At 28.4% G+C, this 57,671-nt stretch carries 56 protein-coding genes, 1 tRNA gene and 1 other annotated feature (1 of these 58 running past the window's edge); of the genes, 5 read left to right on the forward strand and 52 right to left on the reverse strand.

Annotated features, from left to right (window positions below; all coding sequences use genetic code 11):
• Positions 1–107 precede the first annotated feature (107 nt).
• Complete coding sequence (gene trpB / locus B2S02_RS05485) at positions 108–1,274, reverse strand: tryptophan synthase subunit beta (RefSeq protein ID WP_346920393.1); 1,167 nt, start codon at positions 1,272–1,274, stop codon at positions 108–110.
• Positions 1,275–1,950: 676 nt separating this feature from the next.
• On the opposite strand from trpB, the gene B2S02_RS05490 reads away from it, so the two are divergent.
• Positions 1,951–2,334 carry a DUF5658 family protein gene (locus B2S02_RS05490; RefSeq protein WP_346920394.1) on the forward strand — a complete coding sequence of 128 codons (384 nt, stop codon included), beginning with the start codon at positions 1,951–1,953 and terminating at the stop codon, positions 2,332–2,334.
• 30 nt (positions 2,335–2,364) lie between these two features.
• On the opposite strand, the gene B2S02_RS05495 is transcribed toward B2S02_RS05490, so the two are convergent.
• From B2S02_RS05495 to nadA, 7 genes are all read right to left on the reverse strand, one after another.
• Positions 2,365–2,928 (reverse strand): NUDIX hydrolase, encoded by a 564-nt coding sequence (locus B2S02_RS05495; protein WP_346920395.1) that lies wholly within the window; start codon positions 2,926–2,928, stop codon positions 2,365–2,367.
• Between the two features lie 99 nt (positions 2,929–3,027).
• The gene (gene msrA / locus B2S02_RS05500; RefSeq protein ID WP_346848297.1) at positions 3,028–3,501 is read right to left on the reverse strand and encodes a peptide-methionine (S)-S-oxide reductase MsrA; all 474 of its coding nucleotides are present in this window, start codon (positions 3,499–3,501) and stop codon (positions 3,028–3,030) included.
• 48 nt (positions 3,502–3,549) lie between these two features.
• Positions 3,550–5,355 carry an FUSC family protein gene (locus B2S02_RS05505; protein ID WP_346920396.1) on the reverse strand — a complete coding sequence of 602 codons (1,806 nt, stop codon included), beginning with the start codon at positions 5,353–5,355 and terminating at the stop codon, positions 3,550–3,552.
• Between the two features lie 107 nt (positions 5,356–5,462).
• On the reverse strand, positions 5,463–6,140 hold the full coding sequence (locus B2S02_RS05510) for a pseudouridine synthase (protein ID WP_346848295.1): 678 nt from the start codon (positions 6,138–6,140) through the stop codon (positions 5,463–5,465).
• 113 nt (positions 6,141–6,253) lie between these two features.
• Positions 6,254–7,093 carry a carboxylating nicotinate-nucleotide diphosphorylase gene (nadC, locus tag B2S02_RS05515; protein WP_346876436.1) on the reverse strand — a complete coding sequence of 280 codons (840 nt, stop codon included), beginning with the start codon at positions 7,091–7,093 and terminating at the stop codon, positions 6,254–6,256.
• Positions 7,071–8,393: an L-aspartate oxidase gene (locus B2S02_RS05520; protein WP_346920397.1), complete on the reverse strand. Its 1,323-nt coding sequence runs from the start codon at positions 8,391–8,393 to the stop codon at positions 7,071–7,073. The genes nadC and B2S02_RS05520 overlap by 23 nt, the downstream gene beginning before the upstream one ends.
• A 1-nt stretch (position 8,394) precedes the next feature.
• A complete protein-coding gene (gene nadA, locus B2S02_RS05525) occupies positions 8,395–9,303 on the reverse strand; it encodes a quinolinate synthase NadA (RefSeq protein WP_346876435.1) in 909 nt (302 codons plus the stop codon).
• Between the two features lie 244 nt (positions 9,304–9,547).
• Here nadA and B2S02_RS05530 point away from each other — a divergent pair, with 244 nt between their 5' ends.
• Positions 9,548–10,339, forward strand: a complete 792-nt coding sequence (locus tag B2S02_RS05530) for a lipid II flippase Amj family protein (protein ID WP_346920398.1) — start codon at positions 9,548–9,550, stop codon at positions 10,337–10,339.
• A gap of 72 nt (positions 10,340–10,411) precedes the next feature.
• Here B2S02_RS05530 and B2S02_RS05535 read toward each other — a convergent pair whose 3' ends face one another.
• The 3 genes from B2S02_RS05535 to B2S02_RS05545 form a co-directional block, all read right to left on the reverse strand.
• Complete coding sequence (locus B2S02_RS05535) at positions 10,412–11,305, reverse strand: class I SAM-dependent methyltransferase (RefSeq protein ID WP_346920399.1); 894 nt, start codon at positions 11,303–11,305, stop codon at positions 10,412–10,414.
• A gap of 233 nt (positions 11,306–11,538) precedes the next feature.
• Complete coding sequence (locus tag B2S02_RS05540) at positions 11,539–13,524, reverse strand: ABC transporter permease (protein ID WP_346920400.1); 1,986 nt, start codon at positions 13,522–13,524, stop codon at positions 11,539–11,541.
• Positions 13,514–14,284, reverse strand: a complete 771-nt coding sequence (locus tag B2S02_RS05545) for an ABC transporter ATP-binding protein (RefSeq protein ID WP_346848289.1) — start codon at positions 14,282–14,284, stop codon at positions 13,514–13,516. Before B2S02_RS05545 ends, B2S02_RS05540 begins: the two co-directional genes overlap by 11 nt.
• A gap of 1,937 nt (positions 14,285–16,221) precedes the next feature.
• On the opposite strand from B2S02_RS05545, the gene B2S02_RS05550 reads away from it, so the two are divergent.
• Complete coding sequence (locus tag B2S02_RS05550; protein WP_346848288.1) at positions 16,222–16,455, forward strand: tyrosine-type recombinase/integrase; 234 nt, start codon at positions 16,222–16,224, stop codon at positions 16,453–16,455.
• 96 nt (positions 16,456–16,551) lie between these two features.
• On the opposite strand, the gene B2S02_RS05555 is transcribed toward B2S02_RS05550, so the two are convergent.
• The 10 genes from B2S02_RS05555 to B2S02_RS05600 all read right to left on the reverse strand — a co-directional run bounded on the left by B2S02_RS05555 (position 16,552) and on the right by B2S02_RS05600 (position 26,229).
• The gene (locus B2S02_RS05555; RefSeq protein WP_346920401.1) at positions 16,552–17,610 is read right to left on the reverse strand and encodes a sensor histidine kinase; all 1,059 of its coding nucleotides are present in this window, start codon (positions 17,608–17,610) and stop codon (positions 16,552–16,554) included.
• 39 nt (positions 17,611–17,649) lie between these two features.
• Positions 17,650–18,321, reverse strand: coding sequence for a response regulator transcription factor (locus B2S02_RS05560; protein ID WP_346848286.1), 672 nt, complete (start codon positions 18,319–18,321; stop codon positions 17,650–17,652).
• Between the two features lie 89 nt (positions 18,322–18,410).
• Positions 18,411–18,965 (reverse strand): histidine phosphatase family protein, encoded by a 555-nt coding sequence (locus B2S02_RS05565; RefSeq protein ID WP_346920402.1) that lies wholly within the window; start codon positions 18,963–18,965, stop codon positions 18,411–18,413.
• A gap of 28 nt (positions 18,966–18,993) precedes the next feature.
• Positions 18,994–19,821, reverse strand: coding sequence for a MerR family transcriptional regulator (locus tag B2S02_RS05570; protein ID WP_346848284.1), 828 nt, complete (start codon positions 19,819–19,821; stop codon positions 18,994–18,996).
• A 92-nt stretch (positions 19,822–19,913) separates the two neighbouring features.
• On the reverse strand, positions 19,914–21,233 hold the full coding sequence (locus B2S02_RS05575; RefSeq protein ID WP_346848283.1) for an MATE family efflux transporter: 1,320 nt from the start codon (positions 21,231–21,233) through the stop codon (positions 19,914–19,916).
• A 413-nt stretch (positions 21,234–21,646) separates the two neighbouring features.
• Complete coding sequence (gene pepF, locus B2S02_RS05580) at positions 21,647–23,446, reverse strand: oligoendopeptidase F (protein ID WP_346920403.1); 1,800 nt, start codon at positions 23,444–23,446, stop codon at positions 21,647–21,649.
• Between the two features lie 82 nt (positions 23,447–23,528).
• The gene (locus B2S02_RS05585) at positions 23,529–23,951 is read right to left on the reverse strand and encodes a hypothetical protein (protein WP_346848281.1); all 423 of its coding nucleotides are present in this window, start codon (positions 23,949–23,951) and stop codon (positions 23,529–23,531) included.
• Positions 23,952–24,481: 530 nt separating this feature from the next.
• A complete protein-coding gene (locus tag B2S02_RS05590) occupies positions 24,482–24,811 on the reverse strand; it encodes a winged helix-turn-helix transcriptional regulator (protein ID WP_035133205.1) in 330 nt (109 codons plus the stop codon).
• Positions 24,812–24,951: 140 nt separating this feature from the next.
• Positions 24,952–25,542: a TlpA disulfide reductase family protein gene (locus B2S02_RS05595; protein WP_346878593.1), complete on the reverse strand. Its 591-nt coding sequence runs from the start codon at positions 25,540–25,542 to the stop codon at positions 24,952–24,954.
• 9 nt (positions 25,543–25,551) lie between these two features.
• The gene (locus tag B2S02_RS05600; RefSeq protein WP_346876428.1) at positions 25,552–26,229 is read right to left on the reverse strand and encodes a cytochrome c biogenesis CcdA family protein; all 678 of its coding nucleotides are present in this window, start codon (positions 26,227–26,229) and stop codon (positions 25,552–25,554) included.
• A gap of 201 nt (positions 26,230–26,430) precedes the next feature.
• Between B2S02_RS05600 and B2S02_RS05605 the strand changes: the two genes are divergently transcribed.
• Entirely contained in the window at positions 26,431–28,161 is a 1,731-nt protein-coding gene (locus B2S02_RS05605; RefSeq protein ID WP_346920404.1) for a WG repeat-containing protein, read from the forward strand.
• A 96-nt stretch (positions 28,162–28,257) separates the two neighbouring features.
• On the opposite strand, the gene B2S02_RS05610 is transcribed toward B2S02_RS05605, so the two are convergent.
• The 3 genes from B2S02_RS05610 to hflX all read right to left on the reverse strand — a co-directional run bounded on the left by B2S02_RS05610 (position 28,258) and on the right by hflX (position 32,310).
• A complete protein-coding gene (locus B2S02_RS05610) occupies positions 28,258–29,025 on the reverse strand; it encodes a MerR family transcriptional regulator (RefSeq protein WP_346848277.1) in 768 nt (255 codons plus the stop codon).
• 147 nt (positions 29,026–29,172) lie between these two features.
• Positions 29,173–30,507, reverse strand: coding sequence for a branched-chain amino acid transport system II carrier protein (gene brnQ, locus B2S02_RS05615; RefSeq protein WP_346876425.1), 1,335 nt, complete (start codon positions 30,505–30,507; stop codon positions 29,173–29,175).
• A gap of 201 nt (positions 30,508–30,708) precedes the next feature.
• Positions 30,709–30,978, reverse strand: a binding site (T-box leader).
• A gap of 78 nt (positions 30,979–31,056) precedes the next feature.
• Positions 31,057–32,310: a GTPase HflX gene (gene hflX / locus B2S02_RS05620; RefSeq protein WP_414632297.1), complete on the reverse strand. Its 1,254-nt coding sequence runs from the start codon at positions 32,308–32,310 to the stop codon at positions 31,057–31,059.
• A 638-nt stretch (positions 32,311–32,948) separates the two neighbouring features.
• Between hflX and B2S02_RS05625 the strand changes: the two genes are divergently transcribed.
• On the forward strand, positions 32,949–33,275 hold the full coding sequence (locus B2S02_RS05625; RefSeq protein ID WP_346920405.1) for a hypothetical protein: 327 nt from the start codon (positions 32,949–32,951) through the stop codon (positions 33,273–33,275).
• 101 nt (positions 33,276–33,376) lie between these two features.
• Here the strand turns inward: B2S02_RS05625 and hcp are convergent, their stop codons facing one another.
• From hcp to B2S02_RS05765, 28 genes are all read right to left on the reverse strand, one after another.
• The gene (gene hcp / locus B2S02_RS05630; RefSeq protein ID WP_346920406.1) at positions 33,377–35,017 is read right to left on the reverse strand and encodes a hydroxylamine reductase; all 1,641 of its coding nucleotides are present in this window, start codon (positions 35,015–35,017) and stop codon (positions 33,377–33,379) included.
• A 208-nt stretch (positions 35,018–35,225) separates the two neighbouring features.
• A complete protein-coding gene (locus B2S02_RS05635; protein ID WP_346848273.1) occupies positions 35,226–35,906 on the reverse strand; it encodes a Crp/Fnr family transcriptional regulator in 681 nt (226 codons plus the stop codon).
• A 34-nt stretch (positions 35,907–35,940) separates the two neighbouring features.
• Positions 35,941–36,909 carry a lysylphosphatidylglycerol synthase domain-containing protein gene (locus tag B2S02_RS05640; protein ID WP_346848272.1) on the reverse strand — a complete coding sequence of 323 codons (969 nt, stop codon included), beginning with the start codon at positions 36,907–36,909 and terminating at the stop codon, positions 35,941–35,943.
• 183 nt (positions 36,910–37,092) lie between these two features.
• Positions 37,093–37,263: an aspartyl-phosphate phosphatase Spo0E family protein gene (locus B2S02_RS05645; RefSeq protein ID WP_346890554.1), complete on the reverse strand. Its 171-nt coding sequence runs from the start codon at positions 37,261–37,263 to the stop codon at positions 37,093–37,095.
• Positions 37,264–37,421: 158 nt separating this feature from the next.
• Complete coding sequence (locus B2S02_RS05650) at positions 37,422–37,619, reverse strand: hypothetical protein (RefSeq protein ID WP_035133185.1); 198 nt, start codon at positions 37,617–37,619, stop codon at positions 37,422–37,424.
• A 166-nt stretch (positions 37,620–37,785) separates the two neighbouring features.
• Positions 37,786–37,860: transfer RNA gene (locus tag B2S02_RS05655), tRNA-Glu, on the reverse strand.
• A 150-nt stretch (positions 37,861–38,010) separates the two neighbouring features.
• Positions 38,011–39,327 carry a 2-hydroxyglutaryl-CoA dehydratase gene (locus B2S02_RS05660; RefSeq protein WP_346876419.1) on the reverse strand — a complete coding sequence of 439 codons (1,317 nt, stop codon included), beginning with the start codon at positions 39,325–39,327 and terminating at the stop codon, positions 38,011–38,013.
• 3 nt (positions 39,328–39,330) lie between these two features.
• Complete coding sequence (locus B2S02_RS05665) at positions 39,331–42,237, reverse strand: acyl-CoA dehydratase activase (RefSeq protein ID WP_346920407.1); 2,907 nt, start codon at positions 42,235–42,237, stop codon at positions 39,331–39,333.
• Between the two features lie 382 nt (positions 42,238–42,619).
• Positions 42,620–44,632, reverse strand: coding sequence for an ATP-dependent DNA helicase (locus B2S02_RS05670; RefSeq protein WP_346920408.1), 2,013 nt, complete (start codon positions 44,630–44,632; stop codon positions 42,620–42,622).
• 170 nt (positions 44,633–44,802) lie between these two features.
• Positions 44,803–45,255, reverse strand: a complete 453-nt coding sequence (msrB, locus tag B2S02_RS05675; RefSeq protein ID WP_346920409.1) for a peptide-methionine (R)-S-oxide reductase MsrB — start codon at positions 45,253–45,255, stop codon at positions 44,803–44,805.
• A gap of 54 nt (positions 45,256–45,309) precedes the next feature.
• Positions 45,310–46,659, reverse strand: coding sequence for a TrkH family potassium uptake protein (locus B2S02_RS05680; RefSeq protein ID WP_346848265.1), 1,350 nt, complete (start codon positions 46,657–46,659; stop codon positions 45,310–45,312).
• A 340-nt stretch (positions 46,660–46,999) separates the two neighbouring features.
• Positions 47,000–47,233, reverse strand: coding sequence for a TIGR04540 family protein (locus B2S02_RS05685; protein WP_035134530.1), 234 nt, complete (start codon positions 47,231–47,233; stop codon positions 47,000–47,002).
• Between the two features lie 253 nt (positions 47,234–47,486).
• A complete protein-coding gene (locus B2S02_RS05690; RefSeq protein WP_346920410.1) occupies positions 47,487–48,428 on the reverse strand; it encodes a lipoate--protein ligase in 942 nt (313 codons plus the stop codon).
• Positions 48,421–50,115, reverse strand: a complete 1,695-nt coding sequence (lpdA, locus tag B2S02_RS05695; RefSeq protein WP_346920411.1) for a dihydrolipoyl dehydrogenase — start codon at positions 50,113–50,115, stop codon at positions 48,421–48,423. Before lpdA ends, B2S02_RS05690 begins: the two co-directional genes overlap by 8 nt.
• A 96-nt stretch (positions 50,116–50,211) precedes the next feature.
• Positions 50,212–50,565 (reverse strand): carboxymuconolactone decarboxylase family protein, encoded by a 354-nt coding sequence (locus B2S02_RS05700; protein ID WP_035134524.1) that lies wholly within the window; start codon positions 50,563–50,565, stop codon positions 50,212–50,214.
• A gap of 99 nt (positions 50,566–50,664) precedes the next feature.
• Positions 50,665–51,087 carry a MarR family transcriptional regulator gene (locus tag B2S02_RS05705; protein ID WP_346848262.1) on the reverse strand — a complete coding sequence of 141 codons (423 nt, stop codon included), beginning with the start codon at positions 51,085–51,087 and terminating at the stop codon, positions 50,665–50,667.
• Between the two features lie 72 nt (positions 51,088–51,159).
• Positions 51,160–52,065, reverse strand: a complete 906-nt coding sequence (locus B2S02_RS05710) for an AEC family transporter (protein WP_346920412.1) — start codon at positions 52,063–52,065, stop codon at positions 51,160–51,162.
• Positions 52,066–52,408: 343 nt separating this feature from the next.
• Positions 52,409–52,606, reverse strand: a complete 198-nt coding sequence (locus tag B2S02_RS05715) for a hypothetical protein (protein WP_346920413.1) — start codon at positions 52,604–52,606, stop codon at positions 52,409–52,411.
• Between the two features lie 364 nt (positions 52,607–52,970).
• Positions 52,971–53,354, reverse strand: a complete 384-nt coding sequence (locus tag B2S02_RS05720; RefSeq protein WP_346920414.1) for a hypothetical protein — start codon at positions 53,352–53,354, stop codon at positions 52,971–52,973.
• Between the two features lie 149 nt (positions 53,355–53,503).
• A complete protein-coding gene (locus B2S02_RS05725; protein WP_346920415.1) occupies positions 53,504–54,175 on the reverse strand; it encodes a hypothetical protein in 672 nt (223 codons plus the stop codon).
• A gap of 130 nt (positions 54,176–54,305) precedes the next feature.
• Entirely contained in the window at positions 54,306–54,455 is a 150-nt protein-coding gene (locus tag B2S02_RS05730) for a hypothetical protein (RefSeq protein WP_346876407.1), read from the reverse strand.
• A gap of 316 nt (positions 54,456–54,771) precedes the next feature.
• Complete coding sequence (locus tag B2S02_RS05735) at positions 54,772–55,155, reverse strand: hypothetical protein (RefSeq protein WP_346920416.1); 384 nt, start codon at positions 55,153–55,155, stop codon at positions 54,772–54,774.
• A complete protein-coding gene (locus tag B2S02_RS05740; protein ID WP_346920417.1) occupies positions 55,152–55,298 on the reverse strand; it encodes a hypothetical protein in 147 nt (48 codons plus the stop codon). The genes B2S02_RS05735 and B2S02_RS05740 overlap by 4 nt, the downstream gene beginning before the upstream one ends.
• Before the next feature lie 23 nt (positions 55,299–55,321).
• Positions 55,322–55,555: a hypothetical protein gene (locus B2S02_RS05745; protein WP_346920418.1), complete on the reverse strand. Its 234-nt coding sequence runs from the start codon at positions 55,553–55,555 to the stop codon at positions 55,322–55,324.
• A 107-nt stretch (positions 55,556–55,662) separates the two neighbouring features.
• Complete coding sequence (locus tag B2S02_RS05750; RefSeq protein ID WP_346920419.1) at positions 55,663–56,121, reverse strand: DUF2691 family protein; 459 nt, start codon at positions 56,119–56,121, stop codon at positions 55,663–55,665.
• 438 nt (positions 56,122–56,559) lie between these two features.
• Positions 56,560–56,862, reverse strand: coding sequence for an immunity 53 family protein (locus B2S02_RS05755; RefSeq protein WP_346876402.1), 303 nt, complete (start codon positions 56,860–56,862; stop codon positions 56,560–56,562).
• A gap of 133 nt (positions 56,863–56,995) precedes the next feature.
• Complete coding sequence (locus B2S02_RS05760) at positions 56,996–57,586, reverse strand: hypothetical protein (protein WP_346876401.1); 591 nt, start codon at positions 57,584–57,586, stop codon at positions 56,996–56,998.
• A protein-coding gene (locus B2S02_RS05765; RefSeq protein ID WP_346876400.1) for a hypothetical protein crosses the window boundary here: on the reverse strand, positions 57,555–57,671 show its 3' portion. 57 nt of this gene lie beyond the right edge of the window; the window shows 117 of its 174 coding nt (coding positions 58–174); its start codon lies off the right edge, out of view; the stop codon is at positions 57,555–57,557. The genes B2S02_RS05760 and B2S02_RS05765 overlap by 32 nt, the downstream gene beginning before the upstream one ends.

Below are 57,671 nucleotides of genomic sequence, written 5' to 3' on the forward strand. Positions count from 1 at the left end.
TTTCCTATATAAATATTTATATAGGAAACTAGGTAAAGTATTAATACTTTAAATAAAGGATTTTCAATTTAAATCAGATAATTAAACTTATAACAGTTAAAATCATACTAATTAAGAAGTTTATTTATAGCAGACACATCTTTATCCCCTCGACCTGAAAGATTTACTACTATGACTTCATTTTCCTGTAGGTTTTTTGCTAATTTAATAGTATAGGCAATGGCATGAGCACTTTCAATTGCAGGTATTATTCCCTCTAACTTTGATAAAAGCATAAAAGCTTTTATAGCTTCATCATCTGTAATATATTTATAGTTTACTCTACCAATCTCACTTAAAAATGCATGTTCAGGTCCAACTCCTGGATAGTCAAGCCCAGGGGAAATAGAATAAGCTTCCTTAACATCTCCACTATCATCCTTTAATACAAGGGTATTCATACCGTGAATGATAGCCTCTTTTCCTTTTGTTATTGTAGCTGCATGCATTTCTGTTTCTAATCCAAAGCCTGCTGCCTCTACTCCAATAAGATTAACATCTTTATCTTCTAGGAAAGCTGTAAAAATTCCAATGGCATTACTTCCTCCTCCAACACATGCAACTACATAATTGGGAAGTTTATTTTCCTTTTCCAATATTTGTTTTCTAGCCTCTTCACCAATTATTTTCTGAAATTCCTTAACAATTTTTGGATAAGGATGAGGTCCCACAGCGGAACCAAGGACATAAAAAGTATCTGAAATATTATTTACCCATTTTTCTAAAGCTTCATTCACTGCATCGTTTAATGTTTTAGTACCACTAGTTGCTGGAGTAACTTTTGCTCCTAATATTTTCATTCTAAATACATTGAGCTCTTGTCTTTTTATATCTTCCTCTCCCATTACAATTTCACATTCCATTCCAAATTTTGCAGCTAAAGTTGCTGTAGCTACTCCATGCTGACCAGCTCCCGTTTCTGCAATTACTTTATTTTTTCCCATTCTTTTAGCCAATAGAATTTGTCCTAAAACATTATTTATTTTATGTGCTCCTGTATGATTTAAATCTTCTCTTTTCAAATATACCTTAGGACCTCCACAAAATTTTGTTAGGTTCTCAGCAAAATATAAGGGTGTTTCTCTGCCGCTATAATCCTTTAAATAGTAATTATACTCCCTCATAAACTCCTTATCTTCAATAGCTTTTTCAAAAGCTTCTTCTAACTCATTTAAAGCTTTTTTCACCTCATTTGAAACAAATGCTCCACCATACTTACCAAAATATCCTTTCATGATAAAATCTCCTTCTCTCCAAAATTATTTCTATAATTTTTATTAAATATATTAAGTTTTGCTTTTAATTCTTCGCACTTTCACTTCATACATACCACCACCTAAAACATTTCAAATACTTCCATACAACAATAAAAAGATAAAAAAAACTCCGTCCTATAAAAATAGGACGGAGATACTTCCGTGGTGCCACCTAAATTGCTATTGATAAATACACTAATACAAATTTATCAATATGCCTCTTAATTTCAAGTACTTACATACTCTATCTACTGTAACGTGTAGCCTACGATATCAGGTATTCTCACTAATAATTTCCCCTTATTTCTCAAAGGTCCATTCATCTAATTCCTTCATGCTAGGATTCCACCATCCCCAACTCTCTTTATCAAAGCTAAATTAAACTACTCTTCCTTATCATCAAATTAAATTATATTTATTTTTACCATTGTATGTTTTTACTATTATATATTTTATAAAGTGGATATGTCAACACTATATTTAAAAGATTCTGTTGAAAATTACAGTGATAAAATATACAAACTATGTTGATACACCTTTACATTATCGAATAGAACTATTTATTCTACGATATAAGTTGTAACTCACATAAACTTTTAATATAATAGCATATTTTAACATAATATGGATATATTTCTTTGTGAGGTGTTATTTTATGAATTTTATTAAATTTACAACTAAATCAGAAGTTACAACTTCAAAGCCTATAAGAAAAAAATTACTCTTTATTCTTTTTTTTAATATTAGTGATTTGCTTTTTACTTGGCTTTTTGTGGGTAAGTACAGTGGTATATTTTACGAGGCTAATGCTATTGCAAAAGTCATTATGACTAATTTTCCTCTATGTTTCTTTTTAAAAATATCTATAGTATTATTAGTTATCCTTTACTGGAACTATAGGCTTAAAGACGCAACCTTAAAAGGGCTTTTCATTTCAAATATCACTGCTAATTTAGTGCTTATAATGTATATATTAATCAATGTTCTTCACCTATTTAATCTATTAGTTTTATTATATACAAAAGGATTACTATCTTAAATGCACTTATAACTAATTATCCATTTTTCATTACCATCCTCTACTTTTTATTTTATCATTAAATTTTTCATATAATTTTATCATATTAGGCTCATTACTATGTTTGTGAATTTCATCAATAGGAAGCCATTTAACACCACTATTTTCATCTTCTTTAATTTTAACTTTTTCCTCTTCATCAGCTTCTAGCAAATATGCAAGAGATAAATGAAGATGGGCTGAGACGTATTTACCTCTTTTAAAATGTCCAATAACCTCTAATATATCTAGAGATAATATCTCTGGAGTAATAGCTCTTATATTTTCTAATCCAGTTTCTTCCTTTGCTTCCTTTATTGCTACATGAAGTAAATCTTCATCCCCATCAGCATGTCCACCTGTCCAACACCAAGTTCTATAAATATTATGATGAACCATTAAAACTTTAGTTCTATTTTTATTTACAATATATCCTGAACTGGTTACATGAATTAATGGATTTTCTCTAGTTAACAAATTATTAAATTTACTTATACTTAATAAAGCTACATTTTTATCCTGTGCCTCTTCCTCATTATGTGGAATATAATTTTTTATATCTTCAATCCATCCCATGATTAACTCTCCTTTATAACACGCTATGATTTTAATTTATATATTTAATAGTAACATAAAGGTTCAACACAGTGTAGAAATACTGCATTGAACCTATTATTAATCTAATTTTATATGGCAATATCCATTAGGATTTTTCTTTAAATACTTTTGATGATATTCTTCTGCTCTATAATAATTTTCTAAAGTTTTTACTTCTGTAACTATTTTCTTTATATAGTTTTTCTGTACTTTTTCTATATTTCTTCGAATTATTTCTTCATCTAATTTATCAACATAATAAACTCCAGTTCTATATTGACTTCCTCTATCATTTCCCTGTCTATTCAGTGCGGTTGGGTCTATTATTCCCCAAAATTTATTTAGTATTTCCTCTAAGGAAATTATACTTTCATCATAATCTATCACACATACTTCTGCAAAATATGTATTACCATAGCATACATCTTCGTAGGTAGGATTTGTTGTTCTACCATTGGCATATCCTACTTCTGTATTTGTTACACCGTGAATTCTAGAAAAAAATTCTTCTACACCCCAAAAACATCCTCCTGCTAATACAATTCTTTTCATCTTGTTAACTCCTTTATATTTTTCTTTAATCTATATTTAATATTACCATTACATATGCCGTATATTATTATTAAAGTCTTCATATAGATTCAATATTGATTCTATATTTTCCTTCTTAACATTTTCATTTTTCCCATATAATATTAACACCTTATATCCTACCTGTATCACATATTTATTATTAATAGCTATAAATTTATTAATCTCATCATCATTGTATTGAAGATTTCTCATATATAGTTTTTGACATAAAAGCGTAGAATGGATAATCAAATCCCTTATTTCATGAATCTGCTTATTACTTTGTAAAAATTCCATACTATCTTCTATAAGCTTTTTATTCAACCTAGCAATTTTATCTATAAGTTGTTCTACTCCATCCTTTAGTCTATATTGGAAAACAACTCTATTCACTATAACCACTACAACTACCCCTATAATCACGTATACTATTCTATATAAAATCAATACATTTATATTTTCTGTTAAAGAGGCTATACATATAGATGCCATAGCTGCAAATAGTGATATTTTATAGTATTCCTTAAAGGCGTAGATAAGATAAAGAGATATAATTAAAATTCCCAAGGTAATTATTTGAGAACCTGCCACATTAATAAGTATACCTGTAAATAGAATTCCTAATATATTCCCTATAACTCTGTCTTTAGCCTTTTTAATGGTATCTTCATAATAATGTTGCATAATAGACATTATTGTTATTGCTGCCCATATTATTTTATAAAATCCTAAAACCCCTCCTATTAGTAATGCTATAGTAAGAGTTATTGCCATTCTAATAGCAAATTTAAACCTTATAGTGTTGGGTCTGAAATATTCTTTAAAGGTTACTCTAGTTTTATCTATGTCAGCTCTAGCCCACTCTTTATATACCTTATTAGAACCTCTTTTTTCCATGGAGTTCAATTCCTTAATACTACCAAGAAGATTTTCTAGTATTAGGGATATCTCTAAATGATATTCTTCACCTTTACTCCACTCTTTTATAAAGTTATCAGTAGATTCTTTTATAGTTTGAAACTCTATATTATCTTTGCATAACTCTATTATAGCTTCTACTATTTCTTTTAATTTTTCTACATATTCCTTGGAAATACTTAGATTTTTAATACCTCCATACAGTTGAATTATATATAAATTAAAGTATTCTACATTGATAAATATTTGAAATTGAACCTTTCCTAAATTAGTTGTCAAATATCTTCTATGCCTTGTTACATATACTTTATAAGCAATATCTCTCATCATTTTAGAACATTTATCTTCTATGGTATGATCATACTCTTCCTTTAAGATATTTTTAAATTGATTATATATTAAAATAAAAGCCTCTTCCATACTTTTTCCTAAAATGGATCTTTCATTTACTCTATTTATATAACTTGCCCCTACTACTATTAAAACTCCAAATATTACAGATAAAATCCTAAAAGGAAGTTCTCCTAATGATACCTGTGCATATTGAGTAAATACATATAGCATTATAAAGGGTTTGTAAAAAGTTAAATCATAGGGCGATACGATAGTATACATTATAAGAAAAATAGCAAAAAAGTTTATAGGTATCCCCCAAAATATATTCATAGATGAAAAATATGCTGTTAAAACAATAACTAAATCAATAAGGATTATTTTAATTGCTTTGTTATAGGTCTTAACCTGAAAATTTTGCCTTCCCATAACTGTTGAAGTAAGGGCTATTGGAAAAGCAATCATTATATTCTTTATTCCAAATAATATACCTACTCCAAATAGAGTTATTACAGCTACAGATCCATGCTTTATCATAGAATATGTATTTATATTGAATTTCTTTACTAGTTTATTGTACATGACACTAACATCCTTATTATAGATATTTATTTACTTATTATTAGCTAATTTAATTTAGGTATTCTATATAATATTCTAGTATTTATCTACTTGTTATATATCATGCTCTATTTCATTAAGTCTATAACCTCTTCCTCAGTAAGATACCTCCACATACCTTCTTCTATTCCTTCTATATTTATAGAACAAATTCTTATTCTTTTTAAATCTACCACATTATATCCTAATGCCTTACTCATTCTCCTAATTTGTCTATTTAGTCCTTGAGTTAATATAATTTTAAATGTACATTCATCTACTTTTATGATGCTACAAGGTCTAGTTTTTTCTCCTAGTATATATACTCCTGCAGACATATTCATAAGAAAATTATCATCTATAGGTTTATCTGCTTTTACTTCATATTCCTTTTCGTGGTAATTATCTGAATTTAATATTTTGTTTGCTAGTTCACCATCATTAGTCATGAGAATTAATCCATGAGATTCTTTATCTAATCTTCCTACTGGAAATATATATTCTTCATAGTTTATAAAATCAATGATGTTATTTTCCACATCACTAGCTGCAGTGCATGTAACTCCCATGGGCTTATTAAAAGCTATGTAAATTTTCTTTTTAGCTATGATAGGCTTATCATCAATTAAAATTTCATCCTCTAGTTCTACCCACTGCCCAGGAATAGACAGTTCTCCATTTACTTTTACTCTTCCTTCTTCTATAAGCCTATTAGTATCTTTTCTTGAGCAAATTCCAAGATTACTAAATAATTTATTAATCCTCATATGTTGTCCTTTCCTTTGTCATACTAATATTTATTAAATAAACCAAATAAAAAAATATGATTACTATATATTTAGTATAGCAATCATATTTAAACAATTATATCATTTTATATTTATATTTTTCTAAAGTTTTTTAATGAAATATCAAAGGCTTTTACAGAATGGGTTAATTCTCCAGAGGAAATATAATCTACTCCTGTTTTGCCGTAGTCTGTAACAGTATCTAAGGTGATATTTCCTGAGCACTCTGTTAATGCTCTTCCATTAATTAATTTAACCATATCCCTTGCTAAGTCTGGACTCATATTATCAAGCATAATTATATCCGCTCCTGCTTCTAGAGCCTCTAAAACCTGCTCTTTAGTTTCAGTTTCAACTTCTATTTTTCTTACAAAAGAAGAATTCTTTTTAGCAAGCTCAATGGCTTCTTTTATACCACCTGCATATCCAATATGATTATCTTTAATTAGTATTCCATCAGATAAGGAAAATCTATGATTTACTCCTCCACCAATTTTAACTGCATATTTTTCAAGAGCTCTTAAATTAGGTGTAGTTTTTCTAGTATCTAGTATTTTTGTATTAAGTCTCTCTAGCTTCTTTACATATTTGTTAGTTAAAGTAGCAATACCACTCATTCTTTGAAGTAAATTGAGGGCTATTCTTTCTCCTACTAATATATTGCCGGCGTTTCCTGTTACTTTACCGATAACCATAGTATTCTTAACTAAGTCTCCATCTTTAACAAACACATCGACTTCAACTTCTCCTAAGATTTCAAATACCCTTTTAAAAATATCCAATCCACAAATTATCCCATCCTCTTTAGTTATTAAATCAACCTCAGCTCTTTCTAGAGGTGAAACTATAGCTGATACAGTTACATCCCCATAGGGACTATCTTCTTTTAAAGCCCTCTTAATAATATCATCAACAATTAAAAAGTTTAACATATTCACCATTTACCTTTCCCTTCAAATAACTAATAAACTTATACTTATATTCTTCATTTGCATTTTTAACATCACTTATAGCCTTAAGATTAATTCTTTCAACTAATTCTCCACTTAGTTTATCATCACCTTCATCTACAAGTAAATTAATATGCTGTGCTGCCTTTCTACTGAAAACTAAGCCCTCTAATAAAGAATTGCTAGCTAGTCTATTGCTACCATGTACCCCGGTACAACTAACTTCTCCTATAGCATATAAATCTTTCATAGATGTTTTTGAATTCAAATCAACCTGAATTCCTCCCATACAATAATGATGAGCTGGAGCAATTGGTAATAAATCCTTCTCCATCCTATAACCACGTTTTAAACATTGCTCATAAATATATGGGAATCTATTTATTAAAAACTCCTTAGATTTATTAGTCATATCTAAAAAAACATAGGGTGTTTGTGGAGTCTTACATATTTCCTTTAAAATCTCTCTTGAAACTATATCTCTAGGTAGTAAAGGGTTTACAAATTTCTCTCCCAATGCATTTCTTATTACTCCCCCTTCTCCTCTAAGAGATTCTGATAGTAATAACTTTCGTCCCCTTATTTCTTCTTCATATAATGCAGTGGGATGAAGTTGAAGATAGGATATATCCTTCATAAGAATATTATGCTTTAATGCAATGCTAAGTCCATCACCTGTGATAGTTTCGATATTTGTTGTAGAATTAAAAATCCCCCCAATGCCACCAGTAGCTAATACTGTTGCCTTAGCATTTATATTTATAATCTCATTTGAGTGTTCTATAATTCCGCCTATACATCTATTTTTATATTGAATTATATCTAGTAATGTAGTGTCTTCCAATATAGTTATATTTTCTTTACTAGAAACATAATTTATTAGTTTTTCAATTACTTCCTTACCTGTTTCATCTTTAGAATGCACTATTCTAAACTTACTATGACCACCTTCTCTAGTATAGTTTAATTCATCAATATCCTTATCAAAATCTACTCCTAACCTCAATAATCTATTAATATTATCAGTAGAATTTTCAACTATCTGGGTAACAGCCTCCAATTTATTTTTATAATTGCCAGCTTTTAAAGTATCCTCTATAAAAGCTTCCTTGTCTCCAATATCCCTTAGGGTTGAAATGCCACCTTGAGCTAAATAACTGTTGCAATCTCTTAGCTTATTTTTAGTTATTATTAAAACTCTAAGATTATCCTTCAAATTACAAGCAGTGTAAAGTCCTGCAATACCTGTCCCTATAATTAATACATCATATTTTTTATTCATTTTACTTATTAGATAGAAGATGCATATTTTCTAAAGATTTATGAGCTTTCAATCTTAGCTCCTCTTCAATATGCACTTCAAACTCCTCATTAATTAAGCAATTATATAAATCTTTCATTGATATTTTTTTCATATTGGGACAAATCATTCCGTTGTCAATAGGGATAAAGGTTTTATTGGGACTTTTTTCTTTCATCTGATAAAGAACGCCTTCCTCTGTTACTACTATAAATCCATTAGTTCCATCTTGAACACTATAATCTATAAGTTCAGAAGTACTTCCTATAAAATCTCCCAAATCTCTTACTTTTTTAGAACACTCTGGATGAACTAGCACCTTAAAATTTGGATATCTATTCTTTAAAGTTAAAACCTCTTCCTCTTCAACTCTCTCATGAACTGGACAAAACCCATCATAAAGTATAAACTTCTTGTTCTGTATATTTTCTTGCAAATAACTACCTAGATTTCTATCTGGAAGGAATATTATTTCTTCTTCCTCTATGTTATTTAAAATTGCCTTAGCAGAGGATGATGTAACACAAACGTCAGATAATGCTTTAATATCTCCATTTGAATTTATATATGTTACTACCTTTGCTTTAGGATTTCTTAATTTCATAGCTTTTAATTTATCTACTGTAGCCATATCTGCCATTGGACATGTAGTATCATTTACTGGAATTAATATTCTTTTATTAGGTGATAATATTTTTGCACTCTCAGCCATAAATTTTACTCCACAAAATACTATTATATCTTTAGAACTTTCCATAGCTTTCTTGCTTAAAAAATATGAGTCTCCTACTATGTCTGCAACTTCCTGTATTTCTGCTTTTTCATAAAGATGAGCTAAAACTAAAGCATTCTTCTCTTTTTTTAACTTTAATATGTCTTCTTTTAAACCCAAATTTTACACACCTCCGTCACGTAACTATACATCTGTATATACACCTAGTATAGCACCATCTTGGAGCTTGTCAATAATATGTGAAGTTATATTAGAAAATATTTATATGAATTTTCCTCTCCTTAGTGCTTCTTATAATAATTGAATAACCTAGTTTTATTTATGAATATGTTATATACTATTAATACATTTCTAATTGTTGTAAAAATATAGATATATTTGAAAATGGAACGGAGGAATAACTTTGAGTACTCAAATTATAATTGTTTTAGTTTTGAATTTTATAATTGCTATAATAGGAACATTAGCTTACTCTGTAAGACTTGTAGGTGTTAGAACAGGTAAAATAGCAATAACCTTTGCTGTATTTAATATATTATCTTTAGTATCAAGAACAGCCTTAACTTTTCAGGCCCCTTTACTAACAAAATTCGTTGAAAATAGTACAGGTGGAAGTTATGTATTAAACCTTTTTAAGTTAATTATAATAGTTTCTGGTATAGCTACCCTAGTAGGCGCTTTTCTAATTCCTACTTTTCAAAGATTATTTTATAAAGGGGTTATCCGATTTTCTATTGATAAATCTATATCCAAGCTAATTATGCACAGTTTTTCAAAGGCAGGTGTCCATTATATGAGGGACTGTATTTCAATTCCAGTTAAGGAAAGTGTAACTAAGATTAATTTTAAAAAGTTACCTCTAAAAATAATAATTTATAATGTAATTGCAGTTGCAATATTAACTGTAGGAGCCTTAGCACCAATTTATGCAGGTACTATAGTTCCTGATTTAAGAGCAACTTGTATAACCCTATCCTCAGTAATAAATGGATTTGCTACAATCCTAATGTCTATTTTTATAGATCCACAACTATCCATTATGACGGATGATGTAATAGACGGTAAGTGTCCTGAAGAAGATTTTCGTAGCTGCGTTATTGCCATGATAGGAAGTAAAACTATTGGAACCTTCGCTGCTCTTCCACTGCTTATACCAGCCTCTTATATAATAGTATTTGTAGCTAAAATTCTTTAATTTCTCAATGTAAAAATAGCTAGACTTGTATGAATACAACCCTAGCTACTTTAGATTTTTAGAGAATTTATTTTATTTTTTTGTACCATAAGATATAAGGGTACATGGCATTTGAATAATATATGCACTATCTTTATTACTCATAACATATTCACTTATTTTTGACTCACCATCTACGAATATTTTAGCTTCCTGCTCACTTAAACCTCTATCTATAAGAGCGTTTATATAGCCTACCTTCTCATTCTCTGATAGCTGTTTATTCCAATTCCAAGCATCAGTAATTGCATCAAATTGTTTAGCATGTTCTTCTTTATTACCATGGGGATTAATAAATTTAACCCTATCATTCATTCGCACATCAACATTATGTAATCCTAACTCTTGCATAATTTCAGGAATTTTAACACCAACTCTATAATCTCTACCTCCATTTTCTAATTCCTTCTTATACATTTTTCGATGTAAATGTATAATTCCAAGTTCAGTGTAATCTAATCCACTAAAATATTGACCTGTCTTTTCTATTTCTAGGTCTGCTTCCATACAAACAACTAAACCACCACTTACAACTGATTGTATCATTTTATCAAGAATATTCTTTGTATTTGGAATATGTCTTAATACCGCTTGCGATATAGCTATATCATAATCTTCAGTTGGTATATACTCATTCAAGTCTGCCTTTATAAATTTTATTATATAGCCTGAATTTGCAAAAATGTCTTTTGCATCATCTAAGAGAGTATCACTAATATCAATACCTGTATATGTACTTCCTTTAGGTAATATGGGCAATAATAGTAATCCAACATATCCAAAGCCACAACCAAAATCAATTATATTTACAGGTTTACTAATTTTCCAAACCTTCTCTACAAGGAATTCTATATAATCATTATTACACCATCCAGTACGTATAGCTTTTAAAAAATCCAATCTCCCATTCCAATATGATTCATTCATATTTTTCCCCTCCTTAATAGAATAAAGATAATATTCCCTGTTCTTTCTACTCAACAAGCTCCTCAAATTATTTCTTTTAAAAAAGATTTTCTATTACATATAATTGAATTTTATAGCTTATATGGTAACATATTCTATTATATATATCTATACATTAAAAAGAAACTACCTCAAATTCCATTTAATTTGAAGTAGTTTACTATACTAATATATTATAAAATTTAAACTTTTTATTAATTTCCTTTAATCATTTTTTTACTTCCAGAATAGGTGGCTAAGAAGTATCCACCATAAACTATTACTAATACCACCGATGCAACTATTATATGATCCACCATGCTTGCACCTCCAAATATAGCTACTATATCTGAAGCCAATTTTAATCCTACTATAGAGTGAACTATAGCTAAGGATAAGGGCATCATAAAGTAAATTGCTACTTGGGTTAATACAGAGTGATTTATCATCGATTCATCTACTCCAACCTTTCTTAGAAGATTGTATCTTTCTGTGTTATCTGCAGATTCTGATAACTGTTGAAGGGCTAGTACTGCTGCTGAAGTAATTAGGAATATGATTCCCATGTATATGGCAAGGTATGATGCTAAAGCTCCTAGCCCTGTAGACTGCTCCTTAATCTCTTCCTTAGTAATATATCTAGTATTTAAATCATCATTGCCACTATATTCTCTAATATTAACATCTAAAGCTTCTCTTATCTCACTACCATCCCCACTATAGTTTAAATTCAAATATCCCCTAGTGGGAGTTAGTCCCTCTACTATAGAATCCTCTACTAAAAATACACAAATATTTTGCTTCATCATAGAAGAATAAGTTACCGCCTCTAAAACATTACCATGATATGGTTTTAGTTTATTATCACCTATAGTAATTTCTTTTCCACTATCTACAGTTTCTTGTAAATTTTTAATCATATCGCTTATATCACCAAAGACCGCATATTCTCCAACCTTAAGTTTTACTTCTTCTCTATTTAACATTTTCATTATTTTATTAAAATCCGATACCTTCATAACACTAATTGGTAAATTCTTAAATACAGGATAATAGTTATTTCCATCTTCTAAGCCTTTTTCACTTAAAAAATCTCTATAGCTAACTCCACTATCATATTCCTTATAGCTTACATAGTTATTTTCATATTTTGATATATCTACATTATATTTTTTTAACACAGTGTCTATATCTTCTCCTTCATTGTCCCAAAAGCTCATATCGAATTGAGTTAAATCCTCAATTTCAGTATTCATAGCGGTACTAATTCCAAGTCCTCCTGAAAGAGTACATATAGCTACAAATAGCATCAAACATATAAAGGTCATAGATATAAAGGTAGTGTTAATTTTACTATTTATTTGTCTTAACACAAACATATTTAAATTTCTTAAATAAAACTTCTTACTACTTTGAACTACCTTGAGTAAGAATCCTGCAAGGGAAAAGAAAAATAGAAATGTTCCTACAGCTCCAAGTGCAATGGCTATTAATATATTTCTATCAAAACTAGATATTCCATTTTTAAGCACTATGTAATATCCACTTCCTATAGTTATTACACTAATTATAAATACAACTACAGAGGTCCATATGTTTTTTATTTTCATCTTTTCATTAAACTTAGCAGAAGTTAATAGATTTATTAGTTTTACTTTTCTTACAATAATTGAGTTAAAAATAAGAATTATAAGGTATATAACGCCGAAGCAAAGAATAGTTTTTATAAAGGCATCCATAGAAAATATAAATCTAAACCCTGTTAAATCCACTTTAAAAAGTTTTGCTGTAACTACAGATAGTCCTTGTGATAAAAATATTCCTAATATAAGACCTAATGCTAAAGAAATTACTCCTATCATCATAGTCTCTATAAATAATAAGGAGGATAATCTAGAGTTTTCCATACCTAAGGTCATATAAACTCCAAATTCCTTTTTTCTTCTTTTAATTAAGTAATTATTGGCATAGACTATCAGAAATCCTAATATAAAGGAAATAAATATTGATGCTACTCCCATAATTTCACTTATTAGGTGGAACATATTTTTATGCATTTCACTAACTTCCATTAAAATACTTTGAGCTTCAATGGAGTTAAAGGTGTAAAAAATACATACTCCAAATACTAGAGTTAAGAAATATATGGTATAATCCTTAAAACTTCTTTTTAAATTCCTAGCAGCTAATTTAAAATACATCTCTTTGGTCACCTCCAAGTAGAGTTACCACTTCAATTATCTTATTAAAGAATTCCTTCCTTGAATCCTTTCCTCTAATTAACTCATTAAATATTTTACCATCCTTTATAAACAGAATTCTACTAGCATAGCTAGCTGTAAAGGCGTCATGAGTTACCATCATAATAGTAGCTCCTAAATTAGTATTAAGCTCCTCCAAGCTTTCTAGTAACATCTTTGCTGATTTTGAATCTAAAGCACCTGTAGGCTCATCTGCAAGAACTAAAGATGGATTTGTAATTATAGCTCTAGCTGATGCTACTCTTTGTTTTTGACCACCTGACATTTCATAGGGATATTTATTTAAGACTTCCTCTATATTTAAACTCTTAGCAACCTCTTCAACTCTTCTATTAATCTCTTTGTGATTTACCTTTCCAATAGTTAGTGCTAATGCAATATTTTCATAGGCAGTTAAGGTATCTAAAAGATTAAAGTCTTGAAATATAAAACCTAAATTTTCTCGTCTAAATCTAGCTAATCCCTTAGAATTTATTGAAGTTACATCCTTTCCTTCAATATGAATATGACCACTAGTTACCTTATCTATGGTGGATATACAGTTTAACAAAGTTGTTTTTCCACTACCGGAAGCCCCCATTATTCCTATGAATTCTCCTTCTTCCACAGAGAAACTAATATTATTTATGGCCTGAGTTATATTACCATTACTTCCATAGTACTTTTCTATATTACTTACTTTTAATACTTCTTTATTCATTTGCTTTCCTCCTGTTCTCTATACCTATATATTACATGTATAGAAAATATCCATCCATAGAAAAACCTAACAGAAATCTTACGTTTTTGTAACTAAGCTTAATATTTTTAATAATATTAGATAATTCAAGGGAAATTAAGCTTTTTATAAAAATGAAAACTCAAATATTATAATAAAATTAAAAATTATTTTTGACGAATTTTTGACGTCATATAAAAAAGAGTAGATATATTCAGTTATATCCTACTCTTTTTTATTTTAAAACAAATTCTATAAAATATATAGATTTGTTATAAACTCTTCTTTACTTGACAATAATTAATTTGAGGTGATTTATAATGAAGAAAAAAAGAAAATTAAACGTAACTGTCACTACGCGACCAAATACATCTAGATTAGTAACAGAGTCGTTATTGAGGTTAGTAGATTCACGCAAAGAAGAACTTCTACACATTTTGAAAGGAAGATAAACTTAAGGAAATTGAGTAATGATTCTAAAAATCAAGAAAAGAATTTCATTATTATTATTTTTACATTTAATGTATATAATCAATATAAAGTGTCTATAATTTATTTGAGTTCACTCTTACATGTGTTTATACAAAAGAAAAATAAGGTAGAAAGTAATATTGCATTTCTTTCTACCTTTTAATAGTTAAATTTATACTTTGAAAAAATAGTAATGAATATGTTTAAATATTATAATTTTGTTTATAATTTAGATACATCTATCCTAAACCATATTCTGATATAAGTAAAAAAATAGGGGCATTAAGAAAAACCTTATTGCTCCTATTTTTTTATACTTATTTTTATATAACTAACTGTTGATATTCTTACATTTAATGTATATAATAAAAGTTAACAGTCTGTATTTTCTTTAATTCAACCTCTACTTATATCCTATTCAGTAGAAAGAGAGCTACAGTATATATAAATATACCGTAGCTCTTTTTCTATATTGTATCTAATTGTATTATTAATCCTCTAATTAAGAGGAAGTTCTATACTACATATTATTAAACTCCCTAAAATGTTTCCTATATTAAATTTAACAGTTTTTGAATACTCATATTTACATTTGCTAATACTAACTTAGAATATAAATTAATAGTTGTTGGAATTCCTAACACCCTTAATTAATAGTTATTCCCTTGTATATTATAATCCTACACTAACTTTTAAAATTCAATACTGTTAATTTATATTAATCATAAATATTTAGTGACATAAATAAAAGCAGTAATTTCCCTCTATAAATTACTGTTTTTTTATCTTTTGATAATATACTAATGACAACCTTAACAATTTTATTTCAAGCTGCTTTCAAGGAGATTATATAACTAAGTTATGAATAATGCTGTTATTTTGTTCCTAATTTAAATACATAGTCATAATTATTCTTATTTAGGAGAACCATATGCTATTTTTATTTAATTTATAAGATATAGTAGTTTCTAATATATCTTATTCCATTGATATTAATTGTGCTGCATTTTTGATCAATAAAAAATGTAGGAGCCAGTTCATTCCCTACTAGCCTTTAATATTATCTACCTAACTTCTTACAATAAGCTATACCCTTATCTAATGTTTCCTGTCTATTCTTCCCCTGGATAAGTACATTTGTATAACCACTCTTATTCTTAGCCTCTCCTACTGCAATAACTGTTTTATATTGTCCATAATATGCATATGGTCTTAAACAGTTTATTGTTGGACAGTTAAGCCTATCAGCTATTATCTCAGCTATTGCCTGGTCTGTTGCATTTGAATGTTGTAGTGTTACTTATTAAGGCTATTATCTCACCTTGTTGAATATTTAAGGCAGTAGTATTGCTCTCTGTAACTTCTTTCATGGTAGACAATGCACTTGCAAGACTTGTAGAGTACTCTAATTCTATAGTTGGATTTATTAGACTACCCTCAATTAAGAAATGAATGCGACTACTTGCAGAATAAATTTACACTATGCATTAAAAAAATCTTTTAATGTATATATACATGAATTAAGGCATACTTACACTACATTATTAATCCAAAATGGTTTTGATTTTAAAACTGTTGCTGAATATATTGGTGATAATGTGCAAGAGGTAATAAGGACGTATAGTCATGTAAATGACGATATGAGAAAAATAGGAAATGAGAAGATAGCAGAAATTTTTTAAAATTTATTTTTGACGAAATTTTTGCCGAATTATCTTAAATATAGTATTTTCAAAGCCTTGCAAGGATATAAACAGAAATCTTACGTTTTTGTTAGGTTAATCTTTTAATATGAACATTTTATTTATAGGAAACAAGATAGATACTGTAGTACCTTTATAAGCTTTAGACCTTATCTTTATACCAAGCCCTAATTTTTCGCAGAGATTTTTACAAAGGTATAAGCCTATTCCTGTGGATTTTCCAAAGATTCTTCCATTTTCTCCGGTGTACCCTTTTTCAAATACTTTACCAATAGAGCTTTCGCCAATACCTATACCATTATCTTCTATGTTTAGAATAATGTCCTCTTCCTTTTCTATGCAATATATTTTAATAGTGTCTTGTTTTTTATGCTGTTCACCTAATGAGTTTTTTCTAACACTCTTAGGGAATTTCATATATTTAATAGAATTTGATATAATCTGATTTAATATAAATTCTACCCATTTACTATCCGCATAAACGATTTTATCTACATTATCAATTTCAATTTTAATTCCATTTTCAATAAGAACTCTAGCATTCCTTTTTATTGTTGCATTAATACAGTTTTTAAGACTTATCTCTCTAATCATATAATCCTTCTCTATATTATTACTTCTAGTATAAAAAAGAGCTTGCTCTATATAATTTTCTACCTTATCTAAATCTTCCTCTATACTCTTTGTAATGGGAGATGGGTTATTTTCTATGGTTAATCTACTAGATGCAATAGGTGTTTTAATTTCATGAACCCACAACTCTATATAATCTTTATATTCACTATTTTTAATGGTTAAAGTAGATATTTCATCATTCATAGCCTTATCTGTCTCTTGAATTACTTCGTATAAAATTCTTCCCTCTAAGAAGTTAGGCTCCTCTATAACTTCAGAAATAAGATATTTCTTATCTAGATTATTTAATCCATGTAAAAGGTTATTATAAAATTTTCTTTTTGTAAAATAATCAAATATATAAAACAGTGATGAGCCTATAAAATTTAGAACCTCCACAAAAAAAATGGCATAGATATCCACCTTTAATGCTTTTAACAATATTCCTGTAAATAGAAAAATTATTGAATTTATAATCAAAAAAACAATTTTTTCTTTTATATACTCTCTAAAACTCATTAAAATTTCCTTCCTTTAGGTTTAATTTACTTTAATGTTTTAACCTAAAATATACCCCTGACCTCTTTTAGTTTGTAAATAGTCAACAGCTCCTATTTCATCTAGTTTTTTTCTTAGCCTATTTATGTTTACAGTTAAGGTATTATCATCTACAAACTCATCAGATTGCCATAGACATTTCATAAGTTCATCTCTAGATACTATTTTTTCTTTGCTTTTAATTAATGTATATAGAATTTTACTTTCATTTTTAGTTAATTCTTGTTTTTTATCATCAAATTCTATTTCACTGGTAGAAAGATTATATTTAAGTTCTCTACAAGCAAAAATCTCCATATCATTACTTCTATAAGTTCTTCTAATAATTGATGCAATCCTAGCTAATAATATTTCAGTGTTATATGGTTTAGTAATAAAATCATCAGCCCCTAGATTCATACTCATTAATTCGTCCATATCACTATCTCTACTAGTTACAACAATAATAGGCACACTAGAGGTTTTTCTTATTTCTCTACAGATATAGTATCCATCATAATATGGTAAATTAATATCTAATAATATTAAATTAGGTTCTGCCTCTAAAGCCTCCTCTACTATGTTCTCAAAATTATCAGAGGTTATAATGTCATATCCATATCTATTTAAAAAAGTACCTAGTTCTCTTCTAATCTTTTCTTCATCTTCAATAATAAAAATCTTTTCTTTCATAAGTTAACCACCTCATCTATGATTATATCTAATTGGGTTTATTTTAACAAAATCTATTATGTTTCTTCAAAGAAAATTTTTATCTTATTCTAAGCCTTCCATACTTTCTTAATATCTACTATACTTTTTATATCATTAGTTTCAAATCTCAATAAATATACATCTGGATTACTTAAGTTCTTCCAAAAATCAAAACCTGAAACCTTATCAAAATACCTCATTATTAAAGAAAATAACTCTCCATGGGTGACTATTGCTACATTTTCCTCTTCTAGCTTTAAAATATCAGTTAAAGCTTCAATAGCCCTTTTAGTAGCTTCATTTGAAGATTCTCCTCCATGAAAGGTTATATTCATATCTTCATAGGCTTCTAATAAATAAGGTGTGTAATCATCTACCACATAAGGTATCAATAACTTTTCTCTCACTCTTTCATCAATATTTACTTCTAACCCTAAATGCTTTGCAAATGGTGTTATTGTCTTTATAGCCCTTACATAGGGACTAGATACTATATAATTAATATTATACTTTAGTAAATAGTCCTTTAATTCTAGCGCTTGATCTATACCAACCTCTGTTAACTCTGCCTCAGCTGGCTGTCCATATGCCTTACAATGTCTAATTAAATAAATGTTCTTCATGCTATCTCTCCTATATTGTCATTTAAAATTAATTATTCTCATCTATTAAAATTTGAATTTGTCCTAAAGCTTTTTCTTCTTTGTCTATCCCGCATCTTGTCATTATATATATCTCATAAAAATCCCCATTAACTATTATATTATTTTTTTCAATATACTCAACTAGCTTTCTGTAATATTTGCTTGTATCTTTATAATCGTCATCAAAGTTTATTGTAATATAATTTCCTGATTTTAGAGTAATTACTTTCTTTTCATCTATATCCATGTTTTCATTTATACTTATCATTAAATTATTGTATGTTAACATTTCTTTACTTTTAAAATCTTCATAAGATGTTGGAAAAACTAACTCTTTATTAGTGCTTCCATATTTTTTTTCTATATATCCTAAGGCTTTAGATAGATTTATTTCAAATTCTTCTGTATATCTATGGGTATTACTATATTTTATAAATTTTCTCTCAGTACAATATTTTATAAAAGGTTCATTTATTCCCTCTTTTAATACGGTTTGAATTCTATCCTCTAAAAAACATATATTATTTTTTATGCTATCTAACTCTTTTATCTTTTCTTCTACTATTTCTTTTTGCTTTGTTATTATTTCTAAAATAGAGTTAACGGAAGTATAATTATTCACTAGTATTTTTATTTCATCTAGAGATAACCCCATAGCTTTACATTGTTTTATCAAATCTAAAATTATAAAGTGTTTTACTGAGTAGTATCTATACTTACTCTTTTCATTTACATAAGCCGGCTTTAACAATCCAATTTTGTCATAATGCCTTAATGTTTGTATAGAAATATTATGTAATTTAGATACTTCACCAATTGAAAATCTTGTATCCATATACTCTCACCCCATTATTATTATATCCTAAATTTGAAAAATAGGCTGTCCAAAATCCTTAAATTTTGGACAGCCCTCTACTATTCTAAATTTTATGCACTTAATACTTCTTTAGTAGATACTCTTATATTAGCCACTATACTTATAGTTATAAATGTAAGGCTTTCCGATAATATTGTACCTGCCCAAATTCCATTGGCTCCAAAGACTTTATAAAGTATCATTAGTGAAATTGGCAAGTATATAACAGACCTTAAAAGACAACTTAAATTTGAGTATTTTGGCATCTCTAAGGCTTGGAAATAAACTAATGTATTTAAATTTATTCCAACGGCAAAATAACTTACACTTGCTATTCTAAGTGCTATATATGCAAGATTTGCAATTACAGGATCTGCTGTAAATATACCTATAAGTGCTGGACCAAATATAAAACATATTATAACAGAGAAACCACTAATTATTGTTGAAGATATACATGTTATCTTGAAAAATCCTAGCATTTGTTCTCCATCTTTTTTACCAAAATTATAGCTTATTAGAGGTTGTACTCCTAAAGTCAAGCCATAAAGAACCATATATATATTTGTTGTTATATAGTTAATTATACTATAGGCTGAAATTCCTTTTTCTCCAAGAAACATAACTAAAACAATATTATGTATTAATACCATTATTGAATAACTTCCTTGAGCAAAAAAAGACGGAAATCCTATTAAACAAAATTCTTTTAAATCTCTTTTATTTATTTTTACATTACCAAAGGTTAAATAACCTTTCTTCATAATAAAATGCGGCAATAACACAGATACTGTAATAATTTGACCAAGACCTGTAGCTATTGCAGCTCCCTTTATACCTAATCCAAATTTAAATATAAATATATAATCTAAGATAATATTAGTTACTGCTCCTGCAATTGTTGATATCATGGAAAGCTTTGGTCTTCCATCATTTCTTACAAAACTACTTAGTACTATTCCTATCAAGTTAGGGATACAAAAGATTGCATAAAATCTTAAATATTCCACTGCTAATCCTTTCAAACTAGTTGTTGCTCCTAAAATAGTTACTATTTGTTCTGTGAATATAATACAGGTAATACTTATAATACCGCTAGCTATTAAAAGAAACTTAAATACTTGTCTAAAAATAATTACTGCTCTATCTATATTCTTTGCACCTATGTTTTTAGACACTAAAGTTCCTCCACCTATGGCAAACATTGAAGCAAGTCCAAATAACATAACTGTAAAGGGAAGTACAATATTTACTGATGCCAATGCTAAATCACCAACACCTTGACCAACAAATATTCCATCTACTACTGTATATAAAGATGATATGAACATGGCAAGGGCAGAAGGCACTGCATATTTAAAAAACTCTTTCAATCTATTCTCTTTTTCCATACTTTATTCTCCTTTGTTTTTTATACTACCTTATACATAATAAAGTCTATCCTTAGTATAGAGTCAATAGTTTTTTCATATATATCCATAAATTATATATCTATCTAATGAATAGCTTGTTATTATCTTTAGAAAAGACTGCAGTAAAGAAAAAAATTTCATAAATAATCAAAGAATATTAGTAAACAGCATATATTATAATCACTTATCATTTAATATGAAAAAATGCATTAGTGAACTTTAATATAGTTGATAATTTTCTAAACACATAATAGCAATTTTTATATTGCAATAAAAAATAAAGATGATTTCAAAGTACATAATTACTTTAAAATCATCTTTATTTACTATTATAACCTAAAAAATCTTAATATATTTAAATTCACTTTCCAATATTCCAGGTATAATTTTTCTTATAATTCTTTTTCAAGCATAGCCAAAAGTTCATCAAATCTATTAATAGTATCTTCTAAAGGCTTTGGTGTAGTCATATCTACCCCAGCTTTTTTTAGTATTTCAATTGGATAGTCACTACATCCAGCTTTTAAGAAGCCTTTATATTTTTCAACTGCCTCTTCCCCTTCATTAAGAATTTTTTCATAGAAAGAGTTAGCTGCTGCAAAACCTGTTACATATTGATATACATAGAAATCTCTATAAAAATGAGGAATCCTTGCCCATTCAATGTCAATTTCACTATCCACTACCATAGTATCTCCAAAGTAGTTAACATTTAAGTCATGATAAATCTTGCATAAATCATCACTAGATAAAGCTTCCCCCTGCTCCATTTTTTCATGGACAATCATTTCAAACTCTGCAAACATGGTCTGTCTGAATACAGTAGTTCTAATTCCTTCAAGTTGTTGATTTATTAAATATAGTCTTTTAGCTTTATCTTTTTCATTTTTTATTAAATAGTCTATCAATAAACACTCATTAGTAGTAGATGCAACTTCAGCACAGAATAATTCATAATCAGCATAGGTATATGGTTGATTATTTCTTGAATAATAGGAGTGTATGCTATGCCCCATTTCATGAATTAAAGTAGATACATCATTCACTTGATTTTTATAGTTTAATAAGATATATGGCATAGAGGTATAGCTACCACTAGAGTAAGCTCCTCCTCTTTTTCCCTTGTTCTCATAAACATCAATCCAACCTTCTTTAACACCTTTACTAAAGATATCAATGTACTCTTTCCCCATTGGATCTAGAGCTTTTTCACAAAGAGCTACTCCTTCTTCAAAAGCTATATTAAACTTTGGTGCATCAATAATTGGCACATATAAATCATACATATGAATTTCATCTAAGTTAAGTAATTTCTTTTTTAACTCTACATATCTGTGAAGAGAATCTATTCTTTTATTCACTGTGTTTACTACATTTTTATATACTTCCACAGGAATTTTATTAGGTTTTAAAGATGCTTCAAGACAAGAGTTATATTTTCTAATTTTACTTTCAAAAATAAAGTTCTTAACAGAAGCAGTATACGAAGTTGACACGGTATTTTCATAATTCTTATAAGTTTTAAATAGCACCTCAAAGGCTTCTTTTCTGACTTTTCTGTCTTTACTTGTGATAAATACTGAATAATTTGAAGCTGTAAGCTCTACTTCGTTACCCTCTTCATCCTTTATTTTTGGAAAAGTTATATCAGCATTAGTAAGCATAGTGAATATATTACTTGGCGCACTTAGACAATCACTAACATTTGCTAATATATTCTCTTCTGCTTCACTTAAAATATGAGGTTTACCTTCAAATATATTTGTAATATATCTTTCATAATGTTTTAATCCAGAAGTATTTTCTATAAGCTTCTTAATATCTTCCACTTCCATAGTTAACAGTTCTGGAAGGAAAAATGAAATTAATCCACTAAATTCAGCTCCAAAAGTAGATATTTTATCCATCATAACTTGATATTTAGAATTAGATTTATTTTCATCACTTCTTAAGTGAGCATATACTACTAAATCCTCATATAAACTTGCCATCTCTTCATATTGATGTAAGTAATCTAATAGTTTAACTCCTATACTAAGGTGTCCCTTAAATTCTAAAAGACTTGGAGATTTTTCCTTTAATTTTTTAAAATCTTCTTCCCACTTTTCATCAGTGGCGTATATTTTATCTACTTTCCATTTATATTTTTCTTCGACTTCTTCTCTTGTCTTTATCTTTTCCATTGTTACCATATTGCACCTCCATATTACTATTTAATGATAAAATTTTCCTTAATCACTATTATACCCTAATACATATTTTTTTGTAAAATATCTACTTCTTTTTACATAAGCCTCTAGTGTTTTCAATAACAGCTGCTCTAATTTTCTCCTTTATGTATGGATTGTTATATATATGATCAGAGTTAAATTTACAACTATTCATTAATGAAATAAAAGTAATTCTTCTATTTCCTTTATTTAATCTAGCTATGGCTCTATCTATTTTTTTATCTATAGCTTGAATTTCCTTTTCAAACTTTATTTTTTCTAAAATATATCCTCTTAATTCAGGATACTTAAAAACAGTAATATTAGTAATATCAGCTACCTTTACTACACTGGCAAAAACTAATCTATCTTCCTTAGAAATTATAGCTTTGATTGCTTCATCTATGTCTAATTTATACTTACTTAAATTATCTGCATTCTCCACATCATTATAAAATTCATTATCTTTAGTTATGTAGTTTTCCATCTTAAGCTCCTTTTTAATCCTCTTATGTGTTTGCTTTTTAACTTATCATACTAATAAAAAGAACTAACAATATAGCTATTAAATCTTCATATTTTAGCATGTTTTTAATGCTCTACTTAAATGACAAACCCCTGAAACCCGCATGAACAGAACAACTATTTAAATAGTTATATATTTATATAGTTACCTATTTAAATAGGTATATTTTAAAATAGATTCATATTTAAATAGCTTAAATTATCATTACTAATAATCATTATAACTTATTTTATTAATACTTTAAAACCTGAATTTAATTGTAAGCTTAATATAAAAGGATATCTTAGCTTATTAACTTTAATAGCTTTAAGATATCCTTTTTATTTTGTCCGATGACTACCAGCTCTAATACTCCCATCTTCTTCAAAGTGGGAGTAAAGAGCAGTTACGTCCCTGGATAACGATTTCTAAGCTTCATTGGGAGTTAATACTCCCTCTGAAGCAAAGAACTCTGTTTATTAATTTTGATTTCCCTCATTTATATTATAATCTTACTTGCAAGGCAAATTTTTTTCACCCCATAAAACCATTTGCTCAATAGTTGGGAGTAAGGATTTCCCCTTAGGTGTAAGATAATAAACTGACTCTACTTGATTGTTATTTATCTCTTTTTCATTATCTATGATCTCGCTATTTATAAGAATTTCTAGCTGCTGAGATAGCATTTTCTTGCTACAGCCCTTCATTCGACGATTTAATTCTCCAAATCTTTTACTATCCTTACTTAGTGACCAAATTATATTAGCTACCCACTTCTTGCCTAAAATATTTGCTAAAGCTTCTACTGGGCAGTGATATTCTTCATTATTTGCTACAAACATAACTTCTCTCCTTTAGTATATACCTCTAAAAACTTTTATATAATTAAATAAGTATACGCTACTAAGTCTATATTATACCTGTATCATTTTTCTTTAGCTACTCTTAATACACTTTTTTCACTAATTATTAATAGTTTTATCTATTTCTTAATCCTCTCTATCATAGCCTCTAAAAATTCTTCATTGACTATACCAATTCTTTCCATAGTAATGAATCCTTCCTTATCGATAAAAACAGTTCTTGGTATACTTGCAACATTGTATTTATTAGCAAAATCTAAATCCTTATCATATAAAGTGAGCATATCATATTCATTATCTACCATGAACTTTTTAGCACTTTCTGCAGTTTCTCTTTGTCCATCTGTCATATTTATCATTAATATTTTAACATTGTCTCCATATTTATTATTTGCTTCTTTGAATAGCGGCATTTCACTCTGGCAAGGTCCACACCAACTAGCCCAATAGTTTAGTACCACTGGTGTGCCCTTGTAATCTGATAGTTTAACTTCCTTTCCATCTTCATCATATACTGTAAAATCTACAGCTTTGGCCTTTGTATCCTCTGTCTTACCTTCCTCACCAGTGATAAGACTATCACTTATTCCTTTATTGTTATTTTTCTCATTTTCATTATATCGAGATGATAGTTCATTATATCCTAGATAAACTAATATAAAAAATATAATGAAACCTATAATCCATATAATTATATTCTTATTTTTCATAACTGCCTCCTAAAAACTTAAAATTGAAAGTATTTTATTTAAATATCCTGTCATCATTGCAATTCCAATAACTACAAGAATTAGTCCAGAAATCCTATTAATTATTTTATAATTTCTTTTTATAAAATCTAAGGTTTCCTTTAGCTTCCCTATCAAAATAGCAGATATAATAAAAGGGATTCCTAATCCTATACTATAAATAAATAGCATTAAAGTGCCCTTTAAAACTTTCTGACTATTAGCAGCAATCATCAGGGCTGATCCTAAAAATGTACCTACACATGGCGTCCATCCGATGGCAAAAACTACTCCAAATAAGATTGAAGAAATAAATTTTAGAGACTTAATCTTCATATCCATCTTAAAACTTCTCTCTAAAAATGAAATTCTAAGTAAACCCATGTAGTTTAGACCAAATATAACTATTATTGTTCCACCTATTATATTAAGTAGTGTATAGTAATTTCTAATAAAGCTTCCAAAAGTCCCTGCTAAGGTTCCTAACAGTGTAAATATTATTGTAAAACCAATTACAAATCCTAAAGCATTTATTAAAGTATTATTTTTCTTTCCATCTTCTAAATTATTATCTCCCGCAAAGTAAGAAATATATATAGGCAACATTGGTAAAATACATGGAGATATGAAGGTTATAATTCCTTCTAAAAATAATAAAATATATTCCATATCTTACTCCTTTCAAATTTATTTACACTAAATATATCAATATACACTTAACCTTTCAATTGGTCACCTTTTAGTAACCTTTATTATGATATACCTATATGTAATAATTAATTCTTAATAATGTTAAACTTTATAAATTCATTGAAACATATTAAATAAACCTAAATACACTAATATTAAGTAATGAATAGGAGAGTATTTATGAGTGATTTCAAAGAATCTTGCGTAGATTTATATCCAGCTCTAACAAATACACAAAAAGGAAGCCTATATGGATATATTAATTCTAAAGGAAATTTTATTATATCACCTAGCTTTTCTACAGCATCAAGCTTCAATGAAAATAGATTAGCTATAGTTTGCAAATATAATAATTGTGGGGTTATTAACATTAATGGGGAATATGTAATTCCACCTATATATAATTCTATAGAACCCTTTGTTGAATCTAGAGCTGTATATGTACAAGGAGACATTATGGGTGTTATAGATGAAGGTGGAAAAATAATTACTAAAAATCCATATACCTTTATCTCTAGCTATAGTGATTCTCTAGCCCTTGTTAGTATTAAAACTTCTTCAGATGACCAACTATATGGTTATATAGATATGGATGGTAATGAAGTACTACCACCAAATTATTTGGAAGGTAGTGACTTTAAAAATAACTATGCACTAGTTAAATCTCGTGATGGTACCTATCAAGTAATTGATAAAAGTGGAACTATTATTACAACCTTTCCTTATAAATTTGTAGGTAATTATAATGAAGGTGTATTTACTTTTTCCGAAAGTCTAGGAGGGCTTATTGGTTATGTAGACATATATGGTCGTGTTCTTATAAAGCCTAAATTTACATCTGCTTCTCCTGTAAATGATGGATACATGGTAGTAAGCACCGCACCTAATTATAAAGGTAATTATGGAGTTGTAACTTTATCTGATCATATTCTATATCCTTTCATTTATGACGACATAAGATATGTTGGAGATAATAGATTTGCCCTAGGCATTTATCGTGGTAATAATGTTAATACTTCTTTTAATAGTATCTACGCGTTAGGAGACAACAAGGGCAATACCCTTACAGATTTTAAATTTTTAGATATTCAAAAATTTAAAAATGGATTAGCCTCTGCTTATAGTCTTGAAAATAGTTTCTTTATAGACCTTAGTGGTAGAATTGTTAGAAACTTACCTGTAGTTAAAGGAACTGGCACCTTAGAGCTTCAATGTGACATTGTTTATGGCGATATAGACTATATTCCTTATTACCTGAATACGAAGGGTGATATAATCTATAAACCCAATAATCGAATTAAATTAAATGATGAATATACTATACTAAAACTAAAATATAAGCCTAATGTAGATTATTTAGTATATTATCCTCAAATTAATCAGTCTACTCCATCTACAGTAATTGAAAACATCAATTCAAAATTAAGGGAATTGTGTGCTCTTAAGATAGTTGATCGTAATGAAGTTTTAGATTATAATCTCTATGGAAATTTTGAAACTTTATTCTTTAAAAAAGACTTATATATTCCAGAAATAAATACCTATTATTATCCTTTTGGCGCTGCTCATGGAATGACAGCTAGAAGCACACCAAATATTAACTTAAAAACTGGAGAGTTTTATTCCTTATCAGATTTATTTGATTGTACTACTCGTTGGATAGATGAAATAAATAAAATCATAGAAAATATGATAGAAACTGACCCTCAATATTCTTATGTATATGAAGATGGCTTTAAAGGTATTACTAGTAACCAGAATTTTTATGTAGATGAAGATAATCTATATATATATTTTGCACCTTATGAGATTGCACCTTATGCTGCTGGTTTTGTTACCTTCAAAATTCCTTTTGCAGATATAGATTCTCTACTTTGTAAAAAGGGAAGTTTTTATAACTCATTTAATTGATAAATAAGGGTGTCTCCAAAGCCTTACCTTAAGTTTATTTTAGTAAACTTATACTTTGGAGACACCCTTTCATATCCTTAAATTTTAATGTTTATATTAATATTTATCAGTTCCTGTATATATGAATATAGCATCCCTTAAAAAAGCTGCCATTCCTGGTTGTTTAGCATCATAATATGCTGTAAATCTTTCATCATCCACATACATTTGGGCAAGTCCTGCATGGGCTTCTTTACTGTAACTGCTCCAGTAATATTCTATCCATTTGCGATGTAATTCTGCTGTTTTCTGAGCTAGTTCTCCAGCTGGATTACCTGTTTTAAAAGCTGCTGATAAAGTATTCATAATTTCTTCTGCCAGGTTTGTTACTTCCTCATATTCTTTTTCTGACATATCTTTTACTTTTGCATTAGATTTATTTACTTCCTCATCACCATATTTTCCTCTTATTTCTTTACCGTATTTCTTCTCATTTTTATCTATTAGTTTTTGTTTGAACCCTTCAAACTTTTCTTTATTACTCATCTTAATTCCTCCTTTTTTGTTAGCTATGGTCTTTTCAACATTAGCTATTAACAAATCTATTTGTTTTCTTTTTTCAAGGAGTTTAAGGCGATGTTCTATAAGTGCATTAATCCCATCAAAGGAAGGTTCATTTATTATATTTTTTATATCTATTAAACTAACCCCTAATTCTCTATAAAACAGTATTTGTTGCAGTCTATCAAGTTCTGCTTGCCCATAAATTCTATATCCTGATGAATTAATTCTTGCCGGCTTAAGAATTCCTATTTCATCATAGTATCTAAGGGTTCTTGTACTTATCCCTGCTAACTTACCTAAATTTTGCACTGTATATTCCATATTCTCACTCCTCCTAATATTCAATATACAGCTTTACGTAACGTGAATGTCAACAGTTTTATTAAAATTATTCCCCTTATAATTTTAATATACTTATCCCATGTCTTTCTTCTAGATTATGTTGGAAATTATAGTTATAGAGTATTTTTATAATTCACTTACTTTACTATAGCTTATTTTTTCTTCAACTAACTTGTATACAGTTCCAAGTATTATACCAATTAGCGCTGGCACCACCCATCCTAATCCTTTAGAATAGAGCGGTAACTTGATAAATAAATTCACAATAAAGTTCCATTGTATTCCAACTTGCCCTAATGCATCAGCTACACTTATAATTCCCGTAAACAATATTGTTAATCCATATACCACTGTACTTCCATTAAAAAACTTATCTAGCATTGCAAGGACTATAAGCATTATTGCTATTGGATAAATTGCATTTAATACTGGTACTGATATAGCAAGAATTTTTGTTAATCCCATATTGGCAAGAATCATACTGGAAAGTGATAATATTCTAACCCAATTTTTATATGATAATTTACTATTTAATGCGGAAAAGTATTGACTACAGGAAGTTATAAGTCCAACACAGGTTGTAAGACAAGCTAATGTAAATATCACTGCTAACAGTACAGCACCTGGTTTTCCAAATATATAAGTCATGATATTTGTTAAAGTTTGTGCTCCATTTTCAGTAGTTCCAAATCTTCCTCCACTAGTTGCTCCTAGATGTGCCAGTATAGAATAAACTACTATTAATAATCCGCCTGCGCCTACACCAGCCTTTACAGATGTAGAGATAATTGCTTTTTCATCCTTAATTCCTTTAGATTTTATAGCTAAAGCTATAACTATTCCAAAATTTAAAGCGGCTATGGTATCCATAGTTAAGTATCCATCTAAAAAGCCTTTAACAAAAGGTGAATTTACATACTCTTCTGTGGCTACCCCATAACTACCTAATGGTCTGAAAATTGATGCTATAAAAATTAGTGAAATTAGTACTAATAGGATTGGTGTCAAAAACTTACCCATACGATCCACTAATTTAGCAGGGGTTAATGAAAGCCAATAAGCTACTGAAAAGAATATTAAAGTAAATATAAAAAGTGCCCAGATTTTTGATATGCTTTCTGGCAAATATGGTGCTACAGCCATTTCAAAAGGTAAACTTCCAGCTCTTGGAATACCTAAACAAGGTCCAATAGATAAATATATAAGTACTGTAAATACCCCTGCAAATAACGGATTAACTCTTTTAGCCAAATTATGTAGTCCCCCTGATTTAGCCACTGCAACTACTCCTAAAACAGGAAATCCTACTGCCGTTATAAAAAATCCTGCCATAGAAATCCAAGTTGCTCCCCCTGCTAATTGTCCTAGAAATGGTGGAAATATTAAATTTCCGGCTCCAAAGAATAATGAGAAAAGCATTAAGCTTATTAATACTAAATCTTTTTTTGATAAGTTATTCATTTTTATTCCCCCTCGTTTATGCTGTGAATTTTCTACTAGCTAATAATATCACCTTGTATATCCATAATATTCCCCCTTTTCAGTTTATTAGCGCCTTGATTCCCTTCTTTTAGCACTGATATACATCCAAAAGATCTTCTATGTCTTTGCTTTCTTACATTTTTAATTCTAATGTAAAATAAAAAACCCGTCCCTTGAAAAACAAGGGACGGGTTAAACCGCGTTACCACCCTAATTCTGTAAACAAATCTAAAAACAATACATTAATAGATTCAATTACAACACTTAGATACGTATCTAACAATACGCTTTTCTTTTAACGGTGAAAGACTCCGGCAAAACCTACTAAAATATTTCGGCGTTGCTTCTCAGAGATGATTTTCAGTTGTATATTGAACATTGGCTTTCAGCAAAATGCCAACTCTCTTTGGAACAAAAATACTACTTACTTTTTCTCTTCATAGAATTTCTTGAATTTATATGCTATTAATATTATATGCATATTGAACTTCTGTCAATACTTTTTAATATTTTTTAATTATTTTTAATTTAGCCTATTACATATTCCCTATATTTTTCATAATCTATATTGGAACACTCAATAGATAACTCAGTACCATCATTTCTATATTTTCTATCTATAACTCTTGCATTATCATTTAAATAAGATAACAAATTTCCTTTATCATAAGGTATAAACATATTACAATTTATATAATTATTAAATACCTTATTAGATATAGTTTCTACAAGTTTATCTATACCTAAATTTTTCTTTGCTGATATATAAACTCCATTTTTTTCAGTTAAATAATAATCTACTAAGTCAATCTTATTATAAACATAAATCATAGGAACTGATTCTGCTCCTATCTCTTTTAATGTTTCATTTGTTACTTTAAGATGATGTTTATAATCTGGATTAGAAATATCTACAACATGGAGTAATAAGTCAGCTTCACAAACTTCCTCTAGGGTAGATCTGAAAGCCTTTATTAAATTGTGTGGTAAGTTACTTACAAACCCTACTGTATCTGACAATAAAAATTTTTTATTATCATCTAACTTTATGCTTCTTATAGACGTTTCTAAGGTTGCAAACAGCATATCTTTTTCAAAAACCTTTTTTTCTTCACTATCTTTAAATGTATCTATCATACTATTCATAATTGATGATTTCCCTGCATTAGTATATCCAACTAAGGCTATTTGGGGCACACTAGACTTTCTTCTTAAGTTACGCTGTGTTTCTCTTTGATGTTTTAACTCTTCAAGTTCCTTGTTTAAGGCAGCTATTTTGGCCTCAATCTTTCTGCGATCAAGCTCTAACTTTTTCTCTCCAGCACCTTTGTTTTTTGTTCCTACACCTCCACTTTGACGACCTAAATTTTCATTAGCCCCAATTAGTCTTGGTAATAAATACTGAAGTCTTGCTACCTCTACCTGAAGTTTTGCTTCTCTAGTTTTTGCTCTTTCAGCAAATATACTTAGTATTAGTGCAGTTCTATCAATAACTTCACATTCAATAGCCTTTTCTATATTTCTTAATTGTGATGACGATAGCTCATTATTAAAAATTACTATGTCTACTTCTTCACTATTTACTAATGATTTTAATTCATCTAGCTTTCCACTTCCAATATAATGTGCCTTATTGATTTGTTTTGAATTTTGTACAAGCTCTCCTATAGCTTCAATATCACAGGCCATACATAAATTCTTAAGTTCAACCATAGATTCTTCAAATCCATTTTCATTATTTATATTTATTCCTACTACTATTCCTTTTCTTTCCATTTCCATAATCTCCTTTAATCATACTATTTAAGCTACTATAGTACGGATTCATGATTATAGAATTTTAACTTTAAAGTTTACTTCTTTAAAGAAATCTCCATGATATATACGGAGTAAATTCTACTATCTAAATCATATGTTTAGATAGCCACATTTAAGGCAACTCATAAATCCACCTTTTAGCCTCTTAATCTAACACTAAAAATTCCACTCTTAATTCTCATCTTACACGCCTCCATAACCTTGAATTATTTAATAAAAAAATACCTTGGCATAGAAAATTATCCATTTCTCTGCTCAAGGTATTATAATTACTTAAATAAAATATTATAAATTACATAAATAAAGCCTTAAATAACCCTATTATTATAAGCAGTACGGATTTTATTAAATTTCTTTAAAACTATAAATATTTTTTTCATTTCATACCGCTCCTTTTCTTTGTAATCATTTACCAATAATATAGCATACATTACTTAAGTTGTAAACATTATAATAAATTATTTTATTTCTTAGGTCTACAAAATTTATATTTTATATTTCTTACTGATAATCATTTTAATGAATTATTAATTGCAAATCACTTTCATTTTATGTATAATACATGTTAAATAACCATAAACTTACCTAGAGGAGGTAATAAAATGTCTGTATATCAAATAACTTATTATATAGCTGAAACTCATAATCATGAATGTGACCATAATCACCAGCATGATGAGAATTGCAACCACGACCATCATCACCACCATAGTAATCTGCCTAGAAAAATTAAATCTTTAGGGGCTTGGGCAAACATTATGCCAACCACATTTCTTTTACATACTGAAATGAATTCTAAGGATATAAAGCTAGCTTTAGATGAAGTAAAAGAAGATAATGAAATATTTTTCATTTCTCAAGTTACTTTGGATAATGATGGTTCTATGCATCCAGGTGCCTTAGCTTGGATTGAATCTCGTCTTAAGTAAAAGAAATATATACTAAATTAAGAGGTCCACTAGAATATTAATTTTAGTGAACCTCTTTTAATAGTTACATATTGGGCTTAATTATATATTTATTTTTTCAATTACATTTCCATGAACATTTTCATATCATCTTCTACGTTAGTTATTCCACCTATTCCAAAGTTTTCAACTAAAACATTAGCTACATTTGGAGATAGGAATGCTGGAAGCGTTGGTCCTAAGTGAATGTTTTTTACTCCTAAGTGTAGTAGAGATAATAAAACTATTACAGCCTTTTGCTCATACCATGCAATGTTAAATGCTATTGGTAATTCATTTATATCTTCTAACTCAAATACTTCTTTTAATTTTAAAGCAATTAATGCTAGTGAGTATGAATCATTACATTGACCTGCATCAAGTACTCTTGGAATTCCTCCAATATCACCTAAGTCTAACTTGTTATATTTATATTTCGCACATCCTGCAGTTAAGATTACCGTATCTTGTGGTAATGCCTTTGCAAAGTCAGTGTAGTATTCTCTTTTCTTTTGTCTACCATCACAACCTGCCATCACAAAGAATTTCTTTATAGCTCCAGTTTTTACTGCTTCTACAATTTTATCAGCCAAGGCTAATACTTGATTGTGTGCAAAGCCTCCAATGATTTCACCATGTTCAATTTCTATTGGAGCTTCACAAGTTTTAGCTAATTCTATCAATGCTGAAAAATCTTTATTTCCTTTTTCATCAGCTGCAATATGTTTACATCCTGTATAGCCTGCAGCACCTGTAGTAAACACTCTTGCTTTGTAGCTATCTTTAGGTGGTACTATACAGTTTGTAGTCATAAGAATTGGTCCATTAAAGCTCTCAAATTCTTCTGTTTGCTTCCACCATGCATTTCCATAGTTTCCTATGAAGTGTGAATACTTTTTAAATGCTGGATAGTAGTGAGCTGGTAACATCTCTGAGTGAGTGTATACATCTACTCCTGTACCCTCTGTTTGAATTAATAATTGCTCTAAGTCTTTTAAGTCGTGTCCAGACACAAGAATTCCAGGCTTATTACTTACTCCAATATTTACTTTTGTAATTTCTGGATGTCCATAGCTTTCAGTATTAGCTTTATCAAGTAATGCCATACCGTCTACTCCAACTTTACCAGTTTCTAATGTTAATGCTATATATTCATCTATTGTTATCTTATTATCTGCTGTTGCAGCTAAAGCTTTTTGCATAAATGCACATATGGCTTCATCATCATATCCTAATGCATTAGCATGTTTAACATATGCAGCTAATCCTTTCAATCCATAAGTTATCATTTCTCTTAAACTTCTAATATCTTCATTATCAGTAGACAGTACTCCTACTAAACCAGCTTTACTATCCATTTCAGCTTCTGTTTTAGCTGTCCATAATGCAGCGTCACTTAAATCTTCTTTATTGCTTAATTTTGAAAGTAATTCTTCCTTAAGATTTAAAGTTTCTTTAACCATTTTATAGAATACCGCGTCATCAAAATTTGCATTTGTAATTGTAGTGAAAAGATTCATAGTCACAGCTCTATTTATTATATTAGAAACAGTTACTCCTTCTTCCCTAGCTCTTGTAGCTACTTCTGATAATCCTCTTGAACTGTATATTAATAAGTCTTGAAGTTTTGCAAGATCAGGAGTCTTACCACAAACTCCTCTTACAGTACATCCGCTGCAACCAGCTGCTTCTTGACATTGAAAACAAAACATCTTATTCTCCATATTTAACTCCCCTTTATTTCTTAATAATATTTTTTACTTTGTTGATTTAATAATTGAATTCATTTGAACTATGGTCTTATTGTACATAAAATAAATGCAGGAGTCCGTAACCTATGTTACGAACTCCTGTGATAATATATTTTTTTTAATGTTTTTATTTACATTGTTTGTATTCCATATTTATTAATACTTATCTTTTATATAATGTTTAATTAAACATTTCTTCTTCTAAAGCTTCTATATCTAATATTTTTATATTGCTTCTATCAAAATCTATATATCCCATATCCCTAAGATTTATTAGCTCCCTTGACAATGATGGTCTTGGTATTCCTAAAGCTGCAGCAATACTTTCTTTACTTTCTTTTAATTTAATTGTACTATTCTTCTGTAGTTTCATAGCTTCTAATATGTAATTTATAACTCTATGCCTTATATTCTTAAAAGATATATTTTTAATTTTAGAATTTAGCATTAGCACTTTATTACTAAGAAGTTCTAAAAAATTCTCAAGAATTCTTTTTTCTCTTGAAAATAGTTCTAACATATCTACCTTATCAATGTATAATATACTGCATTGATTTAGTGCAATAACTGTTGCTGGATAATTCTCTTGCTTTGAAAATATTATGGCTTCTCCAAATACATCACCAAGGGTAAGTTTATTTAAAACTATATATTTACCACTTGGATATATCCTTTGAAGTTCAATGGTTCCTTCTAATATAAGTCCTATAGTACTGCATTCTTCTTCTTCATGGGCAATAATTTCCCCTTTATCATATTTATTAATATGATATTTTGTTTCCTCATAAATTTTTTTTAGATTCTCAGAATCAATTCCTTTAAAAAGGAAATTGTTTTGTAGTAATTTTAATATATCTTTCATTATTCATCCTCTTCTTTTATTGTATTAACTTATTTTATTCTCGTATATGATTACCTAATTTATTTGACCTTAATACTACTCTTCCTACCCATAGAATTACTCCAATAATCCAAGGTATTATAAAGTAATATAGTCTAAATAAAAGCGTTATAGATAAAGCTGAGTTAGGAGAAAACCCCAGAGTCTTTAGTCCTAGTATCGCTACTAAATCAAAGGACCCTACACCTCCTGGTATAAAGCTTATAAGTGCAGCAATACATGCTAATATATTTACTCCTGTAACCGATACAAAGCTTGCATCACCTTTAAAATATTTAGCTATGGTAAAAAACATCATACTTCTCACTATCCACTCACAGGTAGATAGAAGGGTTAATCTGACCTTTAAATTTATACTTCCTTCAAAGTATAAATTAAATTTTTCAAGTTTATTGCTTAACCAAGTGAACCTATCTAAAAAATAATATATAGGTAGAAAAGCACAAAATATTAATATTACTATCCAAAGCCACTTTTGGTTATGTAATAATGGATATATTTTAAATACGTCTAATACACCTAAATAGCACATAACTGATAAGCCCACTATAGTTGTAGGTATTAGTATCATATTAAAATTTATCATGTCCTTAGTATCAATATTTTCATCTTTAAATAAAACAGTTCTAAGTGTAGCTCCTGTAAGCCCTCCAAACCCTATTATGTCATTAAAGCTATGAGCAATCCATGCAACTACAAATACCTTAAACTTATTTATATTGTATCTATAATGATCAGCTAGTACTACATCATAAAAGCATAAAAACGATATAGATATAATTGCAGATATTAAGAATATTACAAGATATGTATTAGGTATATTTCTTAATATATCTAGAACCTGATTTATATCTATCTCCTTAAATATACTCCTAGCTTCATAAATTACAAAAAGCATAATTATTATGGGAATTAAAATCTTTCCTCCACTTTTCACTTTACTTTTTCTTTGATTACCACTCACATTATGTCCCCCTAATCCAATTTGAAAGCTAAATAAAATATATATATTTTACTTAGCTTATATTTTCAACATATTACCATTCTACTACTTATATGCATTAAAATCTATATTTTAGATTTTATAGATACTTTTATTTATTTTATCTCCTTGGAGGAGAGACTTTAGATCTCTCCAACTTTTGTTTTACTCGAGGATTTTTCTCAGTATTACATGATACTCATTTAAAACCACATCGAGTTTTTGGCTTGCGATGATTACTTCTGGATCTAGTAAATTAGTTTTTTCACTAATTAACTTTTGTAAATTTTGTCTCATTTCACAAACCCTTTTATCCATTTCATCAATTTTTCCCATATCGCCCCTCCTTTCGCTATAATTATAGCAATAAGAGGTTAATAACTTGAATATAAAATTAATTATTTTATAGGGTTATAAATGTTAAAACAAATAAAGCAAATCTACTTATTTATAAAGTAAATTTGCTTTCCTCTAGATATAATAATTTTAATATATTAATCCTCTAATGTGTTATAAAGATATCCTTCTCCCTTTTCTATGGAATTTTCTATAGACTCCTTGTTCCTCTTTGTATTAGCTTCACTCTTTAATTCATTATCACTAACCTTATTTCTTACTTCCCTTCCAAGATCTCTTTCTATAGTTCCTGGATTATTATTTAATAAAGAATGATGTTCACTTTTTAAATTCATAATCTTACCTCCTAAAATGTAATTTATATTATTATCTTCATTAAGTAAGATTCATATACTTATTTATATAATAGAAAAACTTAATTATTATCTATTCTTCATAAATTATTTTCAATATAAAAAATTAAAGGACTTAGCTATAATAGCTAAATCCTTCAATACAATATGGTAGCCTGTAGGGGGATCGAACCCCTGTTTCCACCGTGAGAGGGTGGCGTCTTGACCACTTGACCAACAAGCCTTATTAACAGTTTGATTACTTATTTTCTCTACCTGTTAATAATATCATACAATTTAATTTAATTCCATATTATGAATTATTTTATTATACAATAGATTTCTTAACATCTATTCAAATTTATAATTGAATAACTTTTTAAAGATTGTGGTTTTACACTAATGCAATTTCCTTATCTATATCACTATTAATATCTTTCGGATTGATATTAAGTTCCTTATGATCTAGTTGTTCCTTTGCAATGGCAAGCATAAGTTTAATTCTATTTTCCTGATTTACTCTAGTAGCACCAGGGTCATAATCTATAGGTACTATATTAACATCATGATGAATGTTTTTTATTTTTCGTACCATTCCCTTACCTACTATATGATTTGGCAAACATCCAAAGGGTTGAGTGCATATAATATTTTTATATCCTAAATTATTCAACTCTAACATTTCTGCTGTAAGAAGCCATCCCTCTCCCATATTATTACCATATCCAACTACACCCTTTGCTAACTTTTTAGTTTCTTTAAAGGATGATGGTGGTATAAAATCTGAATTTTCCTTTACTGAAGATATAAGTAAACTCTCAATTTTCAATAGGTAATTCATAAATTTTTGAACAATAAACTTAACTACCTTACTTCCACCATAAAGATTTATATTGTCTATTCTTTCATCTGTACAATAAAATACAAATCCAAGAATTCCTGGTATCATTACTTCACAATTCTGTGTAGCTAAAAATGCTTCTAAATCATTATTCCCTAAGCTTGCATATTTAATATATATCTCTCCCACTATACCCACTTTTACTTTAGGAGTTTTTTCAATTTTTATATTTGCAAAGTCTTTTGTTATGTTATCCATATTGGTCTTAATTTTTTTTAGAGAATAAGCCTTATTATTTTTAAATTGCAAAGTTAACTCTTCAATCCATTTTTTTATTACTTTATCACTTTCACCTTTACTTATTTCATAGGGTCTCACTTGATTGCTCAAATGCATCAAAAGATCTCCATAAATGACTCCTGATAACATTTTATGAACCATAGGCAATGTTATTTTAAAGCCACTATCTTTTTCCATTCCGGCTAAATTAAAAGAAATAACAGGAACCTGTCCATATCCAGCCTTTTTTAATGCCTTTCTAAGTAAGTATATATAGTTTGATGCTCTGCATCCTCCTCCAGTTTGAGTGATAATTAAAGCTGTTTTATTAATATCATACTTTCCACTATTTAAAGCATCTATCATTTGACCTATAACCAGTAAAGCTGGATAGCAAGTATCGTTATGAACATATTTTAGTCCTGTTTGTACTACTGATTCACCTTTATTAGTTAATAGTTCTATGTGATATTTACTATTTAGGAATACATTTTTTAAAATTTCAAAATGTATGGGTGCCATCATAGGCATTAATATAGTATAATCTTTACTCATTTCTTTAGTAAAGGTTACTTTATTTTCATTATCCATTACTTATTCACCCTCCCCTTGATGGATTGCTGCAAATAAACTACGAAGTCTTATTTGTATCGCTCCTAAATTAGTAATTTCATCTATCTTAATTTGGGTGTATATCTTATTTGACTCTTCTAAAATTTCTCTTACCTCATCGGTAGTTATTGCATCCACACCACAACCAAAGGAAACCAACTGAACTAAATTCATATTAGGCTTGTCTGTTATATACTTAGCTGCCTTATACAATCTAGCGTGATATGTCCATTGATTTAACACCTGAAGGCTCACCTTATCTACCTTATGAGAAATCACATCTTCAGATATAACTGCAGCTCCATAGCTATTAATATACTTATCAATTCCATGATTTATCTCACTATCTATATGATAAGGTCTACCAGCAAGGACAATTATATCTTTACCCTCCTTTTCTGCTTTCTCAATAATTTCTTCACCCTTTGTCCTTACTTTTTTTAAATATCTATCATATTCTTTGTAAGCAAGAGTAGTTGCTTCCTTAACTTCTTTTAAAGATATGTCCTTAAAATATTTTAACAATATGCTATGCATCTTCTTTGAAAAATCCTTAGGTCTATGAATTCCTATATAATCATAAATATAGGTTACCTTTGAAACATCTGGCATATTTCCTTGAATTACTTCAGAGTAATATGCAACTACTGGGCAGTTATAACAGTTATCAGCTGAACTATCTTGTATATTATAGGTCATGCATGGATAAAAAATTGTATCTACTCCACCATCTATTAGTGACTGTACATGTCCGTGAATTAGTTTTGCTGGAAAGCATACTGTATCTGATGGTATAGTTGTTTGCCCCTTCAGATAAATTTCTCTTGAAGATGGTTCAGATTTTTCTACTTCAAACTGTAAGGTTGTAAAAAATTTATACCAAAATGGGTATAATTCATACATGTTTAATCCCATAGGAATCCCAATTTTTCCTCTTTTACCTGAAATTTTAGGATAACTATCTAGTAAGCTTCTCTTATACTCATATATGTTGGACACTTCTCCATGATTTTTATTACTTATAGGTCTATCACATCGATTTCCACCAATATACTTTCTACTTTCTCCAAAGGTATTTATAGTTAATCTACAATGATTATTGCAAAGCCCACAGTTAGTCATTTTTACTTCATGATTAAAATTCTCTAATTCACTCTTATTAAGAATAGTACTTTTATCATTATTTTTTCCATGAGCATACAAAGCTGCCCCATAAGCACCCATAAGCCCAGAAATTGTAGGCCTAAGGACTTGTACATTTAATTCTTGTTCAAAGGCACGAAGTACAGCATCATTTAGGAAAGTTCCTCCTTGAACTACAATATTTTTTCCTAGAGACTCTGCATTACTGGCACGAATTACTTTATATAGTGCATTTTTAACTACACTAACAGATAATCCTGCTGATATATCTTCTATGGTAGCTCCATCCTTCTGCACCTGCTTTACAGAAGAATTCATAAATACAGTGCATCTAGAACCTAAATCTACTGGATTTTTAGAGAATAATCCTAAGTTAGCAAATTCTTCAACTGAATATCCTAATGCATTAGCAAAGGTCTGCAAGAAAGAGCCACAACCTGATGAACAAGCTTCATTTAAAAATATATTATCTATAGCTCCATTATGTATTTTAAAACATTTTATATCTTGTCCTCCTATATCAATAATAAAATCAACATTATTCATAAAATGTTTGGCTGCTGTAAAATGAGCTACCGTTTCTACCATACCATAATCTACCTTAAAGGCATTTTTTATTAATTGTTCACCATATCCTGTTGCTGCAACTGCTGAAATTTTAACTTCGGGATATGTGTTATATATATTTTCTAAGTATTCCTTAACTACCTCTACAGCATTTCCACTATTAGGTCTATAAATTGAAGATACAATTTCTTTATTTTCATTAATAGCAACAATTTTTATAGTTGTAGAACCAGAATCTATTCCTATAGTTATTGGTGATGCAATATCAATTTCATCCTTGACAAGCACCTTGCTTTTTTCATGTCTAAGCTTAAATTCATCATACTCTTCTTTTGTTTTAAATAGTGGTGGTGCCATAGAATAAGTTTCATCTTCACGATAATTATTTAAAGTAATAATCAAGTTATCTATATCTATCTTTTCACTAGCATAATAGGCTGCCCCTAAAGCTACATAATATAGTGAGTTATCTGGACACTTTCCTGTTAATTTCAAAGTTTTGTCAAAGGCTTTTCTCAATTCTGAGTTAAAGCTTAGTGGTCCTCCTAGATATAATACGTTACCTTTTATAACTCTACCTTGAGCTAATCCTGCAATAGTTTGATTTACAACAGCAAAGAAAATACTTGCTGATAAATCACTTTTAACAACTCCTTGATTTAGAAGAGGTTGAATATCTGACTTAGCAAAAACTCCACATCTAGAAGCAATAGTATAAATCTTTTTATAATCCTTAGCAGTCTCATTCATTTCGTCTAATGACATATTTAATAAAGTAGCCATTTGGTCAATAAATGCTCCTGTTCCACCTGCACATGAGCCATTCATCCTTACTTCCATACCATCCTTTAAAAATAGTATTTTAGCATCTTCTCCCCCTAATTCAATGATAACATCCACATCATCTTCTAAAGTAGTTGCAGCAATCCTTGTTGCATAAACCTCTTGAACAAAGGGTACCTTCCATTTTTCGGCCATACCCATAGCAGCAGATCCAGAAATGCTTAGTTCCATGGACTTCTCTCTTGGATACTTATCTCTAATTTTCTTTAGCAGTTCTGAAGTCTTTTCTTTTATTTTACAATAATGACGTTCATATGATTGATAAATAACTTTTCCAAAGTTATTTAAAACAACAGATTTAATTGTGGTTGAGCCCACATCAATTCCTATTTTCATAGTAAATCCTCCTAAATAAATGCCATACTATATAGCTTTTACCCTCTTAAAAATAACAATTAAAGATTTAGTTTTATAAATCTTCTACATATTATCTAAACACCATATTATACCATATTATTTACTAAATAACATATATTTAACTATTATTTAACATACTGTAAACAACTATTTCTCTATCTTTAGAAATTATAGTTTTTCAATTTTATAAATATTACTTTATTATTAAATATTTATAAATATATAACCATATACTTTAATTTATATTACTTATATAAATTATTTTCAAGTTACTGTTAATGTGCTTTAAGTCGTTATTTCATGATATTTATAATAAAAAGCAAGATATAGAATAACTTCCTTTCTATATCTTGCTTAAGCTCTATTCATCCATTTTCATCCAAAAACTTTCTATTTCTCTTATATCATTAGTTCTATTTTTAATAGGGAGGGAATCAAACACTATATTTTTATACGGGCTATTAGACAATTCACCAATTCTAGAATCTAAGATTGCCACTATCCCCTTATCATCATGCTTTCTTATTACCCTTCCTACTCCTTGCCTAAGTTTTACTATCATTAATGGTACACTTACCTCCATTAAAAAATCTTCTGATAAAGTCCTTTTATATTCTATAATTGGATCTGGTACCGGAAATGGTAGCTTAAATATAATTAAATTCGATAATGATTTTCCAGGCACATCTATTCCTTCCCAAAATGTTCCTGTAGCTAATAATACGGAATTCTTATCCTTTTTAAATTCTTCAAGTATATCATCCTGAGAGGACATATGTTGCTGTTTCAAAATCCTATATTCTAAATTTTTATGTTTTAATATCTCATAAACTTCCTTTAGATCACTTTTAGATGTAAATAAAATTAATGCTTTTCCCTTTGTAATATTCAGAAGCTTTACTATTTTTTCTGCCCCCAATTTTATAAACCTTTCTCTCGCCTCTACTGGATGAGGCATATTTTCTGTATAATATATCATGGCATTGTAATTGTACGGAAAAGGTGATGGTTTTGGTGTTGATAAAAATCCTGTACTAGTTGGAAAGCCTGTACTTTTAATAAAATACTCATATCTCTCTTCTTCACTACCTTGACTCTTATCTGCAATAGTTGCTGAAGTTAATATAGTAGTTTTTAACTTATCAAAGTATAAAGAATTTATCTCCTTACTTATATTTTTAGGACATGCAAATATATGAATATCATTAAAATTTTCTAACCAAAATAAATCCCTACTCTTTATAGATATCAAACTTTTTATAAAGTCTTGAAGATTCTCTAGCTCTTCGAATACTTCTTCACATAAATTATCATCACTATAAAATTGTACTTTATAATTTATTAAATCAATTTTACTATTTAAAAGTAAAAGCTCTTCTCGTATTTCATCTATATTAATAAAATACTTTTCCATTTCTTCACCCTTAGGTGATGAGTTAATTTGTTTTTTTACTTGATTATTTAGTTTATTAGAAATAACATTCAAAATATGAGCTATATTATTAAAATTTTCGTAACTCTCTCTTCTTATAGCTGATATTTTTATGGTTTCAATTACATCTCCTAAAATAGATTTTATTTTATATTTGTTATAGCTTTCTATTAAAGATGCTCTAACTTTTTCCTCCAAATTATGAGCTTCATCTATAACAATTAAATCTATTTTCTCATTTAAAAGCCCCTTTTGACCTTTCTTTAACTTTTGAAAATGTACAGTTAATAAGTCTTGATTACATAAAATTATGCCATCAGTATTTAACATATCTCTTCTTAGAGACATAAAACTGCAATTATTATAATGTTCACACCTATTATGATCTGTTGCCTTTACATTCACATTGTCCCATATATTATTATCTACATCTAACTTTATATTTTTTCTATCTACTACTCCATTATTTATGTAATTACATAGTATTTCTAGATTATCATTAAACTCTTTCCTATTAATCTCTTTAAAATATTTATCGGCTCTACTTTTACATGCAAAATGAGTCATGCCTTTAGCTAAAACTATTTCTGGTTTATGATTAATATAAGAACAAATTTTTTTTACATCCTTAATTAGTTGCTCTTGCAGAGCTATAGTTGACGTAGCTATTAATACAGGTTTATTAAAAAGTTTATTATAATAAAGTAAGGGAACTATATATGCATAAGATTTTCCTATTCCTACTCCTGCTTCCACTATAGTATGTTGTCTGTCAGCTATAGCGTTACATATATCTAACGCCATATCTTCTTGCCCTTCTCTCTGTTCAAAACCTAGTTTAGGAATTTTGTTCATAAAAAAATTCCATACTAGCTGCTGTAATTCATCTTCTTTTGAAAGATTTTTATCTACCTTCTTACTATCTTCTGAAAACCAAAACATCTATATCCCTCCTTATTAAGACTTTTTGTAATATAGCTTTATTTTCACATTTTTCTCCTTAAAATACAACCGTAGATTTCCACATTTAATCTCTTAAACATAGAAAAAGATGTGATTAAATAGATAAATCCATCTAACCACATCTTAGTGCCATACTCTCATCTGTATATTTATTTATCAAGTAAATCTAAGTACTCTTCATACCCTTCTTCCTTCATCTTATCCTTTTGAATAAATTTAAGTGAAGCTGAATTTATACAATATCTTAATCCACCTAGTTCCTCAGGTCCATCACAGAATACATGACCTAAGTAGGAATCTCCACTTTTACTTCTTACCTCGGTTCTGACCATTCCATGACTTTTATCTATATTTTCTTTAATAAAATCTCTATCTATTGGCTTGGAAAAAGCTGGCCATCCACATCCTGAGTTAAACTTATCACTAGATATAAATAATGGTTCTCCTGTTATTATATCTACATAAATACCTTCTTCGTAAAAGTCAAAGTATTCATTTTTATAAGGTAGCTCGGTACCATTTTCTTGAGTTACGTTATATTGCTCCTTGGTTAATATTTTTTTCAACTCTTCCTTACTTCTTTTCATATATTTATTATCCATACCATATTAACCTCCTATATAATAGTTTTTTTATTTAATATTTCACAAATGTGTTTATCCTATCAATATCTTTCCTTCAGGATACTTGTAATTAGTACCTTTCTTTCTGCTAATTAGAGCCATTACTACAGTAAGTGGACCAACTCTTCCTAAATACATCAGCATAATAATTATAATTTTTCCTGGTTCACTGAGCCTTTGAGTTACACCTGTAGTTAATCCTACTGTTCCAAAGGCTGATGTAGCTTCGTATAACACATCTAAAAAGGCTTCATTAGGTTCAGCTATAGTAAGTGCCATAGTGACTGTGGTTACTAATCCCATTCCTATTATTAAAAGAGTAACAGCTTTTAATTGTAATCCTCTTGGAATGGTCCTTCCGAATATGTCAGCATTTTCTTTTCCTTTAATTACAGAAATAGCTGTACATAAAATTATACCAAAGGTGGATGTTTTTAATCCTCCTGCTGTAGAACCTGGAGAACCTCCAATAAACATAAGTATAACAGTTATAAATTTTGATGTTGTAGTCATCTTATCTATTGGTACACTGTTAATTCCTGCTGTCCTTGGACTTATGGAAGCTACAATAGAGTTTACTATTTTGTCCTTAATATTCATATTTCCTAAGGTATTAGGATTATTATATTCTAGGATAAACATTACTATAGTTCCTCCCACTATTAATATAGTAGTTATTAATAACACTACCTTAGCGTGTAAAGATAACTTTTTTGTACTTTTATAATTATAAAGTTCTAACAATACAATAAAACCTAACCCTCCAATAGCTATTAATGCACTTACAGTTAAAAGTATAATGGAATTATCATAATATGCTGTATAACTATTAAAATTTCCAAATAAATCAAAACCAGCATTGCAAAAGGTAGATATAGAGCTAAATATACTAATATATATACCTCTAGCTACACCAAACTCTGGTATGAGCTGAGTGGATAGTATTAATGCTCCTATAAACTGTATTATAAAAGTAAATAACATAACCTTTTTAAGCATTTTTACTAACCCTTGAATATTAAAGGTATTCATTGCTTCTTGCATTAATAATCTACTTTTTAAAGTAATTCTTCTTCCTATTAGTACAGATATAAAAGTGGCAAAAGACATAAATCCAAGACCACCGATTTCAATTAATATCATAATAACGGTCTGTCCTAATAGGTTCCAATGAGTACCTGTATCTACTGTAACTAACCCTGTAACACAGGTGGCAGATGTAGCTGTAAATATTGAATCCAAGAAATTTGTGGCCTCTCCACTAGCAGATGATATGGGTAAACTTAATATTGTACCTCCAATAAAAATTACTATAAAAAACCCAAGGGCTAATACCTGTACTTCACTAAATTTAGTTTTTTTTAAAATTTTAAGACTTTCCATAAAGTAACCTCCAGTCTATAAGTCTTGAAATAAATATCTTATAATTTTATACTTAGTTTTTTGTAATTGATTTCCTTCATATATCATATATAATTTATACACCTTGTTAAATAGATTTTGTAACAAAACCTGATTATTTAACACGGATTTAACATTGCTATATATAAATTAAATTTAATATATTAACTTTAGTATACACAACTCTTTCTATATAAATGTTTGTATATTTTATATACTTATTTTTTAACGCTAAATAAAAAAGATAAGCTTACATTATTTTAATCAATAAAATTTTAATCAATAAAGCTCATCTTTTTTTATAAATTTATAATAAGATTTTTTAATTATTTTTATCTAATATATCTTTTATAATTGCTATTCTATCTTCCTCTAGAATATTTGCAATCTTTATTTCAACATCACCATTTTTAAAGAATCTTTCTACATTAGAATCTACAATTTTAATAACCTTATCTGATAATTTTTCATAGGTCATTAAATCATCTCTGTATAAATCTACAATATCTCTTAAACAAGCACCTAATTCCTTAGGGTTTTTATAAATTGTTCTCATGCTATAATCCTCCATAGTTTTACAATAATAAATATACTGTTAATATATTAGCAATAATTTATTTGTTAGCTACTATATTTACAATATACATATTATACCCTACATTATTTTTAATTACCAAGGTTATTTTACATAAAAATATGGATTATATCATTAAAATATAATCCATATCAAAAATGTTAAATTTTCTTGACTTATCTAGATTAGGTAAATATATTTTAGCCTATGAATATTATGATTTATACAAATATTTTTATACATATTTTTCTGATACCTGTCTTATATAGTCATCTATTAATTTTACAACTTCATCTCTAGCGAATATAATGCCTATAAGCTGCTCTTCAACTTTTCCTAAATTTATATTCTCTAAAGTGTCTGAAAATATTTTAGCCTTTACTATTTTTCCTGACTCCACTGATAAATTTATATCTATATTACCTATAACAGTTTTTTCTTCGAGAACTACATCATATTGTGGACTCTCACCATAATTCCACAACTTACTAGAGTATTTATCATATAATTTAGGTACATAACTACTCATATTATAAATATATGGGTTTTGCAACTCTCCATAAATATTCTTAAAGGAATTTACCAATGACTGAATTAAATTATCTACATTTAATTCACTACAAACCTCTATTAAATTTATAACCCTACTTTTTACTGATTCTATGCCTTTAGATTTTAATTTTAACTTAGATGGAGTAAGAACCTTTTCAAGTTTAGTAATATCTACATCAATCATAAGAGTACCATGATGAAAATAATTACCATCTTCACAATAAAATGCATGTCCTGAAAACTTTCTATTATTCAAAAGCAAATCATTTCTTCCTGAAAACTCAACCTTAAAACCATAGGACTCTACAGCACCTTTTATAACCTTAAGTTGTTTATCTAAGTTACTCTCAATTTCCTTTGTTATAAAAGTAAAGTTTAAATTTCCTAAATCATGAAAAACTGCTCCACCTCCAGAAATTCTTCGAGCTAATATAATATGGTTTTCTTTCATATAATCTAAATTGCATTCTTTATAAGGATTTTGATTTCTTCCAATAACTACAGTATTTTCGTTTTGCCAAAGATATAATATGGTTTCTTCTGACTTTATATTTCTTAACAATTCTTCTTCTAAGGCTAAATTATAATAAGGATTAACTTCCTTTGAAATAATTACTTTATTCATTATAATGTATTGCTCCTATAGATAATCCTAATACTGCTTCATGTATACCTTCACCTGTAGTTGGATGTGCAAATACAGTCTCTGCTATGCTCTCTTCTGAAATATTCTGCTGAATAATAAGTGTTAGCGTACTTATCAATGATGAAGCATCTGGACCTATTATTGACCCTCCAACCATTTTACCTGAATCTAAATCTTTTATTATTTTAATAAATCCATACTCTTGACCCATAGTTAAGGCTTTTCCATTGGCTGCAAAAGGGAACTTGCTTATTTTTATATTCATATTTTTATCAATACATTGTTTTTCAGTGAGACCAACTGAAGCAATTTCTGGGGCTGTAAATATTACATTAGGAATACATTCATACTTCATTTCTTTATTTTTTCCTAATATATTATCAACTGCTACAATTCCTTGATGTGAAGCTACATGGGCTAATTGGATCTTGCTATTAACATCTCCAATAGCATATATTCCTTCCACATTTGTCTTTAAATTACCTTCAACCTTTATACCTCTATTCCTATCATTTAGTTCTATATCAGTATTTTCAAGATTTAGCCCTTCCATATTAGGCTCTCTTCCAATTGCTACTAATACCTTTTCTGAAACTAAAAGCTTCTCATTACCTTCATTTTCAAATATAACTACACCTTCACCTGATTCAGATTTTTCAATTCTAGTAACCTTTGAACTTGTATATATACCTATGCCCTTTGATTTTGCTATATCAAGTATTTCCTCAGAGACATCTAAATCCACCATGTTAAGGATTCTATTTTCGTATTCAACCACGTTTACTTTAACACCAAAATTTGAATAAAGGAATGCAAATTCCATACCAATAACTCCACCACCAATTATAGTAATTGATTTTGGTAATTCTGTGTTACTAAGAGCTTCTGTACTATTTAATACAAAAGGTAACTCTATGCCTGGGATACTTATTTTTGATATTTTAGAACCAGTAGCAATAATGATATTTTTAGCTTCAATAATATACTCATCTTTACCTTTTTTCACTAATACTTTATGGTTATCTATAAAAGATGCTTCTCCCTTAATAAGTCTTATATTATTTTTATTTAATAAATAGTCGATGCCACCAACTAAATTATTTCTAATTTTATCTTTTCTAGCTATGACCTTTTTCATGTCTAGCTTTATATCTTTTACTTCAAATCCAAATTCTTCTCCATTTAATGCTTCATTGTATGCTTCAGCAGATTTAACTAGAGATTTTGTAGGAATACATCCTACATTAAGACAAGTCCCTCCTAAATTATCCTTTTCAACTATTATAGTTTCCAAACCTTTTTTAGCTCCATATATAGCAGAAACGTATCCTCCTGGTCCTGCACCTATTACTAAAAGATCTATATTTAAATTTTCTTTTTTACCCTTTATTAAGCTACCAAAGTAATCAACTTTTTTAGTTTCTTCAGCTAAAGCTTCTCCACTTACTATAAGTAATGTATCTCCAACCTTTACCTCTTGTCCCTCTGTAACCTTTATTTCTTCAATTTTATAGCTTCCTTTAGCTTTTACAGGTGAATTTCCTTTATTTGTTTCTAGCTGGAACATTACATCATTTAACTTAACATTCTCTCCAACTTGTATATTAATTTTGCCTACTTTAGCAGACTTGCTTTTTCCTGATAGACTTTCCAACTTAATATCCATTTCAACCTCTCCTTTAATACCAAATATATATTAGTTTAAGATTCTGGATTTAAGACCCTGAGTATAATACTCAAGGTCTTAAATTTAAAATCTTATTTAGTTAAAATCTTTTTCAAATTCATCAACAGCATCTTTTAATAAAGTTACAGAATATGCCATACTAGGACCTCCACCAAAGGCAACAGATACCATAGCAGCTTCCATTATTTCAGCTCTAGTTGCTCCTGCTTCTAAAGCTTTGTAAACGTGGAAAACTATACAATATTCACATCTGTTATAAGCAGCAATTCCAACGCTAATTAATTCCTTTGTTTTAGTATCTAATGCACCCTCTTCATAAGTCTTACCTAATAGTCCCATGAAAGCGTTAACATTTTCTCCATTAGTTTCGCCTAATTCACCAAGTCCGTTCATAAAGTCATTTAACATTTCTCTTACATCTTTTTTCATATCTATACCCCCATATCATTTAATAGTTGCTAGTGCAATAGTTAGCACTACAAGTATTTATGATATAAAAATACCACCATGGGGTGGTATTGTCAATAGCTAACATATATTATCTGTCATCCTTTGCAAAACTTCTTTAAAAATCTCTAAATTTTCTTTCGATATTCCCTTTAATACATCATCTTGGAACACTTGTCCTCTAGGCATAAGTTCTTCTTTTAAAAACTTACCTTTATCAGTTAATATTATCTTTGTTATTCTTCTATCTTCTGAATCCTTTCTTCTCTCCACTAACTCTTCCTTTTCCATTCTATCTATAAGTCTTACCATTGAAGACTCTTTAATATCCATATAATCCGAAAGTTCTTTTTGAGAAATTTCTCCTGCTTTACCTATATAAAATAAAGCTATCCATTGTACTCTAGTTGTACCATTCTCTTGTAATCTTCTATTAAATTCGTCAGCTAATTTCTTTGCACTTTTATTTGTTATAAATGCAATGCAATCATCTAAATCAAACATATATAATTTACATTCCCTTCTATACTTATTTAAAATAGCCAAATCATTAAAACCTATTACCTATTTAATTAATTATCTTACTAAATATATAAATAGTGGAATAGTTATTACGGATAAAAGTGTAGTTATAAATACACACTGTGAGCCATACTTACCATCTCCACCAGTAGATAATGCAATTACAGGTCCTACCACCGCTCCTGGCATAGCCATAAGTAAAGTGCATATAGCTACCAACATTGAATCTATATTAAACATATTCATAGTAAAATATGTTGCTATAGGAACTAAAATTAGTCTAACTATAGATAAATAGTATAAACTAAAATCTCCTATCATTTCCTTTATGTTAGAACCACAAAGCATAGATCCAATGATTATCATAGATATTGGAGTCGTCATATTTCCTACACTTTTTACAGTTGAGTTAATGGCAAAGGGTAGTTTAATTTGACCTACAAATATTATAATTCCTATAATTACAGCCCATATGGATGGATTCTTTAAAATGCTTTTACTAGCTTCCTTCATAGATATTTTCCCTGTAAACAAAGATACCCCTATGGTCCACACTAAAGCAGTGAATACCATAGTAAAAATTGAAGCATAAAACACTCCTATTTCTCCAAAAATGCTGTTTAATACTGGATAACCCATAAATCCACAGTTAGAAAAAGATGTTGTAAATATAAGTAGTGGTTTTTTTCTATCACTAGCCTTAATATAAATATATCTTGATAAAATAAGTAACACCAAATGTATAACTACGGAATAGAAGAATATCTTTATAGCATTTCCCATAATAGCTTTATCAAATTCTAAGCAAAAACTATTTATGATCATTAATGGTAAAGTTATATTGATTAATATTGCACTTAATCCCTTCTCTACTCTATCATCTATAAAGCCTTTCTTTCTAGCATATATTCCTATAACCATCATAATGGATAGAACTAAAACTTGATTTACTGCATCCATTAAATTATCCCCCATACATAAAAAAATTAAATCCCATACTAATTATACTCTATTTTCTTTGGTTTTTAATTATTATTTTATTGTTACCTTAATACTATTCTAATGGGTAAACCTCTTAAACCCGCATGAACACAACAAATAGTTATATAGTTTTATAGCTAAATATTATACTAGTTTTATATGTATATAGTAAAATAGTCTCATTCATAGTTTCCATTTACTTTTGCACAATTGATCTTCTACTATACACTTTTATCTATTGTAATTTTATATACATTTTGATTTATATTGACCACCTCTCATTTAATAATGTTAAGTTACAAATTCTCACTTTAACTTTATGTCATCTTATATCATTCAAGTAATGTAAGCCTATGAAAGAATATATAATTGTTAAAATCAAATATTTTATTCCCTTTTTAAGTTCATCTTTTCTTTTCTTCTTTTCTAAACTATCATCAAATGGTTTAAATGCTCTTTGAAAAGATATAACCCATTTCCAATTTAAATATATACTTATACAGAAAATAATAATATTCATAAAGATATTTATCATACTATTTTTCACTTCCCCTTTAGTAAAAGTTTCAACTCGATAATATACTTAACTCTATTGGTTAATTCCCCATAAAACACATCATTTCCTTCTAAGGTACATTTAAGTTCAATAGCAAAATTTAGAAATTTAGTTATTGAAATTTTTTTATACCATTTAAGGTAAAACTTACATGGAAATACTTTTAAATCTTTTTATATAAAACTAAGATAACAAATTAATTCCATGGTATATATAATAAAGAAAATTCCAGTATATTAAGTATACCGAAATTTACTTTCTAAATCTTTTAATAAATAGTAATAATCTCCTTATTATGTAACATATATAAATTTAAACTATAGAACAACTATTTTCGATATTTTTTTATAATTATCATTGATATAATAATTATACCTAAAAGTGCCAATATACCACTTATTAGTAGTGCTAACAACAATACCTTATATTCTGTGATTATTTGAGGAAAATAACTTAAAAATAAAGCCATTATAATAGCACTAACAATTGCGATTGCGAATAGAATTGCAAGTACTATATAACAAGATCTCTCTCCTCTTATTAGCTTTTTATTCGATATTCCAATTATAAACATAGCATATGAAGCTGCTAGTACACCTATGCTAATGGGTACTGGTATATTCTCTATTCCTAAACTTCCAAGTATAAGCTTCGATATAATAAAGACAGCTATTCCTGATACTGCATATGTACCTTTATTATTGCCATTCATCTTTCATCTCTCCTTATAAAGATGTAATATATTATTTATTTCTTTATCATATTAGTTTTCTTTACAATAATTTAAAATATTATTACTCCCAAAATTGCTGCAAAAACTCCATTATACATTTCAAGCATCCTAAATATATTATTCAAATTTTATTTGCACAATTTTTGAAATGACTTGTTATTCTTTATATTATACAGATAATTAGATATTGCTGTAATGTATGATATGCTAAAACATATGGTAACACCTATCCCTATAATACTTACAATAAACAGTTTTAATTCTCCTTTTTCAATTATAATTGGGCTTGAATCTAGCACCTTAGCAATTGTTATTATTATCGCAGAAATAATTAAAGATAATAATAAATCTTTTTTAAGATATTTTATATGAGTGCCTTCACTTACACTAGTAATATAATCTTTATCTTTTACTATTATTCTTTTATAAAAAACCCATAAATTTATAAATAAATAATTAAAAAATATCAATACTTTTGTAATTAAACTTTGAGGCACTAGCTGATTTACACAAACTAAATAAATAGATAGCAATGCTACAATTCCATGTATTGATCCAAATATATGATACGTCATATATATTCTTTTTTCATTTATACTTAATATTAACATTACTATACCTAATATTATAGATAATCCTATTAATATTGGCGATACATTAGAATACACCTCTTTATCCATTAGTAATGCTCCATTAAAAATTAAACTTACTATCATAAATGCTATAGAAACAAAAATACTTAATTTTTTCAAATCTATAATTCCCATCTCTTCTTCTTGTTTAATTTTAGATGATTTCATTTTCTCCTCCTTCTAACTTCCCGATATTATTGAAAATTTTATCTTTTCTACCGTCTTATCTAATAATAGACTTCCTCCCACTGCTAAAGAATCTACTGCCTACCCTATTACAGCGTGTTTAATATTTCCATCATATTCTTATATAATTACTTACATCACTTGATACTAGTCCAACTGCAGCAAATCCTTTTATAGAACCTTTAAATGTATCTATTGTCTCACTTAATATATATTTACTTTTGCCGATAAAAGTATCAGTAATCCCTGCTCCATAACTCATTACTTTTCCGCTATGTGCCTTAGTTCCATTTTTAACAACATGAATAGCTCCTTTACCAAGATTGATTCCAAAATCATAGACGGATGTGCCCAGAATGATCCTGATTTTATTCCATCTCTCGTTTCATTGGTATATTTAGTACCAACCCCCTCAGTAATTGAACTGCATGGTATATAAAATAAATAAAATTCCAATATATTAAGTATACCGGAATTTTATTTCTAATTTTTTATTAAATACAAATATTTCTAAATTGTAACTATATTTTAATAGCACTCTTCTTATACATCATATATAACTTTTTATCATATGATAACTAGTTTTGATACTTTTTTTTAATTATCATTCCTGCAATAGTCAAACATAGAAGCGATGATATACTAATTATTAATAATATTAGCAATAACACTTTATATTCTTCTACATTTTGTGGAAAATAACTTAAAAATATAACTATTATTATAGTGCTAACAATAGTAGCTACCAATGAGATTGCACTTACTATATAACAAGTTCTCTCTCCTCCTATTAATTTTTTATTAAGTATTCCAATTAAAAACATGGCATATGAAGCTACTAGTGCGACTATGATAATGGGTACTGGTACATTCTCTATTCCTAAACTTCCAAGTATAATCTTTGATATAATAAAGACAGCTATTCCTGCTACTGCATATGTACCTTTATTATTGCCATTCATCTTTCATCTCTCCTTATAAAGTTCCAATAAAACTTTTCAATAATCTCTGTGACTCGCCATTTTGCCCCTTCAGTAATTACACCAATACCTAAATCTACACTTATTGCTACCCATCCTTCACTGGCTGTAAAGTCATCTGCCACTGCAAATTAAAGTATTATATCTTTTAATTTATTTCCTTAGAGTTAGTTACAGTGCTAGTATCAGAGCCTTTTCTTTTTCTATATATATTTATAGTATTATACGAATCATCCCTCATAGTAACTGTTTCTTCACCTTGAGTATATATAGTTCTAAACCCATTAGGGTCTTTACCATTTACGGAATTATTATTACAATAAGCAAAAATATTATGTGATAATAATTCACCTATACTTCCACTAATAGCATATGGATTCAAGACTCTTCCCCACTCAGGATTATAATATATATTTGATTTTTCTTTTGATACAACTGAAAAGATTTCTCCTCTTACTGCAGGATTATTATTATGCTATAAAATTTTACCTACCAAGCAATCATACTTCTTTCTGAAACATCAGCAGCAGACTTGTACTCTACTTTTTCAAAACCATTATTTATACAATTATTATATACTTTATCAAGAATATCCCTATCTTTGCAATAAAATTCTATAACTGATGAATCTGTACATAAAATAATCATTACGCAACTGCTTCTTAAAAAGTCTTTGAATGTTTTTATTTCGATACGCTCACTACCAAGAGAATATACTTTTATATCAGCAAATATCATGTAATAACTGTCTCTTGATATACACTTAATGAATTCTTCTGCATTTAAAACATCTGCTCCAAAAAAATCTTCTTTCAACTCACCATTGTCAAAATATAAAAAATTATCAGCATTTATTTCCCAAACATAATTAAATAAATTAACACCATTTAAGATTTTATTTAGATAATTACTATATCCATTTTTCACCTTAATATCTAAGCTAATCAAATTTTTTCACTCCTTTTTATTAAACTAATTACACTTAAATATATTTCCTTCTTCATTATATGTATATACTATAGTCTTTCTTAATACGTGGTTTACTTCTCTTATAAGTTGATTTAATTCATTATAATAATATTCTATTTTCCTTCAATTATTTACAATTTCAATTCTTCTTAAGGCATCATAGGTATCCTTTATTTCACTACTACCATTATTTCTTCATGAAATGCTCTTTTTCCTTCTATATAATTTTTTAACATTCAATATCTTGTATAATTATTTTATTTTTATAATTCTATTCATAATCAAAATATCTTTAAAAATACTAGTAGTTTTAAAAAGATAAAAAACGCCAACAGATATTCTAGTCTGCCGACGTTATAATATTACTTTTCTAACTTACTCTTAGCACTTTTGTTCTTATATATTTACACTACTTTATTAATGATATTTTTTATTTTCAGTAGCCCATACTCTAAATATTTTTAATATCTCCTCTAACTTATCTATACTACCTCTTCCTTTAAATACTCCATCTGCAACACTACAATGGATCCAATTTAAATCATCAATATATATTTGAACTCTATTAAATTCTACATCTTCTAAATAAGTGTCTACCAAGTCTATATCTACTTTCCATCCCGGGTTATCTAGAGTACATATCTCTACTCCATAGTAGTGCTCCCAATCACCATCACAATTATCTTTATACCATTCATTTAACCATAATATCATATCCATCAATTTACACCTCTTATTTTAAATTAAGTTATATAAACACAAGCTTCTATAGAAGATTACCTATAAAATATTAACTAAAAGAATATCTTATAGGCAATCATTAAGCTAATTTTCTTAAATTAAATATATAGTTTTACTCTACTTTGTTTATTGAATAAGGATAATATGAATAACAATCTTGAAAAAGACAATTATACACACTTACTGGAGGTTCTCTTAGTTCAAGACATATATCCGAAACTTCTCTCATTAGTGTATTATCATCCAAAAGAATAAGGTGATAATCTGAAATAAAATTATTTATTATTTTATTAAACTCCATATGCTCTTCACAATAAGGTATAGAACTAGTTTCACATTTTATTTCTTCATCAACATAGTATCTTACATATTTAAATATACAATACGGTGCTAATACAGAAATTTTTATACTAAGTATATATAAGTTTTCATTTTCTAAGATATAATTATCAAATTCTTCAGTACCTATACTTCCTTTGTTATCTGATAAATTAATATACATAGAAAAGCACTTATCATAATTAAACTCCGTAAGGTTATCAATATATTTATTTGGAAAATATTCCTGCAACTTATCAATCCAATACCCTCTATTGACATATTTAAGCAATAAATAAGATCCAGCTGAGCTCCTATATAGACTTTTAACTATTTCTATAATATCCATTTGATCACTTTCCTTTCTTAAATGATGGAACTCCATGTATAGTTCCCCCCGTAGGTGAATATTTAACATTAACTTGCGTTTCTCCATTGGACTCAATTACCCTTCCTGTATCCCATACCCT

Source organism: Clostridium sp. UBA7339, from assembly GCF_002470865.1.
Lineage (GTDB): Bacteria > Bacillota > Clostridia > Clostridiales > Clostridiaceae > Clostridium_J > Clostridium_J sulfidigenes.

Bases quoted from the DNA above. Each gene is read 5' to 3' on its own strand.
- trpB (WP_346920393.1), bottom strand. From the start codon at position 1,274: ATGAAAGGATATTTTGGTAAGTATGGTGGAGCATTTGTTTCAAATGAG.
- B2S02_RS05490 (WP_346920394.1), top strand. From the start codon at position 1,951: ATGAATTTTATTAAATTTACAACTAAATCAGAAGTTACAACTTCAAAG.
- B2S02_RS05495 (WP_346920395.1), bottom strand. From the start codon at position 2,928: ATGGGATGGATTGAAGATATAAAAAATTATATTCCACATAATGAGGAA.
- msrA (WP_346848297.1), bottom strand. From the start codon at position 3,501: ATGAAAAGAATTGTATTAGCAGGAGGATGTTTTTGGGGTGTAGAAGAA.
- B2S02_RS05505 (WP_346920396.1), bottom strand. From the start codon at position 5,355: ATGTACAATAAACTAGTAAAGAAATTCAATATAAATACATATTCTATG.
- B2S02_RS05510 (WP_346848295.1), bottom strand. From the start codon at position 6,140: ATGAGGATTAATAAATTATTTAGTAATCTTGGAATTTGCTCAAGAAAA.
- nadC (WP_346876436.1), bottom strand. From the start codon at position 7,093: ATGTTAAACTTTTTAATTGTTGATGATATTATTAAGAGGGCTTTAAAA.
- B2S02_RS05520 (WP_346920397.1), bottom strand. From the start codon at position 8,393: ATGAATAAAAAATATGATGTATTAATTATAGGGACAGGTATTGCAGGA.
- B2S02_RS05535 (WP_346920399.1), bottom strand. From the start codon at position 11,305: ATGAATGAATCATATTGGAATGGGAGATTGGATTTTTTAAAAGCTATA.
- B2S02_RS05540 (WP_346920400.1), bottom strand. From the start codon at position 13,524: ATGTATTTTAAATTAGCTGCTAGGAATTTAAAAAGAAGTTTTAAGGAT.
- B2S02_RS05545 (WP_346848289.1), bottom strand. From the start codon at position 14,284: ATGAATAAAGAAGTATTAAAAGTAAGTAATATAGAAAAGTACTATGGA.
- B2S02_RS05550 (WP_346848288.1), top strand. From the start codon at position 16,222: ATGAATGCGACTACTTGCAGAATAAATTTACACTATGCATTAAAAAAA.
- B2S02_RS05555 (WP_346920401.1), bottom strand. From the start codon at position 17,610: ATGAGTTTTAGAGAGTATATAAAAGAAAAAATTGTTTTTTTGATTATA.
- B2S02_RS05560 (WP_346848286.1), bottom strand. From the start codon at position 18,321: ATGAAAGAAAAGATTTTTATTATTGAAGATGAAGAAAAGATTAGAAGA.
- B2S02_RS05565 (WP_346920402.1), bottom strand. From the start codon at position 18,965: ATGAAGAACATTTATTTAATTAGACATTGTAAGGCATATGGACAGCCA.
- B2S02_RS05570 (WP_346848284.1), bottom strand. From the start codon at position 19,821: ATGGATACAAGATTTTCAATTGGTGAAGTATCTAAATTACATAATATT.
- B2S02_RS05575 (WP_346848283.1), bottom strand. From the start codon at position 21,233: ATGGAAAAAGAGAATAGATTGAAAGAGTTTTTTAAATATGCAGTGCCT.
- pepF (WP_346920403.1), bottom strand. From the start codon at position 23,446: ATGGTAACAATGGAAAAGATAAAGACAAGAGAAGAAGTCGAAGAAAAA.
- B2S02_RS05585 (WP_346848281.1), bottom strand. From the start codon at position 23,951: ATGGAAAACTACATAACTAAAGATAATGAATTTTATAATGATGTGGAG.
- B2S02_RS05590 (WP_035133205.1), bottom strand. From the start codon at position 24,811: ATGTTTGTAGCAAATAATGAAGAATATCACTGCCCAGTAGAAGCTTTA.
- B2S02_RS05595 (WP_346878593.1), bottom strand. From the start codon at position 25,542: ATGAAAAATAAGAATATAATTATATGGATTATAGGTTTCATTATATTT.
- B2S02_RS05600 (WP_346876428.1), bottom strand. From the start codon at position 26,229: ATGGAATATATTTTATTATTTTTAGAAGGAATTATAACCTTCATATCT.
- B2S02_RS05605 (WP_346920404.1), top strand. From the start codon at position 26,431: ATGAGTGATTTCAAAGAATCTTGCGTAGATTTATATCCAGCTCTAACA.
- B2S02_RS05610 (WP_346848277.1), bottom strand. From the start codon at position 29,025: ATGGAATATACAGTGCAAAATTTAGGTAAGTTAGCAGGGATAAGTACA.
- brnQ (WP_346876425.1), bottom strand. From the start codon at position 30,507: ATGAATAACTTATCAAAAAAAGATTTAGTATTAATAAGCTTAATGCTT.
- hflX (WP_414632297.1), bottom strand. From the start codon at position 32,310: ATGGAAATGGAAAGAAAAGGAATAGTAGTAGGAATAAATATAAATAAT.
- B2S02_RS05625 (WP_346920405.1), top strand. From the start codon at position 32,949: ATGTCTGTATATCAAATAACTTATTATATAGCTGAAACTCATAATCAT.
- hcp (WP_346920406.1), bottom strand. From the start codon at position 35,017: ATGGAGAATAAGATGTTTTGTTTTCAATGTCAAGAAGCAGCTGGTTGC.
- B2S02_RS05635 (WP_346848273.1), bottom strand. From the start codon at position 35,906: ATGAAAGATATATTAAAATTACTACAAAACAATTTCCTTTTTAAAGGA.
- B2S02_RS05645 (WP_346890554.1), bottom strand. From the start codon at position 37,263: ATGGGAAAAATTGATGAAATGGATAAAAGGGTTTGTGAAATGAGACAA.
- B2S02_RS05650 (WP_035133185.1), bottom strand. From the start codon at position 37,619: ATGAATTTAAAAAGTGAACATCATTCTTTATTAAATAATAATCCAGGA.
- B2S02_RS05660 (WP_346876419.1), bottom strand. From the start codon at position 39,327: ATGGATAATGAAAATAAAGTAACCTTTACTAAAGAAATGAGTAAAGAT.
- B2S02_RS05665 (WP_346920407.1), bottom strand. From the start codon at position 42,237: ATGAAAATAGGAATTGATGTGGGCTCAACCACAATTAAATCTGTTGTT.
- B2S02_RS05670 (WP_346920408.1), bottom strand. From the start codon at position 44,632: ATGTTTTGGTTTTCAGAAGATAGTAAGAAGGTAGATAAAAATCTTTCA.
- msrB (WP_346920409.1), bottom strand. From the start codon at position 45,255: ATGGATAATAAATATATGAAAAGAAGTAAGGAAGAGTTGAAAAAAATA.
- B2S02_RS05680 (WP_346848265.1), bottom strand. From the start codon at position 46,659: ATGGAAAGTCTTAAAATTTTAAAAAAAACTAAATTTAGTGAAGTACAG.
- B2S02_RS05685 (WP_035134530.1), bottom strand. From the start codon at position 47,233: ATGAGAACAATTTATAAAAACCCTAAGGAATTAGGTGCTTGTTTAAGA.
- B2S02_RS05690 (WP_346920410.1), bottom strand. From the start codon at position 48,428: ATGAATAAAGTAATTATTTCAAAGGAAGTTAATCCTTATTATAATTTA.
- lpdA (WP_346920411.1), bottom strand. From the start codon at position 50,115: ATGGATATTAAGTTGGAAAGTCTATCAGGAAAAAGCAAGTCTGCTAAA.
- B2S02_RS05700 (WP_035134524.1), bottom strand. From the start codon at position 50,565: ATGAAAAAAGATGTAAGAGAAATGTTAAATGACTTTATGAACGGACTT.
- B2S02_RS05705 (WP_346848262.1), bottom strand. From the start codon at position 51,087: ATGTTTGATTTAGATGATTGCATTGCATTTATAACAAATAAAAGTGCA.
- B2S02_RS05710 (WP_346920412.1), bottom strand. From the start codon at position 52,065: ATGGATGCAGTAAATCAAGTTTTAGTTCTATCCATTATGATGGTTATA.
- B2S02_RS05715 (WP_346920413.1), bottom strand. From the start codon at position 52,606: ATGAATATTATTATTTTCTGTATAAGTATATATTTAAATTGGAAATGG.
- B2S02_RS05720 (WP_346920414.1), bottom strand. From the start codon at position 53,354: ATGAATGGCAATAATAAAGGTACATATGCAGTATCAGGAATAGCTGTC.
- B2S02_RS05725 (WP_346920415.1), bottom strand. From the start codon at position 54,175: ATGAAATCATCTAAAATTAAACAAGAAGAAGAGATGGGAATTATAGAT.
- B2S02_RS05730 (WP_346876407.1), bottom strand. From the start codon at position 54,455: ATGAGTTATGGAGCAGGGATTACTGATACTTTTATCGGCAAAAGTAAA.
- B2S02_RS05735 (WP_346920416.1), bottom strand. From the start codon at position 55,155: ATGAATGGCAATAATAAAGGTACATATGCAGTAGCAGGAATAGCTGTC.
- B2S02_RS05755 (WP_346876402.1), bottom strand. From the start codon at position 56,862: ATGGATATGATATTATGGTTAAATGAATGGTATAAAGATAATTGTGAT.
- B2S02_RS05760 (WP_346876401.1), bottom strand. From the start codon at position 57,586: ATGGAGTTCCATCATTTAAGAAAGGAAAGTGATCAAATGGATATTATA.